Origin of the sequence: Streptomyces griseiscabiei, assembly GCF_020010925.1 — a bacterium.
Taxonomy (GTDB): domain Bacteria; phylum Actinomycetota; class Actinomycetes; order Streptomycetales; family Streptomycetaceae; genus Streptomyces; species Streptomyces griseiscabiei.
Genome location: NZ_JAGJBZ010000002.1, coordinates 2,010,520 through 2,068,190 on the forward strand (window position 1 = coordinate 2,010,520; position 57,671 = coordinate 2,068,190).

41 protein-coding genes and 1 pseudogene (2 of these 42 only partly in view) are annotated in these 57,671 nt (G+C 71.3%); 17 read left to right on the forward strand and 25 right to left on the reverse strand.

All coding sequences use genetic code 11. From position 1 onward, the window contains the following. Together J8M51_RS26095 and J8M51_RS26100 are read right to left on the reverse strand one after the other, a co-directional pair. Positions 1-580: the 5' portion of an MFS transporter gene (locus tag J8M51_RS26095; protein ID WP_086758622.1), read on the reverse strand. The gene continues 761 nt to the left of window position 1, outside the view; only the first 580 of its 1,341 coding nucleotides appear in the window; it begins with the start codon at positions 578-580; its stop codon lies off the left edge, out of view. A 244-nt stretch (positions 581-824) separates the two neighbouring features. After that, positions 825-1,490: a TetR/AcrR family transcriptional regulator gene (locus J8M51_RS26100; protein ID WP_086758621.1), complete on the reverse strand. Its 666-nt coding sequence runs from the start codon at positions 1,488-1,490 to the stop codon at positions 825-827. A 143-nt stretch (positions 1,491-1,633) separates the two neighbouring features. Here J8M51_RS26100 and J8M51_RS26105 point away from each other — a divergent pair, with 143 nt between their 5' ends. Then, a complete protein-coding gene (locus J8M51_RS26105) occupies positions 1,634-2,533 on the forward strand; it encodes a shikimate dehydrogenase (RefSeq protein ID WP_086758619.1) in 900 nt (299 codons plus the stop codon). A gap of 107 nt (positions 2,534-2,640) precedes the next feature. Beyond that, positions 2,641-4,431, forward strand: a complete 1,791-nt coding sequence (locus J8M51_RS26110) for a bifunctional sugar phosphate isomerase/epimerase/4-hydroxyphenylpyruvate dioxygenase family protein (protein WP_086758617.1) — start codon at positions 2,641-2,643, stop codon at positions 4,429-4,431. A gap of 6 nt (positions 4,432-4,437) precedes the next feature. On the opposite strand, the gene J8M51_RS26115 is transcribed toward J8M51_RS26110, so the two are convergent. The 7 genes and pseudogenes from J8M51_RS26115 to tkt all read right to left on the reverse strand — a co-directional run. Then, positions 4,438-5,916, reverse strand: a complete 1,479-nt coding sequence (locus J8M51_RS26115; protein WP_086758615.1) for a pentapeptide repeat-containing protein — start codon at positions 5,914-5,916, stop codon at positions 4,438-4,440. Positions 5,917-5,991: 75 nt separating this feature from the next. Continuing rightward, positions 5,992-7,449 (reverse strand): hypothetical protein, encoded by a 1,458-nt coding sequence (locus J8M51_RS26120; RefSeq protein WP_086758613.1) that lies wholly within the window; start codon positions 7,447-7,449, stop codon positions 5,992-5,994. Positions 7,450-7,517: 68 nt separating this feature from the next. After that, the gene (locus J8M51_RS26125; RefSeq protein WP_086758612.1) at positions 7,518-10,391 is read right to left on the reverse strand and encodes a peroxidase family protein; all 2,874 of its coding nucleotides are present in this window, start codon (positions 10,389-10,391) and stop codon (positions 7,518-7,520) included. A 205-nt stretch (positions 10,392-10,596) separates the two neighbouring features. Beyond that, positions 10,597-11,481 (reverse strand): phosphogluconate dehydrogenase (NAD(+)-dependent, decarboxylating), encoded by an 885-nt coding sequence (gnd, locus tag J8M51_RS26130; RefSeq protein ID WP_086758610.1) that lies wholly within the window; start codon positions 11,479-11,481, stop codon positions 10,597-10,599. A gap of 1 nt (position 11,482) precedes the next feature. Then, a complete protein-coding gene (opcA, locus tag J8M51_RS26135; protein WP_086758609.1) occupies positions 11,483-12,451 on the reverse strand; it encodes a glucose-6-phosphate dehydrogenase assembly protein OpcA in 969 nt (322 codons plus the stop codon). Further along, positions 12,448-13,977, reverse strand: coding sequence for a glucose-6-phosphate dehydrogenase (zwf, locus tag J8M51_RS26140; RefSeq protein WP_086758607.1), 1,530 nt, complete (start codon positions 13,975-13,977; stop codon positions 12,448-12,450). The genes opcA and zwf overlap by 4 nt, the downstream gene beginning before the upstream one ends. Positions 13,978-14,099: 122 nt before the next feature. Next, a pseudogene (gene tkt / locus J8M51_RS26145) lies at positions 14,100-16,148 on the reverse strand (transketolase); the annotation flags it as partial. Positions 16,149-16,283: 135 nt separating this feature from the next. Between tkt and J8M51_RS26150 the strand changes: the two are divergent. Continuing rightward, positions 16,284-17,201 carry an AraC family transcriptional regulator gene (locus J8M51_RS26150; RefSeq protein WP_086758604.1) on the forward strand — a complete coding sequence of 306 codons (918 nt, stop codon included), beginning with the start codon at positions 16,284-16,286 and terminating at the stop codon, positions 17,199-17,201. Positions 17,202-17,259: 58 nt separating this feature from the next. Here the strand turns inward: J8M51_RS26150 and J8M51_RS26155 are convergent, their stop codons facing one another. The 3 genes from J8M51_RS26155 to J8M51_RS26165 all read right to left on the reverse strand — a co-directional run bounded on the left by J8M51_RS26155 (position 17,260) and on the right by J8M51_RS26165 (position 22,639). After that, the gene (locus tag J8M51_RS26155; protein ID WP_086758602.1) at positions 17,260-18,648 is read right to left on the reverse strand and encodes a glycoside hydrolase family 16 protein; all 1,389 of its coding nucleotides are present in this window, start codon (positions 18,646-18,648) and stop codon (positions 17,260-17,262) included. A 244-nt stretch (positions 18,649-18,892) separates the two neighbouring features. Then, positions 18,893-21,277 (reverse strand): protein kinase domain-containing protein, encoded by a 2,385-nt coding sequence (locus J8M51_RS26160; protein WP_267299519.1) that lies wholly within the window; start codon positions 21,275-21,277, stop codon positions 18,893-18,895. A gap of 105 nt (positions 21,278-21,382) precedes the next feature. Further along, positions 21,383-22,639: a L,D-transpeptidase gene (locus J8M51_RS26165; RefSeq protein ID WP_267299520.1), complete on the reverse strand. Its 1,257-nt coding sequence runs from the start codon at positions 22,637-22,639 to the stop codon at positions 21,383-21,385. A 166-nt stretch (positions 22,640-22,805) separates the two neighbouring features. On the opposite strand from J8M51_RS26165, the gene J8M51_RS26170 reads away from it, so the two are divergent. Further along, on the forward strand, positions 22,806-23,903 hold the full coding sequence (locus tag J8M51_RS26170; RefSeq protein ID WP_086755181.1) for a serine hydrolase domain-containing protein: 1,098 nt from the start codon (positions 22,806-22,808) through the stop codon (positions 23,901-23,903). Positions 23,904-24,222: 319 nt separating this feature from the next. Next, a complete protein-coding gene (locus J8M51_RS26175) occupies positions 24,223-26,022 on the forward strand; it encodes a sulfatase-like hydrolase/transferase (RefSeq protein WP_086755179.1) in 1,800 nt (599 codons plus the stop codon). Between the two features lie 25 nt (positions 26,023-26,047). Here J8M51_RS26175 and J8M51_RS26180 read toward each other — a convergent pair whose 3' ends face one another. Both J8M51_RS26180 and J8M51_RS26185 read right to left on the reverse strand, forming a co-directional pair. Then, entirely contained in the window at positions 26,048-26,944 is an 897-nt protein-coding gene (locus tag J8M51_RS26180; RefSeq protein ID WP_086755178.1) for an IclR family transcriptional regulator, read from the reverse strand. Between the two features lie 7 nt (positions 26,945-26,951). Continuing rightward, positions 26,952-27,377 (reverse strand): MarR family winged helix-turn-helix transcriptional regulator, encoded by a 426-nt coding sequence (locus J8M51_RS26185; RefSeq protein ID WP_086755177.1) that lies wholly within the window; start codon positions 27,375-27,377, stop codon positions 26,952-26,954. A 271-nt stretch (positions 27,378-27,648) separates the two neighbouring features. Here J8M51_RS26185 and J8M51_RS26190 point away from each other — a divergent pair, with 271 nt between their 5' ends. From J8M51_RS26190 to J8M51_RS26210, 5 genes are all read left to right on the forward strand, one after another. Then, a complete protein-coding gene (locus tag J8M51_RS26190; protein ID WP_086755176.1) occupies positions 27,649-28,566 on the forward strand; it encodes an SDR family NAD(P)-dependent oxidoreductase in 918 nt (305 codons plus the stop codon). 11 nt (positions 28,567-28,577) lie between these two features. Further along, a complete protein-coding gene (locus J8M51_RS26195; protein WP_086755180.1) occupies positions 28,578-29,456 on the forward strand; it encodes an amidohydrolase family protein in 879 nt (292 codons plus the stop codon). 49 nt (positions 29,457-29,505) lie between these two features. After that, complete coding sequence (gene menE / locus J8M51_RS26200; protein WP_086755175.1) at positions 29,506-31,014, forward strand: o-succinylbenzoate--CoA ligase; 1,509 nt, start codon at positions 29,506-29,508, stop codon at positions 31,012-31,014. A gap of 15 nt (positions 31,015-31,029) precedes the next feature. Next, entirely contained in the window at positions 31,030-31,485 is a 456-nt protein-coding gene (locus J8M51_RS26205; protein ID WP_086755174.1) for a MaoC family dehydratase, read from the forward strand. Positions 31,486-31,929: 444 nt separating this feature from the next. Then, the gene (locus J8M51_RS26210; RefSeq protein ID WP_086755172.1) at positions 31,930-33,123 is read left to right on the forward strand and encodes a helix-turn-helix domain-containing protein; all 1,194 of its coding nucleotides are present in this window, start codon (positions 31,930-31,932) and stop codon (positions 33,121-33,123) included. A 20-nt stretch (positions 33,124-33,143) separates the two neighbouring features. On the opposite strand, the gene J8M51_RS26215 is transcribed toward J8M51_RS26210, so the two are convergent. The 8 genes from J8M51_RS26215 to J8M51_RS26250 form a co-directional block, all read right to left on the reverse strand. Beyond that, entirely contained in the window at positions 33,144-34,823 is a 1,680-nt protein-coding gene (locus J8M51_RS26215) for a PHP domain-containing protein (protein WP_216590770.1), read from the reverse strand. 22 nt (positions 34,824-34,845) lie between these two features. Continuing rightward, complete coding sequence (locus tag J8M51_RS26220) at positions 34,846-36,711, reverse strand: LamG-like jellyroll fold domain-containing protein (RefSeq protein WP_086762736.1); 1,866 nt, start codon at positions 36,709-36,711, stop codon at positions 34,846-34,848. Between the two features lie 59 nt (positions 36,712-36,770). Beyond that, a complete protein-coding gene (locus J8M51_RS26225; protein WP_267299521.1) occupies positions 36,771-39,743 on the reverse strand; it encodes a glycoside hydrolase family 2 TIM barrel-domain containing protein in 2,973 nt (990 codons plus the stop codon). Then, on the reverse strand, positions 39,740-41,026 hold the full coding sequence (locus tag J8M51_RS26230; protein WP_267299522.1) for an alkaline phosphatase family protein: 1,287 nt from the start codon (positions 41,024-41,026) through the stop codon (positions 39,740-39,742). The genes J8M51_RS26225 and J8M51_RS26230 overlap by 4 nt, the downstream gene beginning before the upstream one ends. 26 nt (positions 41,027-41,052) lie before the next feature. Beyond that, entirely contained in the window at positions 41,053-41,940 is an 888-nt protein-coding gene (locus J8M51_RS26235; RefSeq protein ID WP_086762016.1) for a carbohydrate ABC transporter permease, read from the reverse strand. After that, positions 41,937-42,821, reverse strand: coding sequence for a carbohydrate ABC transporter permease (locus tag J8M51_RS26240; RefSeq protein ID WP_086762013.1), 885 nt, complete (start codon positions 42,819-42,821; stop codon positions 41,937-41,939). The genes J8M51_RS26235 and J8M51_RS26240 overlap by 4 nt, the downstream gene beginning before the upstream one ends. Positions 42,822-42,945: 124 nt before the next feature. Further along, positions 42,946-44,226, reverse strand: coding sequence for an ABC transporter substrate-binding protein (locus J8M51_RS26245; RefSeq protein WP_086762011.1), 1,281 nt, complete (start codon positions 44,224-44,226; stop codon positions 42,946-42,948). 54 nt (positions 44,227-44,280) lie between these two features. Next, positions 44,281-45,300: a carbohydrate kinase family protein gene (locus J8M51_RS26250; RefSeq protein WP_216589741.1), complete on the reverse strand. Its 1,020-nt coding sequence runs from the start codon at positions 45,298-45,300 to the stop codon at positions 44,281-44,283. 160 nt (positions 45,301-45,460) lie between these two features. Here J8M51_RS26250 and J8M51_RS26255 point away from each other — a divergent pair, with 160 nt between their 5' ends. From J8M51_RS26255 to J8M51_RS26270, 4 genes are all read left to right on the forward strand, one after another. Then, positions 45,461-46,210: a DeoR/GlpR family DNA-binding transcription regulator gene (locus J8M51_RS26255; protein ID WP_086764327.1), complete on the forward strand. Its 750-nt coding sequence runs from the start codon at positions 45,461-45,463 to the stop codon at positions 46,208-46,210. Positions 46,211-46,303: 93 nt separating this feature from the next. Next, positions 46,304-47,644: a 6-phospho-beta-glucosidase gene (locus J8M51_RS26260; RefSeq protein WP_086764325.1), complete on the forward strand. Its 1,341-nt coding sequence runs from the start codon at positions 46,304-46,306 to the stop codon at positions 47,642-47,644. Between the two features lie 151 nt (positions 47,645-47,795). After that, the gene (locus J8M51_RS26265) at positions 47,796-50,849 is read left to right on the forward strand and encodes an alpha-mannosidase (RefSeq protein WP_267299523.1); all 3,054 of its coding nucleotides are present in this window, start codon (positions 47,796-47,798) and stop codon (positions 50,847-50,849) included. Between the two features lie 158 nt (positions 50,850-51,007). Next, the gene (locus tag J8M51_RS26270) at positions 51,008-51,874 is read left to right on the forward strand and encodes a sulfotransferase family protein (RefSeq protein ID WP_179203521.1); all 867 of its coding nucleotides are present in this window, start codon (positions 51,008-51,010) and stop codon (positions 51,872-51,874) included. A gap of 210 nt (positions 51,875-52,084) precedes the next feature. Here J8M51_RS26270 and J8M51_RS26275 read toward each other — a convergent pair whose 3' ends face one another. After that, positions 52,085-53,224 (reverse strand): ATP-grasp domain-containing protein, encoded by a 1,140-nt coding sequence (locus tag J8M51_RS26275; protein ID WP_086764553.1) that lies wholly within the window; start codon positions 53,222-53,224, stop codon positions 52,085-52,087. Positions 53,225-53,487: 263 nt separating this feature from the next. Here J8M51_RS26275 and J8M51_RS26280 point away from each other — a divergent pair, with 263 nt between their 5' ends. Genes J8M51_RS26280 through J8M51_RS26290 form a run of 3 tightly spaced genes read left to right on the forward strand, consistent with a single transcriptional unit; the run spans position 53,488 to position 56,055 of the window. After that, positions 53,488-54,426: a metallophosphoesterase family protein gene (locus J8M51_RS26280; protein WP_398856895.1), complete on the forward strand. Its 939-nt coding sequence runs from the start codon at positions 53,488-53,490 to the stop codon at positions 54,424-54,426. Beyond that, on the forward strand, positions 54,371-55,057 hold the full coding sequence (locus tag J8M51_RS26285) for a 4'-phosphopantetheinyl transferase family protein (RefSeq protein WP_086764547.1): 687 nt from the start codon (positions 54,371-54,373) through the stop codon (positions 55,055-55,057). The genes J8M51_RS26280 and J8M51_RS26285 overlap by 56 nt, the downstream gene beginning before the upstream one ends. Before the next feature lie 26 nt (positions 55,058-55,083). After that, the gene (locus J8M51_RS26290) at positions 55,084-56,055 is read left to right on the forward strand and encodes a polyprenyl synthetase family protein (protein WP_086764544.1); all 972 of its coding nucleotides are present in this window, start codon (positions 55,084-55,086) and stop codon (positions 56,053-56,055) included. Positions 56,056-56,283: 228 nt separating this feature from the next. On the opposite strand, the gene J8M51_RS26295 is transcribed toward J8M51_RS26290, so the two are convergent. Both J8M51_RS26295 and J8M51_RS26300 read right to left on the reverse strand, forming a co-directional pair. After that, complete coding sequence (locus J8M51_RS26295; RefSeq protein ID WP_086764541.1) at positions 56,284-56,511, reverse strand: hypothetical protein; 228 nt, start codon at positions 56,509-56,511, stop codon at positions 56,284-56,286. Positions 56,512-56,639: 128 nt separating this feature from the next. Further along, positions 56,640-57,671, reverse strand: the 3' portion of a protein-coding gene (locus J8M51_RS26300; RefSeq protein ID WP_086764539.1) for an FAD-dependent monooxygenase. It continues 396 nt past the right edge of the window; 1,032 of the gene's 1,428 nt are visible here — the last part of the coding sequence; its start codon lies beyond the right edge, outside the window; the stop codon is at positions 56,640-56,642.

The following is a 57,671-nucleotide window of genomic DNA, read 5'->3' on the forward strand; positions in this document are numbered from 1 at the left end:
TCCAGAACGGGACCCGCCAGCCCCAGGACAGCAGCTGGTCCTCGGGGAGCGCGGCGATCGGGATGAAGACCAGGGTGGCGAGCAGCTGCCCGCCCTGGGTGCCGCTGAGGGTGAAGCTGGTGAAGAAGCCGCGCCGGTCCGACGGCGCGTGTTCCAGCGTCATGGAGTTGGCGCTCGCCTGCTCACCGGCCGCCGAGATGCCCTGGAGGACCCGGCAGAGCACCAGCAGGACCGGGGCGAGGGTGCCGACCTGGTCGCGGGTGGGCAGACAGCCGATCAGGAACGTCGACACGCCCATCAGGATCAGCGTGAAGACCATGATCTTCTTACGGCCCACACGGTCGCCGTAGTGGCCGAGGATCAGCGCGCCGATCGGCCGTGCCGCGTACGCGACACCGAACGTGGCCAGCGAGAGGAGCGTCGCGGTGGCCGGGTCGGACTCGTCGAAGAAGACCGTCGGGAAGATCAGGGCGGCGGCGCTGCCGTAGATGAAGAAGTCGTAGTACTCCAGGGCGCTGCCGATCCAGGCGGCCGTGGCGGCCTTTTTGGGCTGGCCGGGAGGTGCGGCGGGGACGGACACGGCGTGCTCCTTCGAGGGATCTCCACCATGAGAGGGGAGTGAAGCGGAGGAAGGCAAGGCAGGGCGAGGCAGGTCACAGCGGGGGGAGAGCCGGTCCCCGGGGGTGAGGGGACGGCCATGCCGGGCGCTACCCGGCTTAATTAACGCACTGGATAGTTAGTAGCGTTTGGCTACGGATGTTGCGCCGACGTTTCCCGGGTGTCAAGAGGTCCCGCCGAAGGATTTCCTCGTGGAGCGTGCGGGCTCAGTCCGCCGCGCGGTCCGCCGTCAGATAGGCGATCACCATGTCGCCGAGCATCTGGCGGTAGTGGTCGCGCCGTCCGGTGTCGATCAGGTCGCGGCCGAAGAGCACGCCGAAGGTGTGCCGGTTGGCGACCCGGAAGAAGCAGAAGGCGCTGATCATCGCGTGCAGGTCGACGGCGTCGACATCGGCCGTGAACAGGCCCGACTTCTGGCCCGACTCCAGGATCCGGCGGATCACGTCCAGCGCGGGCGAGCCGATCGTGGCGAGCATCTCGGAGGAGGCGATGTGCTCGGCCTCGTGGATGTTCTCGATGCTCACCAGACGGATGAAGTCGGGGTGTGCCTCATGGTGGTCGAACGTCACCTCGGCGAGCCGGCGGATGGCCGCGACCGGGTCCAGGTGCTCGACGTCCAGGTCCTGCTCCTGCTGCCGGATCACGGAGTACGCCCGCTCCAGCACGGCGGTGAACAGCTGCTCCTTGCCGCCGAAGTAGTAGTAGATCATCCGCTTCGTGGTGCGGGTCCGGGCGGCGATCTCGTCGACCCGGGCCCCGGCGAACCCGCTGCGGGCGAACTCCTTGGTCGCGACGTCGAGGATCTCGGCCTTGGTGCGGGCGGCGTCACGGATGCGCCCGTTCGGTCGTGCCGGTTCTTCGACGCTGGTCATCGCGTTCCTTCGGGCAAGGGGCCAGTGTCCGCGATTGTAGAAGCCCGCACCGGACGAGCCGGCAGGGCTTCCCATGTCCGCCCCCGGCTGCTATGACTAACGTACTAGTTCGTACATTAGTGAGCCGCTCAGGAGGCCCCGCCGTGCCCCAGGTCTCGACCCCCCTCTCTTCGCGGGACTCGTATCTCGTCGGTCTCATCGGCTCCGGAATCGGACCCTCGCTCAGCCCCGCCCTGCACGAGCGGGAGGCCGACCGGCAGGGACTGCGCTATCTGTACCGGCTGATCGACATCGACGAGCTGGGGGTCGGGCCCGAGGCGGTCGGCGATCTCGTACGCGCCGCCCGTGACCTGGGCTTCGACGGGCTGAACATCACCCACCCGTGCAAGCAGCTCGTCATCGAGCACCTCGACGGGCTCGCCCCGCAGGCCGCCGCGCTCGGCGCCGTCAACACGGTCGTCTTCGAGGACGGCCGCGCCGTCGGCCACAACACGGACGTCACCGGCTTCGCCGCCTCCTTCGCCCGCGGTCTGCCCGACGCCCGGCTGGAGAAGGTGGTGCAGCTGGGCGCCGGGGGCGCGGGGGCGGCCGTCGCCCACGCCACGCTCACCCTCGGCGCGGAGCATGTCACCGTCGTCGACGCGATGCCCGACCGGGCGACCGACCTCGCCACCTCCCTCAACCGCCACTTCGGGCCGGGCCGCGCCGCGGCGGCGACGCCGGACGCGCTGCCGGTGCTGCTGGGGGCGGCCGACGGGGTCGTCCACGCGACGCCGACCGGGATGGCGGCGCACCCCGGGCTGCCGTTCGCCGCGGAGCTGCTGCATCCCGGGCTGTGGGTGGCGGAGGTGGTGTACCGGCCGTTGGAGACCGGGTTGCTGCGGGTCGCGCGGGAGGTTGGCTGCGCCACGCTGGACGGGGGAGGGATGGCTGTCTTCCAGGCGGTGGACGCGTTTCGGTTGTTCACGGGGCGTGAGCCGGACGCGACGCGGATGTTGGCGGACATCGGTGAGTTGGCCGGGGTCGCGGGGGCCCGTAACTGAGCGCCGCGGTGGTCGGTCCGGTGCGTCGGCTGCGGGTCCGTCGTGGTTGATCGCGCAGTTCCCCGCGCCCCTCGAAGGGGCGCGACCCTGCTTCAAGGAGTCACCCCATGCGTACGTCCATCGCCACCGTCTCCCTCAGCGGGTCTCTCACCGAGAAGCTGTCCGCCGCCGCGCGGGCCGGGTTCGACGGGGTGGAGATCTTCGAGAACGACCTGCTGGCCAGTCCGCTCACGCCCGAGGAGATCAGGGCCCGCTGCGCGGATCTCGGGCTGAGCATCGATCTGTATCAGCCGATGCGGGACATCGAGGCCGTGCCGGCGGAGGTGTTCGAGGGGAATCTGCGACGGGCCCGGCACAAGTTCGAGCTGATGGGACGGCTCGGCTGCGACACCGTGCTGGTCTGCTCCAGCGTGCATCCGCTCGCCGAGGACGACGACGCGCTCGCCGCCTACCATCTGCGGCAACTGGCAGCCCTGGCGCAGGAGTTCGGTGTCCGGGTCGCCTACGAGGCGCTCGCGTGGGGGCGGCACGTCAGCACGTACGACCACGCCTGGCGGATCGTGGAGGCGGCCGACCATCCGGCGCTCGGGACCTGTCTGGACAGCTTCCACATCCTGGCCCGGGGCTCCGACCCCAAGGGCATCGAGGACATCCCCGGCGAGAAGATCTTCTTCCTGCAGCTCGCCGACGCGCCGCTGATGGCGATGGACGTGCTCCAGTGGAGCCGGCACTACCGCTGCTTCCCCGGGCAGGGCGGCTTCGATGTCACCGGGCTGGTGAAGCACGTCATGACGGCCGGATACGACGGACCGCTGTCGCTGGAGGTCTTCAACGACGTCTTCCGCCAGTCCGAGGCCGGCCCCACCGCCGTGGACGCGCACCGCTCGCTGCTGATGCTCCAGGAGGCGGCCGGGATCGCCGCGCTGCCGGAGCGGGTGGTGCCCACCGGGGTCGCCTTCGCCGAACTGGTCACGCCCGACGCCGAACCGGTCGGCGCGCTGCTCGGCGCCCTCGGCTTCGCCCGCACCGCCCGGCACCGCAGCAAGCCGGTGGACCTGTGGTCGCAGGGCGAGGCCCGGGTGCTGGTCAACACCGGCCCGGCCGCCCGGCGCGACGGCACCCGGCTCGCCGCGATCGGACTGGAGTCACCGGACCCGGCCGGCGCCGCCCGCCGCGCCGAGGCCCTGCTCGCGCCCGTGCTGCCGCGCCGCCGGGCCGCCGAGGACGCGCCCCTGGACGCGGTCGCCGCGCCCGACGGCACCGAACTCTTCTTCTGCGCGACCGATCGCCCCGAACTCCCCAGCTGGACAGCGGACTTCCGGCCGGTGGCGCACACCGGGGCCGGAAGCCACGTCCGGCGCGTCGACCACCTCGCGCTCACCCAGCCCTGGCACCAGTTCGACGAGGCGGCCCTCTTCCACCGGACGGTGCTCGGCCTGCACGCCCGCGACAGCGTCGATGTCGCCGACCCCTACGGCCTCTTCCGCAGCCGGCCGGTGACCAGCGAGGACGGCGGTGTCCGGATCGCGCTCAGCGTCGGCCCCGCCCCGACCGACACCCCCGCCCGCGCCCAGCACATCGCCTTCACCACGGACGACGTCGTCGCCGCGGCCCGCGCCGTCCGCGCGGCCGGGGGCCGGCTGCTGGCCGTCCCCGCGAACTACTACGACGACCTTGCCGCCCGGTTCGAGTTCGCCGACGGCGAGCTGGAGACCTACCGCGCACTCGGCATCCTCTACGACCGCGACCCGGACGGCGAGTTCCGGCACTGCTACACCGAGACCGTCGGCCGGGTCTTCTTCGAACTCGTCCAGCGCGACGGCGGGTACAAGGGCTACGGCGCGCAGAACGCGCCTGTGCGGCTCGCCGCCCAGCATGTCCAACAGCCGGGCAGGTGACACAGGTTACTGGCGACTGACTGTGCGCGTCACACCGGTGACGACCGTCGTCGCCAGGATCCAGCCGGTGATGACGAGCACGTACGACAGCCACTGCGACCAGTCGTCGGGCGCGTACGCCCGCTCCTGTCCGAAGTCGATGATCGGGAGGAGCAGGTCGAGGGTGTAGAAGACCGCGTTGAATCGCGGTGCCTCGTCCGCCTTGAGAGGGCTGGGCGGGTGCACCGCGTACGCCACCGAGCCCACCGCCATCAGCGACAGCAGCCAGACGGCCGCGCGCAAGGGGCGGAAGCCGTAGCCGACGGTGGCGTCCTGGACATGGCCCCACACCTGCCCGTACCAGGGGAGCGTGGCGCGGTGGCGTCGCTGTTTGGCGAGTTGGACGCGCCGGGCGGCGTCGTCGTCGCCGATGCGGCGATACGCGGCGGTCAACTGCTCGTACCCATACGGCACATAGCCGTCGCCGTCCTGGTCCAGCATCGGAAGTCGCCGCTCGGCGGGCTCGTGCGGGGTGAGCGCGGTGTAGGTGAGATCGCTGAGGTAGACCTGGCGCGGCAGCTTCTCCGGTGCGACCGTCAGGATGTCGATCTGGGCACGTCGCAGGTTCAGCGCGCCCTCGATGCGATCACCCCCGACCAGCCAGAGTTCACCGATGGTGCAACTACTCGCCCGCAGCGCCGTGTCGCCGGGATGGGACAACTGGGCGTGCATCAGGTCGAGACGACCCGCTATGCGCGAACCACGTAGCTCGACCCGGCCCTTCACGCGTACGCACCGTGCCCGTACATGGGCTTCCACCGTGAGGTTCTGCGCGTCCAACGCGGTGCCACCGGGCCTGTTGAACTCGGCGTCCTGCAGATTGATCCGTCCGGCGACGGAGGCGCCGGTGAGCCGCACCTGCCCGTGTGCCCGCATCTCCGGCGCCCAGATGTCGTCCCCGACGGTGGCCTGGTTGAGCTGGAGCACCGGTTCGTCGGCGACCTGCCCGAGGAACTCGGCCCTTTCCATGAAGAGCGCCCCGGAGATCTGGATGCCATGGAGCCGCACCGGCCCCCGGAACCGGCACTCCGTCAACCGCAGCCCGCCGTCGACCTTCATGCGGGCCGAACGCATGCCGGGCAGCGCGGACTTGGTCAGATTGAGGTAAGTGAACTGCGCGCCCGAGAAGTCGGGGACCTCGTCGAAGTGGCACGCGCTCAGTCGGACGACGCTGTCCACCGTCGCGTACTTCAGATCCAGTCTGCCGGTGATCCGCGCGCCCTCGATCTTGAGGGCCGCGACCTCACCCTCCTCCCGGGGAGCGGTGAGCAGCAACGCCCGCAGCACCCGGGCCCGTACGGTCCGCTCCGGGCCCCAGCCTGCGCCGTCCGCCGCGGACCCGTCCCCGCCGGACCCGGATTCCCCGGCCGCGAAGTCCACCGCCGCGCCGAGCGGAAAGGCGTCCCACACCCGCCGCTCGGCCGCCGTCAGATCGTTGATCATCATCACCGGGAATCTCACCCGCGATGCCTGTACCTGTCAACCACGCCTCGGACAGGCCCTGGTAGGCGCAAACACCCCCTAGTGGGCCCACGCCTCGTCGTGGGCGCGGTGCGCGTCCGTGAGGCCGTTGGTGAAGAACCGCTCGTAGTACTCGTTCTCCACATGGTGGACCTGGAGCCACACCCCCGGCACATGGATGGCGTCCGTGTGGGCCGGGAAGCGGCCGTGCGTGCGGAGGATGTACTCGCAGATGTCACGGGCGCAGTCGATCACCCGCTCCTCGTACTCGCTGGCCTCGGTGAGATAGCGCTGCCCGTAGTCCTCCCGGTAGATCCGGGCGAAGACGTCCCGGTCGGTGTAGACGCCCTTGCGGCCGAACTTCTCCTGGACGATGGTCTCCACGGCCTCCGACATGCTTCCGAACACCGGCGGGCACGCGGCGGCGATCAGCGGGGCGCCGCCGTCGGGGGAGGGGAGCCGGACCGGGTGCGAGCGCACCTTGGCGTATTTCGGCAGCGGTATGTGCCAGCGCCAGATGTCGGCCGGACGCCAGCGCGGGGTGACGAAGTCGAAGCCGAGCATCCTGCCGTACTCCCGGGAGAACTTCGGGTCGCCGAGCGCGATCTGCGGGTTGATGGTGGCGTGGATCCAGGCGCCCAGCCCCATCGCCTCGGCGGTGAGCATCAGGTTCTGCAGCAGCAGGTCCGCCTCGATCTGGGTGCGCATCGGGCCCAGCGCGCCGAGGGGCAGCTTCAGATCCCCGTTGAGGAAGCCGTTCTTCACCCACTTCCGGACCCCGGCGGCCCGGTAGAAGTTGCGGTCGTCCACCAGGGTCGGCCGGGCGCCGTCCGGCTGGGTCAGCAGATACATCAGCGCGTTCACATACTGGTGGGAGAGGTCGACCACCGGGAACAGCAGGGTCGTGCCCGGCAGATTGGACAGGAAGCGGTTGGAGTCCAGGTACGCCGGGAAGTCGCGCTTGCCGGGCGCGACATCGAGGCGGTGGTCGAGGACCTTCACCTTCGCCCGGCGCGCCCGCGCCACCAGGGTCGCGGCGTCGAACGGCTCGTCCGGCGCCGGTTCCAGCCTGCGCAGGAAGTAGGTGCCCGAGTCGTTGACGAGGAAGAAGTGGGTGCCCTGCGCGTTGTCCGGGCTCCCGGCGGTGCGGCCCGCCATCGTCAGGTTGGGCTTGGACATGATGGGTGTGCCGTTGTCCGGGTCCTCGAAGGGCCGGTCCGGCATGGTGAGCCCGGTGGTGCCGGTGATCGCGATCAGCACCGCCTCCTCCAGCTCGGTCAGCGGCTGCACCGCGTTGCGCGAGGTGTAGGTCATGGTCCCGGCGGACACCTTGGCGCCCCGGCTCACCCGGTGCGTACGGCGCCGCCACACGGTCCGCAGCAGCGGGCGCGTGAAGAGATCGGCGAGCCCGGGGTGTGCGGTGGCGGTACCGGCCGGGGCCGGAGCCCCGTCGAGCGCGGTCCCGCCGAGCGGCTCCTCGGCCGCGGGCACACCTGAGTGGCTGTCGGTGAAGGTCATGCTGTTCCCCCGTTGTGTTCTGGACCCGGGCCGGGGCCTGACCCGCCCCGGGTCGTCGTGTCACGGCGTCATGGCGAGCCGCCGTTGTCGCTGTTCGGCCGCACCGTCCGCCACGGCGCGAACGCGCTCGCGTCACGCGGCAGCAGCGGCGCCAACTCCGGGCAGTGGCGCAGGAGTACGGAGATCATGCCGCCCTTCTCGACCCAGTCGATACCGAGCGGGGTGTAGACCTCCGGCCGGTAGTCCACGGTCAGGAACCGGTCGCTCTGCAGGCGCCTGCTGGCCATCAGGATGAAGACCCGGAACGCGGTGTCGCTGAACCCGAAGCCCTCCGGCGGGTTCTCCGCGAACAGCCCGACCACGGTGTCGATCTCGTCGACGTTCCGGTAGACGTCCTTCAACCGTGCCAGCGTCTGCGGGTTCTCCGTCAGCTCCTCGAAGGAACGGATCCGCCCCCGGTGCAGCCCCGCCCGGAAGTCGTTGTAACGCGGTACCCCACGCCTGCGCGTCCGCACCAGGTCGACGACCGACAGATCGATGATCTCCCCGTCCCGCTCGAAGTGCTGCAACGAGCGCGGGAAGTTGTGCAGGGTGATCGCGCCCGGATGGGCGATGCCGAACGAGTACAGCGCGTTCGCCAGCCCCGTCTTGCGGATCCGCGCCTCGCCCGCCCCGCCCTGGATGTCCATGAAGCCCACGGTCTCCAGCCGCCGCCCGAACTGGTGCTCCCGCAGTTCGTAGTCGTCCGGGATCAGCGGATGCAGCCGGTAGACGGTGGTGAAGTCCTCGGTCAGCGAGTACGGCGCCGTGTGGTGGTCCGGCAGTGTCTTCGGGATACCGGTCAGCGAGTGCGCCTCGAACAGCCACAGACCGAGCTGGTTGAGCCAACTCTTGGGCGGACCGGACCAGTTGGTGTTGAGCGCGAGATCGATCGCCTCGGTGGCGAGGATCGCCGGCGTCCACTCCACGGTGTGGATCTTCGCGATCAGCGCGGACACCACGAGCCGGGCCGTCTGGTAGACCTTCTCCTCGCTCATCGACGGATACGCGGCGCGCAGTGCGTCGCAGACCGCGTTGTGCTCCCGCGCGAAGAGCGTGTGCAGTGCGCTGAGCCCCATCCACCAGCTCTCGTTGAACCCGGTGAGCGGCACGCCGTTCGCCCCGCCGCCCGGCAGATGGCCGTCCTCCAGACGGAGTTTCGCGCCGCCGTCGGGCTCCCGCAGGAACCGCGCGGTCCGCTCGTTCTCCCCGTACACCTCGGAGCCGTCCCACCAGTGCGAGGCGGAGTTGGCGAACAGGATCGGCGGGCGGCCGGGCGCCTCGACGCCCTCGTTCTCCGCGAACCGCATCACCCGCTCGGTCGGCCCGCCCGGCACGTTCCGCCAGTGCCCGTCGAAGCCGGGCGGCAGCGGCACCTCCACACTGCGGTCACCGGTCTTGTACCGCCGGTGGTTCACCCAGTCGTGCACCTGGAACTGGATCCATGCCGCCGCCAGCACATTGAGCGAGGTCGCGGGCACGAAGCTCTCCCGGTACAGCAACTGCCTGCTGACCGTGACCGGGTTCGGGGTGTCGAAGGTCTCCGGCCGGTAGTCCGGCTTCAGGTTCCGCCCGAAGGCCGCCCCCACCGCGCCCATGCCCGGGTCCGACAGATCGTTGTACGTCCCGTCGTACGACCGCTCCGTGCGCAGCCGCTCGGGAACGGGCTCCGGGACCGGCTCCGCCCGCGGCGGGGCCTCGCGCACCTCGGTGTCGATCAGATTGAGCCTGCGCAGCACCTTCCGCAGGAACACCAGGTTCAGCAGGCTCAAAGAGAGCGGCAGCCGGTGCCAGGGCACGACACGGTTCAGCAGCCCGAAGACGGGGCCCACGAGACGGCCGAGGAGCCTGTTGCGCAAGGGCTCCTCGGTGACGAAGCGCTGCCCGAGCCGGTGGGCGCCGCTGGCCCGGTACGCGGACTTCCGGGCCCGGTTGATGTTCCCCAGTGGCCGGAACTCGTCGGTGGTGTACCAGGGGTTGAAGGTCAGCTCCTCGATCCGCCGCGCCGCCGCCCGTGCCTCGGCGCCGTCCAGCTCCTGGGCCGGGATGGTGAGCCGGGCGATCGGCACCGCCGGGGCCACCGCGTCCGTCCACTCCACCGCCGCGTCCTCGACCGGGGTGCGCCGCTCGTCCACGTACCGCTGCACACAGAGGTCGAACGCCACGTCCGCCCGGCCGAGTCGGCGGGCCAGCTCCTTGTGGAGGAAGTCCGGGTCCCGGCGGTCGGGTTCGGCCGCCTTCGGCGTACCCGGCGCGGGCCGCAGCAGATACCGCACGGGCCCGGCCTCACCCCACAGGATCGCGCCGCGACTCCAATAGGTCTCGGTGGCAAGGGAGTCGACGGATCGTCCGGTGGCCGCCCGCACATTGCGGCGCATCCGGGCTGCCGTTCGCGGCCCCACCGCCAGCGGCAGTTTCACGAAGAGCGCGAACGCCTTCCGCAGTCGGCTGCCCGCCCCCGCCATGGCCTTGGCGAACGCCACGAACTCCCGCGCGTCGCTCGCGTGCGACACCGGGAAACTGGTGGCCAGCAGGTCATGGCTCACCCCGTCCGCCACCCGCACCCGGACCGCCGCGCCCCGCAGGTCCGGCGACCCGTCGCCCTGCCGGATGCCGCTCGCGTTGGAGAGCCGGACCAGCGCCGGATGGTCGGCGCCGGGCTGCGCGAACCCGGTCCGCAGCGCCTTTGGGAGGTCGTCGTGGAACCGCAGCCGGGCGTTCTCCACACCCAGCGGCGCCTTCGCGTGGAAGGCCCGTTCGATCGCGCCGCCCCCGGCCCGTCGGTTCCTGACCTGGACCTTCATCAGCTCCCGAGCCAGCCGCTCGAACACGAGCCGCTCGGCCTCGGGGCTGCCCCCGTCGTACTTCTCGTATCGCTGATCGTGCCGCCCTGTCTCGGCCATCGCCGTTCCCCCTACGGACGCGCTGCGTACGCACACGCGCTCATGCGCACGCCGTGCATACGGGACAGGGGCCGCACGCTACCGGTGGAGGGGTTCCGGCCACAGCGACAGTTCACGCCATGTACACATCTGCCGACAATGCTCCGGAACGTCCGGTTCCCCCGCTCCCGAGGGGCGCGGGGGAACCGGACGGCCCGTGCCGCCGCTACTTCTCGTTGGTCGACTCGACCGCGTGGCCGCCGAACTGGTTGCGCAGCGCGGCGATCATCTTCATCTGCGGGGAGTCGTCCTGACGCGAGGCGAACCGGGTGAACAGCGACGCGGTGATCGCGGGGAGCGGCACCGCGTGGTCGATCGCGGCCTCGACCGTCCAGCGGCCCTCGCCCGAGTCCTCGGCGTAGCCGCGCAGCTTCTGCAGGTGCTCGTCCTCGTCGAGGGCGTTGACGGCGAGGTCCAGCAGCCAGGAGCGGATGACGGTGCCGTCCTGCCAGGAGCGGAAGACCTCGCGGACGCTGTCGACCGACTCGACCTTCTCCAGCAGCTCCCAGCCCTCGGCGTACGCCTGCATCATGGCGTACTCGATGCCGTTGTGGACCATCTTGGAGAAGTGCCCGGCGCCGACCTTGCCGGCGTGGACATAGCCGTACGGGCCCTCCGGCTTGAGCGCCTCGAAGATCGGCTGGAGCCGCTCGACGTGCTCCTTGTCGCCGCCGACCATCAGGGCGTAGCCGTTCTGCAGACCCCACACACCGCCGGAGACACCGGCGTCGACGAAGCCGACGCCCTTCTCGCCCAGCTCCGCCGCGTGCTTCTCGTCGTCCGTCCAGCGGGAGTTGCCGCCGTCGACGACCGTGTCACCGGGCGAGAGCAGCCCGCCGAGTTCGTCGACCACGGACTGGGTGGCGGCGCCGGCCGGGACCATCACCCAGACCGTGCGCGGCGCGTCGAGACCCTCGACCAGTTCGGCCAGGCTGCCCACGTCGGAGACGTCGGGGTTGCGGTCGTAGCCGATGACGGTGTGGCCGGCGCGGCGGATCCGCTCGCGCATGTTGCCGCCCATCTTGCCGAGACCGATCAGACCGAGCTGCATATCAGTTCGCTTCCTTCTGTGCTTCGGAGGTGGGTGCCTGTGCGGCGGAGGTGGAAGTCGGCCGGCCGCCGCGCAGGGCGACCGCGTACATCTCGTCCGCGTCCAGCCGTCGCAGCTCCTCCGCGATCAGTTCGGACGTGGCACGCACCTTCAGGGCGAGCGTGCGGGACGGCTGGCCGGGCAGGGTGAGCGTGGCGAGCGGGCCCTCGGGGCGGTCGATGACGACCTCGCCCTTCGCGGTGCCGAGCCGCACCCCGGTCACCACCGGCCCGGCGGTCAGGACGCGCTCGACGGTGACGCCGAGCCGGGCCTCCAGCCAGCGGGCCAGCAGTTCGGCGCTCGGGTTGTCGGCCTCGCTCTCCACGGCGGCCGAGGTGATGGTCTCCTTGGCCTGGTCGAGGGCGGCGGCCAGCATCGAACGCCACGGCGTCAGCCGGGTCCACGCGAGGTCGGTGTCGCCGGGCGTGTAGGAGGCACCGCGCTGTTCGAGCGCGGCGAGCGGGGTCTCCACCGCGTACATGTCGGTGATCCGGCGCTGGGCGAGCGCGCCCAGCGGGTCCTTGGCCGGGTTCTCCGGCGCGTCCACCGGCCACCAGACGACGACCGGAGCGTCCGGGAGCAGCAGCGGCAGGACCACCGAGTCGGCGTGGTCGGACACCTCGCCGTACGTCCGCAGCACGACCGTCTCGCCGGTGCCCGCGTCGGCGCCGACCCGCACCTCGGCGTCCAGGTGCGACTTGGTGCGGTCCTTCGGGGTGCGGGCGTGCCGCTTGATGACGACCAGGGTGCGCGAGGGGTGCTCGTGCGAGGCCTCCTCGGCCGCCTTGATCGAGTCGTAGGCGTTCTCCTCGTCCGTCACGATCACCATCGTGAGGACCATGCCCACGGCGGGTGTGCCGATGGCCCGCCGGCCCTGCACCAGGGCCTTGTTGATCTTGCTTGCCGTGGTGTCCGTCAGGTCGAATTTCATGGCCTGCGCCAGCTCCGTCCGTCTCGTGCGAGCATCTCGTCCGCTTCCTCGGGGCCCCAACTGCCCGAGGCGTACTGCGCGGGCCTGCCGTGCCCCGCCCAGTACTCCTCGATCGGGTCGAGGATCTTCCAGGACTCCTCCACCTCCTGATGGCGGGGGAAGAGGTTGGCGTCGCCGAGCAGCACATCCAGGATCAGCCGTTCGTACGCCTCCGGGCTGGACTCCGTGAACGACTCGCCGTACGCGAAGTCCATGGTGACGTCCCGGATCTCCATCGAGGTACCCGGCACCTTCGAACCGAAGCGCACGGTCATCCCCTCGTCCGGTTGCACCCGGATGACGATCGCGTTCTGCCCCAGCTCCTCGGTGGCCGTGGAGTCGAACGGGGAGTGCGGGGCGCGCTGGAAGACGACCGCGATCTCGGTCACCCGGCGGCCGAGACGCTTGCCGGTGCGCAGATAGAACGGGACGCCCGCCCAACGGCGGTTGTCCACGCCCAGCTTGACCGCCGCGTAGGTGTCCGTGGACGAGGACGCGTCGATGCCGTCCTCCTCCAGATAGCCCACCACCTGCTCGCCGCCCTGCCAGCCGGCCGCGTACTGGCCGCGCACACTGTGCCGGCCCAGGTCCTCCGGCAGCCGTACGGCCTTGAGCGCCTTCAGCTTCTCCGCCAGCAGCGACTCGGCGTCGAAGGCCGCGGGTTCCTCCATGGCGGTCAGGGCCAGGAGCTGCAGGAGGTGGTTCTGGATGACGTCACGGGCCGAGCCGATGCCGTCGTAGTACCCGGCACGGCCGCCGATGCCGATGTCCTCGGCCATCGTGATCTGGACGTGGTCGACATAACTGCGGTTCCAGATGGGCTCGTACATCTGGTTGGCGAAGCGGAGCGCCAGGATGTTCTGGACGGTCTCCTTGCCGAGGTAGTGGTCGATGCGGAAGACCTGCTCGGGGTCGAACACGTCGTGCAGCACCGTGTTCAGCTCGCGGGCGCTGGCCAGGTCGTGGCCGAACGGCTTCTCGATGACCGCGCGCCGCCAGGACCCCTCGGGCGGACTGGCCAGCCCGTGCTTCTTGAGCTGCTTGACGACCTTCGGGAACATGCTCGGCGGCACGGAGAGATAGAACGCGAAGTTGCCGCCCGTGCCCCGGGAGCCGTCCAGCTCCTCGACGGCCTTGCGGAGCCGCTCGAACGCCTCGTCGTCGCCGAAGTCGCCCGGGATGAACCGCATCCCCTCGGCGAGCTGCTGCCAGACCTCCTCACGGAACTCGGTGCGGGCGTGGTCGCGGACCGCGTCGTGCACGATCTGCGCGAAGTCCTCGTCCTCCCAGTCCCGGCGGGCGAAACCGACGAGGGAGAAGCCCGGCGGCAGCAGGCCCCGGTTGGCCAGGTCGTACACGGCCGGCATCAGCTTCTTGCGGGACAGGTCGCCGGTCACCCCGAAGATGACGAGCCCGGACGGGCCCGCGATCCTCGGCAGCCTGCGATCACCCGCGTCGCGGAGCGGGTTGAGCCACTCGGCGGTCATTCCCCATCAACTCCCTTGCTGTTCGCCTCGTCCAGGAGGCGCCTCAGGGGTTCCCCCGTGACGCTGGTCGCCACGGTTGCTTCGGTGGTCACGTGATCATCTTCCTTCAGGCGCTCGGGCCGGCCGAGGAGGGAACGCAGTGATTCCTTCGCGGCGGCGACGACGTTCTCGGTGGTGAACCCGTACGCGGCGAACAGGATCCGCGCGTCGGCGGAGGCGCCGAAGTGTTCGAGGGAGACGATGCGGCCGTGGTCACCGACGTAGCGGTACCAGGTCAGACCGATCCCCGCCTCGACCGCCACGCGGGCCTTCACGGACGGCGGCAGCACGCTCTCCCGGTATTCGCGCGGCTGTTCCTCGAACCACTCCACGGACGGCATCGACACCACCCGGGTCCCGACCCCCTCCGCCTCCAGCCGCTCCCGCGCCGCGACGGCCAGCTGCACCTCGGACCCGGTGGCGATCAGGATCACCGCCGGGGTCGCCGCCGAGGACTCGCGCAGCACGTAACCACCCTTGGCGGCACCGGAGTTCAGCGGATACGTCGGCACGCCCTGCCGGGTGAGCGCCAGCCCGTGCGGGGCCGGGTGCGTGGCGTGCCGCCGCAGGATCTCGGCCCAGGCCACGGCCGTCTCGTTGGCGTCGGCGGGACGGACCACGTTCAGCCCGGGTATGGCGCGCAGGGAGGCCAGGTGTTCGACCGGCTGATGGGTGGGGCCGTCCTCGCCGAGCCCGATGGAGTCGTGCGTCCACACATACGTCACCGGCAGCTGCATCAGCGCGGAGAGCCGGACCGCGTTGCGCATGTAGTCGGAGAACACCAGGAACGTGCCGCCGTAGATCCGGGTGTTGCCGTGCAGCGCGATGCCGTTCATCCCGGCGGCCATCGCGTGCTCCCGGACGCCGAAGTGGATCGTACGGCCGTACGGGTCGGCCTCCGGGAGCGGGTTGCCGGCCGGGAGAAAGGACGAGGTCCTGTCGATGGTGGTGTTGTTCGAACCGGCGAGGTCGGCGGAGCCGCCCCACAGCTCGGGGATCACCGCGCCCAGCGCCTGGAGCACCTTGCCGGAGGCCGCTCGGGTCGCCACCGACGCGCCCTCCTCGAACACGGGCAGCGCCTCCTCCCAGCCCTCCGGCAGCCGGCCCGCGACCACCCGGTCGAAGAGCCGGGCCCGTTCGGGGGCGGCGGCCCGCCACTCGGAGATCCGCCTGTCCCAGGCGGCGTGCGCCTCGGCGCCCCGGTCGAGGGCCCGCCGGGTGTGGGCGAGGACGTCGTCGGCCACGTCGAAGGTCCGGTCCGCGTCGAAGCCGAGGACCCGCTTGGTGGCGGCGACCTCGTCCGCGCCCAGCGCCGAGCCGTGGGAGGCCTCCGTGTTCTGGGCGTTGGGGGCCGGCCAGGCGATGATCGTGCGCATCGCGACGATCGAGGGCCGCGCGGTCTCCTCCCGCGCGGCCAGCAGCGCGTCGTACAGGGCGTGCACATCCACGTTGCCGTTGAACGCCGGCTCGATCCGCTGGACGTGCCAGCCGTACGCCTCGTACCGCTTCAGCACGTCCTCGGAGAACGCGGTGGCCGTGTCGCCCTCGATGGAGATGTGGTTGTCGTCGTACAGGAGGACGAGGCCGCCCAGCTTCTGATGGCCCGCCAGCGACGAGGCCTCGGCGGAGACGCCCTCCTCCAGATCGCCGTCGGAGACGATCGCCCAGACGGTGTGGTCGAACGGCGACGCCCCCTCCGGCGCGTCCGGGTCGAAAAGTCCGCGCTCGTAGCGGGCGGCCATCGCCATGCCGACCGCGTTGGCCACGCCCTGGCCCAGCGGTCCGGTCGTGGTCTCCACCCCGGCGGTGTGCCCGTACTCGGGGTGCCCCGGCGTCTTCGAACCATGGGTGCGGAACGCCTTCAGATCGTCCAGCTCCAGCTCGTACCCCGCCAGGTACAGCTGGGTGTAGAGGGTCAGCGAGGTGTGGCCGGGGGAGAGGACGAAGCGGTCGCGGCCGGTCCACTCGGGGTCCGCAGGATCGTGACGCATCACCTTCTGAAAGAGCGTGTACGCGGCGGGCGCGAGACTCATCGCCGTACCCGGGTGCCCGTTACCGGCCCGCTGCACGGCGTCGGCGGCCAGCAGACGGGCGGTGTCCACGGCGCGCCGGTCGAGTTCTGTCCAGTTCATCTTCAAGAAGTCCTCGATAGAGACGGCGGAACTGCTCTGACGCCTTCAAAAGTAAAAGTCTGACTTTTGTGGGGACAGGTCGCCGTGTGCCAGCCTTCGGTGAAACTGGGACACCCACGACGCGACGGCGAGGACATGACGGACAGAGACTTCCCGGACGGCGACCGGATCAAGACCTTCCCGTTCCCCGCCGACCGCGGCTCCTCCGGCGTCGGCATGCGGATCGGCCCGATGGGCCACCACGAGCCCTGGCACGCGGACATACCCCTCGACGGGGTCCACCGCATCGACTTCCACGTGGTGATGCTGTTCGACGGCGGCCCGGTCCACCACATGATCGACTTCACCGGGTACGAGGTGGGCGCGGGCGAACTGCTGTGGATCCGCCCCGGACAGGTGCATCGCTTCTCACGCGCCACCGGGTACCGCGGGACCGTCCTCACCATGCAGCCGGGCTTCCTGCCCCGCGCCACCGTCGAGGCGACCGGCCTCTACCGCTACGACCTGCCGCCGCTGCTCCGCCCCGACGAGGCTCAACTCGCCGGCCTGCGCCACTCCTTGGCCCAGCTGGAACGCGAGTACACCGACACCGCCACCCTGCCGCCCGGCCTGCACACCGCCGTCCTGCGGCACTCCCTGACCGCGTTCCTGCTGCGCCTCGCCCATCTCGCCGAGTCCGGTTCGGCAGGCTCGGGCGGCTCGGCAGGCTCGGGCGAGGGGGAGCACCGGACCGACGACAGCGCCTTCAGCCGCTTCCGGGACGCCGTCGAGCGGGACTTCGCCGTCAACCACAGCGTCAGTGCCTACGCCGACGCCCTCGGCTACTCACGCCGCACCCTCGTCCGCGCGGTGCGCGCCGCGACCGGCGAGACCCCCAAGGGCTTCATCGACAAGCGGGTCGTCCTGGAGGCGAAACGGCTGCTGGCCCACACGGACCTGCCGATCGGCCGGGTCGGCGTGGCCGTCGGCTTCCCCGACGCGGCCAACTTCTCCAAGTTCTTCCACCTGCACACCGGGGCGACCCCGGTGGCGTTCCGGGCGGAGATGCGCTGACGCGCGACGAGGGGCGGGCTCCACCGCCGTGGAGCCCGCCCCTCGCTCACGTCGCCTGTCAGCGACCGAAGGTGAACCAGTTCACGTTCACGAAGTCCTGCGCCTGACCGCTGGTGAAGGTCAGATAGACGTCATGGGTGCCGGTGATCCGGCTGATGTTCGCGGGGACCGTCCGCCACGACTGCCAGCCTCCGGTGTTGGCGATCGAGAAACTCCCGACCGGGGTGCTCGTCCGGCTGTCGATCCGCACCTCGACCAGCCCGCTCACCCCGGAGTTGGCGCCGGAGGCCACCCGGGCGACGAACTGGGTGGCCGCCGTGGAACCGAAGTTGACGTTCTGGAACAGCGCCCAGTCGCCGTTGGCCAGCGAGCCGATGTTCTGACCGCCCCCGCTGTCGGTCGTGGTCTCGGTGAGCGTGCCGCTCTGGCTGTTGTACGACTCGGCCTGGATCGCGCTGTACGCGTCCCGCGTGCCGGTCGGCGGCGGAGTGGTCGTGCCTCCGGCGGCCGACAGCACCTGCACGTAGTCGACGACCATCGGGACGCCGGAGCGGGTGTCGCCGTCCAGCCCGCCGCCGAACGCGTCGGGGAAGGCGCCGCCCATCGCCACGTTCAGGATGATGAAGAACCCGTGGTTGGTGGCGTTGGTCCAGGTGGTCGCGTCGACCTGGTTCGCGTTCACCGAGTGGAACTGCGTGCCGTCGACGAGGAACCGGATCGTCTCCGGGGTCACCGAGCGGTCCCACTCCATGGTGTAGGTGTGGAAGCCGGACTGGCAGGTCGTGTTGGGGCACGCGACGGAGTTGCCGATGCCGGTCGTCTCGTTGCACGGGCCGCCCGGATTGGTGCCGCAGTGCATCGTCGCCCAGACCTGGTTGCGGCCCTGGACGTTCTCCATGATGTCCAGCTCGCCGACGCTCGGCCAGTTCTGGTAGTTGCCCCGGTAGGGGGCGCCCAGCATCCAGAACGCGGGCCAGTAGCCCTCGGCGGCCGTCCCGGTGACGTTCGGCATCTGGATACGGGACTCGACCCGCAGCTTGCCGCCCGCCGGGGGCTGGAAGTCGGTGCGGTTGGTCTCGATCCGGCCCGAGGTCCAGCGGCCCGCCGAGTCCCTGAGCGGGGTGATTCGGAGATTGCCGTTGCCGTCGAGGGAGACGTTGGAGGTGCTGTTCGTCATCGTCTCGACCTCGCCGGTGCCCCAGTTGGCGGGGCCGCCGGGGTACGAAGTGCCGGTCGCGTACTGCCAGTTGGAGGTGGAGACGCCGGTGCCCGCGGTGCCGTTGAAGTCGTCGACGAAGACCTGCGTCCAGCCGGCGGGCGGTGTGGGGGCGGCGCCCTGCGCGGTCGTCGCCCACGCCGTGGCCAGCGCCAGCGCGGCGCTCACGGCGAGGAACGCGCGCCGGAGCGGGCGGCGGCGTCTGCGGGGTGTGCCGGGGGTTTCACTCATGGCGGCCTCTTCGGGTGTACGGAGTGAAATGAGCGGGTGTGGGGGTGCGGGGTGCACATGGGGGAGCGCTCCGCGGAGTCCCGTCCTGAGAGCGCTCTCAGAGAAGAGCGTGCGGTCAATGTGCGCTCCGGCGCTGCGGTCGTCAAGAGTTAAAGCGGAGAAAGTCCGTGCGGGAGCGGCGAGTTCACCATGTGAAGATCGGACGTTCTCGGGCGGTTTCCCGCCAAGCCTGTGACGGGGCGGCTCAGTCCCCGGAGCCCGTGGACGCGGTCGGGCCGGACATCGGCTCGTCCGGGTTCACGGAGAACACCATGGTGCCGGCGGTCGCCACGATCGCGTCGTCCACGAGCAGCACGCGGGGCGGCGTCTCGGTCGCCGTGTCCCCGGGGTCGTCGAGCGCGTCCGTCCGCCACAGCTCGGAGCCCGTGTCGCTGTCCAGGGCCAGCAGCCTGCCGAAGCGGTTGGCGAAGTAGATCTCGCCGCGGGCCGCCGACACCACCGGGACGGACAGGTTCTCCATGTCGGTGGCGCGCTCCCACAGCAGCTTGCCGCTCGCCGCCGACACGGCGGTGACCGAGCCGTTGGTCCGCACGAAGTACACCACCCCGCCGACCAGCGTCGCCGCGCCGCGCAGCGCCCGCTTCAGCGGGATCCGGGTCACCTTGCCGGTGACCGGGTCCACCCGCAGGAACGCGTCGTACGGCCGCTCGTACCCGGCCTGGTAGACCTCCTCGGTGGTCTCCGCCGCGAGGTACAGCGGCCGTCCGTCCACGGCGCCCAGCGCCAGTGCCTTCTTGGGCATCGGGGCGAGTTCCCGCGGGGTGCCGTCCTCCGGATCGAGCCGCACGAGCGTGAACGGCCGGGTGTCGAGGAAGTCGTCTCCCGTCCAGCACACGGCGTAGGGGTCCTCGCCGAGCACCGTGGGAACGCAGTTGTCTCCGGCGGGCTCCGGCGTCCGCCACAGCTCGTCACCGGCCGTGTCGTAGGCGACCACCTCCGAGTGGTCGGGCGTGAGCGTGAGGATGCCGCCGTCGTAGAGGAACGCGGTCTCGCTTCCGCTGATGGGCCGGGTCCAGCGCTGCTTCCCGGTCGCCGTGTCCAGGGCCACCAGGTTCCGCCGGCTGCTGTCGGGCTCCGTGTAGACGTAGACCAGGCCGTCGCGCACCCCGATGGGCCGGGCGGTCTGGGGCAGGGTCCCGTACCGCCATCCCATCGTCCCGCGGGCGGCGTCCACCTCGGCGACGACGAAGCCCGTACCGGCGCAGAACAGGGCCGTGCCGTCCGTCCGGCAGCCCGATTCGTTGTAGTTGACCGGGATGTAGCCGGCGGGAAGACCGCTGTCGGCGCGCAGCGGTGTGCGCCAGGGCCGCCAGCCCGCGGGGAGCGACACGGAACGGGGGCGGACGGCGGTGCCGGTGTCGGCGCCGGAGGGGGCCGGGGCGTCCTCGAACCCGGCGTATCCGAGCAGCGCGGCGCCCAGCGCGGTGACGGTGAGGGTGACACCGAGTCCGGCGAGGAGCAACCGCCGTCCGGTGGACCGGCGTCGCACGGGCGGGCGGGCCGGGGTCGCGCGGTGCCTGTCCGCCGCGCTGTCGTTCGCCGTCGTGTCGTCCGGGGCCGAGCCGCCGGACGTTCCGCCGCTGGGCGCCCCGTCGTTCGCCGTGGTGTCGTGGGCGCGCCCGGTGTCCGTGGGTCCGGTGGCTGTCGGCCGGATGCCCGTCGGGCCGGTGACTGTCGGCCGGGTGTCCGACGGCCGGTCGGGAGGCTCGGGTGCCGGATCGGTCGTGAGGCGGGCGGATCCGTGGGAGGGGGAGAGGGCGGGGGAGGTGGGCAACTCCAGGAGCAGCCGGTGGAGTTCGGCCAGGTCGGGACGGGCCGCAGGGTCCTTCTCCAGGCAGCGTTCGGCGAGGCGGCGCAGCGGCTCGGGCACCGCGTGCAGCTTCGGTGCCTCGAACATGACCTGGTAGCCCGCGAGATAGGGGCTCTCCGCCTTGAACGGGCTGTGCCCGCTGGCCGCGAACACCAGCAGCGAGCCCAGGGAGAACACGTCCGACGCGGCGGTGACGTCCCGTGGCGAGCGCAGCTGCTCCGGCGACATGAACGGGGGCGTGCCGATGACCCGGCCGGTCACGGTGAGCGGCAGATTGTCACCGGCGCGCGAGATGCCGAAGTCGATGACCCGCGGCCCGTCCTCGGCCATCAGTACGTTCGCCGGCTTCAGATCGCGGTGCACGACCCCCGCCCGGTGGATGTCCCGCAGCGCCTCGACGAGTCCGAGCGCGAGGCCCCGGATACGGGCCGTGCTCAACGGCCCCTCCTCGCCCACCAGATCGAAGAGGGTGGGCCCCGGCACGTACAGCGTCGCCATCCACGGCCGCTTCGCCTCCGGGTCGGCGTCGACCACGGGGGTGGTGAAGGCCCCGCTCACCCGGCGCGCCGCCGCGATCTCCTGGCGGAACCGGGAGCGGAACTCGTCGTCGTCGCAGTACTGGGCGTGCACCAGCTTCAGCGCGACCAGTCGCCCCGACGCCGACCGGGCGCGGTAGACGATGCCCATCCCGCCCGAGCCGAGCCGGTCCTCCAGGACGTACTCACCGACGGAGGTGGGATCGTCGTCCCTCAGCGGCATTTCCCACCACGCTCTTGTCCGTCTTGTCCGTAGTTCTGATCCGTACGACAGCTGCGGCGGTTCAGCCTAGGCGATGCGGACGGGAGCACCCGACCAGGGGCGGCGTCAGAGAGCGCTCCCGGCCCGCCACTCCGACCAGGACAGGTTCCAGCCGTTGAGGCCGTTGGACGCCTCGACGGTCCGTTCGCCCGAGTTCCGCACGACGACGACATCGCCGAGCATCGAACTGTCGTAGAACCGGTACCCGGGCACCGAGTCGTCGTCCGCGCCCTTCGCGTCGTGCAGCCCGACGCACCCGTGGCTGACGTTGGCGTTGCCGAAGACGGACTCGGCGGCCCAGTAGTTGCCGTGGACGAACGTGCCGGAGGTGGTGAGCCGTTGGGCGTGCGGGACGTCCTTGATGTCGTACTCGTCGCCGAGACCGACCGTGGAGGACTCCATCCGGGTCTCCTCGAACCGCTCGCTGATCACCATGATCCCGGACCAGGTGGTGTGTTCGGCGTCACCGCCGGTCACGGGGTAGGTGGCGAGGGTCGCCCCGTCGCGTACGACTGTCATCTCCTTGGTGGCCAGATCGACCGTGCTGATCTGTTCGCGGCCGATGCGGAAGGTGACGTCCTTGGACTGCGTCCCGTACACACCGTCCGCGCCGGCCACGTCCTTCAGCCGCAGCCCCAGCGTGATCGTGGTGCCCGCCGCCCAGTACGTCTCCGGCCGGAAGTCCAGCCGGGTGTCGCTGAACCAGTGCCCCACGACCTCGACGGCCGGCTCGGCGGTCACGGTGATCGCCTTCTGCACGGCGGCCCTGTCGGTGACGGCCTCGGTGAAGTCGATCGACACGGGCATACCGACGCCGGAGGTGGAGTCCGCCTCCGGGGTGAAGCGGCCGACGAAGGTGGCGGCGGGGGAGGCGGTGGTGAAGGTCGTCGTCCCGATGTCGCCGCCGTCCGGCTCGGCGGTGACGGTGTAGGCGGTGCCCGAGTACGGGTTCCGGGACGACGTCCATTTCGTACGGGCCTCGTCGAGCGCCCCCGCCGGCTCGGTGCCGTCGGCGGCGGTGACCGTCACGCCGGCCAGCGTGCCGTCGGAGACCGTGACCTCGACGGGTTCGGTGAAGGCGGCGCTCTTCGTGCCGTCGGCCGGCGTGACGGTGACCGTGGCCCGGAGCGTTTCGGCCGACGCGCCCGCGCCCGCGCTCGCCGAGCCGCCGCTCTGCGCGGCGGCCTCCGTGGCGCCGCCTCCGCACCCGGTCAGCACGGCGACGGCGGGCACCGCCCCGAGCGCCGCGAGCAGCCCGCGTCGCGACCACCCCTCCGGCCGCTCCCGCTCTCCGGACCGCTTCGCTCTGTACGGGACACCCACGACATGCCTTTCCTCGCCGATCACCACTCCCTTCGCATCCTGCGCCGCTTTCCTGGGCGGGATCTGTGAACCGGGGGGTGCGGTGGCTGAGATTCCGGTGAGGACGGCGGGGCGGGCCGCCGCTTAATCGGTGGCTCCGCCCGACGCGGCCCGTTACCTTCCCCTCATGGCGCTGACTCATGGCACGTGCACGGACCGGTTCGCCGCGGTGCGCGAGGCGCTCGCGGCCTCGCTGGACGACAAGGACGTGGGGGCGTCGGTCGCCGTGTACGTGGACGGTGAGCCGGTGGTCGACCTGTGGGGCGGGTACGCCGACGCGGAGCGCACCACCCCGTGGGAGCGGGACACGATCACCCATGTGTGGTCCACCACCAAGACGATGACGGCGCTGTGCGTGCTGATGCTCGCCGACCGGGGCGAACTGGACCTGGACGCGCCGGTGGCGACGTACTGGCCCGAGTTCGCGGCGGCGGGCAAGGAGGACGTACGGGTGCGGCATGTGCTGTCGCACACGGCCGGTCTGCCCCGTTTCGACGCGCCCACGACGCTGGAGGACCTGTACGACTGGCCGACCGTCACCGCGCGGCTCGCGGCGCAGGCGCCGGTCTGGAAGCCGGGCACCGAGGCCGGCTACCACGCGATGACCCAGGGGTATCTCCTCGGGGAGATCGTCCGCCGGGTCACCGGCCGCAGCCTGGGCACCTTCCTCGCCGAGGAGGTCACCGGGCCGCTGGGCGCGGACTTCCACATCGGGCTCGCCGCCGAGCACGACCACCGGGTCGCGCCGATCATCGCGCCGCCCACCTCCCCGGACCGGAGCGGTCCGCGGCCCAACCCGGTCATCCCGGACGGCACCGCCAACACGACCGCCTGGCGGCGCGCCGAGATCCCGGCCGCGAACGGTCACGGCAACGCCCGCTCGGTCGCCGCCGTCCAGTCGCTGCTGGCCTGCGGCGGCGCGGCGCGCGGTGTACGGCTGCTGTCGGAGCGGGGGTGCGAGCGGATCTTCGAGGAGCAGTTCGACGGCACGGACAGCGTCCTGAACGTCCCGATGCGCTACGGCATGGGCTACGGCATCAACGGCGGCCTACTGCCCAACCCCCGCACCTGTTTCTGGGGCGGCTGGGGCGGCTCGCTCGTCGTGGTCGACCTCGACGCCCGGATGACCGTGACGTACATGATGAACCAGATGATCGACGGGGGCCTCGGCGACGAGCGGGGCTTCGCGATCCTCGCGGCCGCCTACGAGGGTCTGTCGGCCTGAACGACCCCGTCTGAACCGCGCGCACCGGCCCCCGGAGACTCTCCCGGGGCCGGTGCGCGGCATGCCGAGGCCGTCTGGCAAGATCACCGGCACCTGGTGGAACCAGAACCCTGCATTCCTCCTCTCCAGGGGCGGGGGACGCACCGCAATCACCGCACATCACCGCGGCCTCCGCCGACCTGCCGCGACAAGACGCTGCGACAAGGCGTCGCGACAGGGCGCCGCAACAAGGTGTTCATGCCCTGTGCATGGTGTCGCTCCGAGCGCTCCGGCCACCATCGGATCACGACCGCCCGCCGATCATCACCCAGGAGTCCGCATGCCCAGCCGCCGCCGTCTCCTCGCCGGGACCGCCGCCGTCGGCGCGACCGGGGCGGCGGCCGGCTGTGTCGCGCACGAGGGACGCAGGGCCGGGCCCCGCGAGGTCGCCGCCCCGCAGGTGAGCCGGCCGTCCGCGCCGGTGGTCCCCGCCGCCCGCACCCCGTCGAACCGGCTCAACTTCGTGGTCGTCCTCGCCGACGACCTCGGCCACGGGGAACTCGGCTCCTACGGCCAGAAGCTGATCGACACCCCCCGCCTGGACGCCCTGGCCGCCGAGGGACTGCGTTTCACGGACGCCTACGCCGCCGCCCCGGTCTGCGCCCCCTCCCGCTGCTCCCTGCTCACCGGCCTGCACAGCGGCCACGCCACCGTCCGCGAGAACCCCTGGGGTCCGGGCGGCCAAGGGGCGCTCACCGAACAGGACTTCACCTTCGCCGAGGCCCTGCGCGCCCTGGGCTACCGCACCGCGCTCATCGGCAAGTGGGGCTTCGGCCCCGAGCGGCCGAACCAGCCGAGCCACCCCAACTCCCGTGGTTTCGAGCAGTTCTACGGCTATCTCACGCACAAGCACGCCCACGAGTACTACCCGACCTATCTCTGGGACAACGCCGAGAAGCACGACATCCCCGAGAACCGCGACGGCGCCCGTGCGGTCTACGCGCCCGACCTCATCGAGGACCGGGCGCTCGGCTTCGTGGACGCCCACAAGGACGAGCCGTTCCTGCTGTTCCTCGCCCCGACCGTGCCGCACGCCCCGAGCCTCGCCCCGGAGCTGGGCGCGTACGCCGACGAGCCCTGGACCCGGCCGAACAGGGCCCACGCCGCCCAGGTCACCGGCCTGGACACGCTCGTCGGCACCCTCGTCGACCGGCTCACGGCGCACGGCATCGACCGGCGCACCGTCGTCCTCGTCACCAGCGACAACGGCCCGCACGAGGAGGGCGGCACCGACCCCGACCTCTTCGACGCGAGCGGCCCGCTGCGCGGCTACAAGCGCAATCTGTACGAGGGCGGCATCCGTGTCCCCCTCATCGCCTGGTCCCCGCAGCGCGTCCCCGTCGGCACCACCGACCGGCCGACCCCGCTGACCGATCTGCTGCCGACCCTCGCCGACCTCGCGGGCGCGCCCGCCCCGACGGACATCGACGGGCTCTCCGCCGCCCCGCTGCTGCGCCCCGGCGGAGCCGAGGCCGCCCGTCACGACCAGCTGTACTTCTACCGCAACCACAGCGGTGTCACCCCGCGCGCCGACCGGGTCGACGGCGGCCGGGCCCGGCGGCTGGCCGAGGCGGTGCGGCGCGGTGACCTCAAGGCGGTGCGGTTCGCCCCCGGCCAGGACCGGAGGGTGCCCGACGACCGGTGGCAGGTCGAGCTGTACGACCTGGCCCGGGACCCCGGTGAGCGCAACGACCTGGCGGCGGCCCGGCCCGCCCAGGCCGACGCGCTGGTCGGGCTGATGCGGTCCTCCTGGGTGGACGACTACCGGCGTGAGCCCTACGGCGTCACGCTCCACGTCACGCGGCAGGGCGGGACGTTCCTCGTCACCGCGAGCCTCGCCAACGGCTCCGCCCGCCCCTGGACCGCCGCCCGCCTCGCCCTCACCGCGCCCCGCGGCTGGCAGGTCCGGACCCTCGGCACGGCCACCGCGGACCGGGTCCGCTCCGGCGGCCGGTTCACCGCGCGCTGGGAGGTCACCCCGGCCGCCGACGCCGATCAGGGCCGGCTCACCGCCCGGGCCACCGCCACGCACGCGGGCGCCGCGGTGACGTACACGGCACAGGCGTCGGCCGGGAAATAGACCACGAGCGGGTGCGAGCCGGCCGTCAGGAGGCGGACGTGCCCCGCCCCGGGATCAGCGACCCCCGCCGGGGCCCGTCCGGCTGCCACCCCAGGGCCCGGGAGATCCCACGGGCCGCCACCCGCACCGCGGGCGTCAACACCGGTACCTGGGCGCCCACTTGGGGGACCACGACCGACACGGCGGCCACCACGGCGCCGCCCGGCCCGCGGACCGGCGCGGCCACCGAGAGCGCGTCCTCGGTGACCTGACGGCTGCTCACCGCCACACCCGTGCGCCGGACTTCGGCGAGCACCCGCCGCAACCGGGGCGCGTCGGCGATGGTGTACGGCGTGAAGGAGGCCAACGGCCCCTGGCAGTAGACCTCCTGGGACGACGGGTCGCCGTGCGCGAGGAGCGCCAGGCCGACGCCCGTGGCGTGCAGGGGCCAGCGGGCGCCTACCCGGATGTGGACACCGACGGCCGAGCGGCCGGAGAGCCACTCGATGTAGACCACCTCGTCGCCGTCGCGGACCGCGAGCTGCACGTTCTCGTGCGTCGCCTCGTACAGGTCCTCCAGGTACGGCAGCGCGATCTGCCGCAGGGCCAGGCCGCGCGGGGCCAGCGCCGCCAGCTCCCACAGCCGCAGCCCGACGTGGTAGATCCCGGACGGGTCCCGCTCCAGGGCACCCCACTCGGTGAGCGCGCCCACCAGCCGGTGGGCCGTGGTGAGGGTGAGTCCCGCCCGGCGGCTGATGTCGGTGAGGGAGAGCGCCGGATGGTCGTGGTCGAAGGCGGCCAGCACGGCGAGCAACCGGTCGGGCGCGGAGCGCCCGGCGCCCGGTGGCGTGCTCCCCGGCGCGGTCTGCCCGGGCAGGTGCCCCGGCGCGGTCTGCTCGGGCACGGGCCCCGGCGTCGGCAGCGCGTCGGTGGTCATCGGCATGGCGGCGTCACCCCAGTCCGGCCTCGGCGATCTTCTGCAGCAGCGCATGGAGGGTCTCGCGCTCGGCGGCGTCGAGAGGCTCCACCAGTTCGTCGGAGACCCGCTGTCCGGCCTCGTCGGTGTCGCGGAGGAAGGACCGGCCGTCCTCGGTGAGCACGATGATCCGGCTGCGGCGGTCGTCGGGGGAGGGCCGCCGCTCGGCGAAGCCCAGCTTCTCCAGGTCGTCCACCAGGCCGACGATCGCGCTCGGGTCGTAGCCGAGCGTGGCGCTCAGCTCGCGCTGGAGCGCGCCCGGGGAGGTGGCGAGGAAGCGCAGCAGCGCGTAGTGGCGCAGCCGGAGGCCCGACTCCTGGAGGGAGGAGTTGAACAGCTGCCCGGACCGCAGCCCCAGGCGGTACAGCAGATAGCCGGTGTCCGCGTGCAGCCCGCGCATCCACGGCTCGTGCGCGTCGATCGAGGCGGCGTCCTGCGTCTGCTGGCGGGCGATGGCGGGCTCCCTGGTCCGGGGCCTGCCCCGGGGGTCAGGCCTGCGCCCCGGTCGGGGCGGCGCGTACGTACCGCCCCAGCATGACGCAACGCCCGGGGAACAACAACTATTGACGTCAACAACTATTGCTCTTAACTTCGATTTCGAAGCCGCACCGCGACATCGGGGTGCCGCACTCCGGCCTCGCGGCCGCACCGCCACTCGAAGGGATCCACTCGTGCCCAGCATCGATCTCACCGGCAAGGTCGCCGTCGTCACGGGCAGTGGCCGTGGCCTGGGCCTCGCCTACGCACAGGCCCTCGCCGCCGCCGGCGCCTCCGTCGTCGTCAACGACATCGACGAGGCCGTGGCCGAGGCGGCGGTGAAGTCCATCACCGAGGCGGGCGGCACGGCCGTCGCCGAGGTGGTCCCGGTCGGCACGACCGAGGCCGCGGACCGGCTGGTGGGCCGCGCGGTGGAGGAGTTCGGGCGGCTGGACATCCTGGTCACCAACGCGGGCATCCTCCGCGACAAGGTGCTGTGGAAGATGTCCGACGACGACTTCGACGCGGTGATCACCACCCACCTCAAGGGCACCTTCACCTGCGCCCGTGCCGCCGCGATCCGTATGCGCGAGCAGGGCGAGGGCGGCTCCCTGATCCTCGTCGGCTCCCCGGCAGGACAGCGCGGCAACTTCGGCCAGACGAACTACGCCGCCGCCAAGGCCGGCATCGCCGCCTTCGCCCGCACCTGGGCGATGGAACTGGGCCGCGCGAACATCACCGTCAACGCGATCGTGCCGGTCGCCGCCACCGCGATGACCGAGACCATCCCGGTCTTCGCCCCGTACGTCGCGGCCCTGCGCGAGGGCACGCCGTTCCCGGACTTCCTGCGCAAGGGCGAGGGCTTCGGCACGCCCGAGGACTGCGCGGCCCTCGTCCCCTTCCTCGCCTCCGAGGCGGCGCGCGGGGTCACCGGCCAGGCCATCGGCATCGGCGGCGACAAGGTGGCACTCTGGTCGCATCCGCAGGAGATCAAGACGGCGTACGCGAACGGCGGCTGGACCCCCGAGGCCCTCGCCGACGTCTGGCCGACCTCGCTGGGCGCCGAGCCGCAGACCGTGGGCATCCCCGCCCCGAAGATCCCGGAGGCGTGATGAGCCAGGCCATGAACGTCGAGGAACTCGTCGCGATCGACGTCCACACGCACGCGGAGGTGTCCTCGAAGCAGGGCAACTCCTCCCTGGACGACGAACTGCACGACGCCTCCTCCGCGTATTTCAAGGTCGAGGGCAAGCGCAAGCCCACCCTGGAGGAGACGGCCGCCTACTACCGCGAGCGGAAGATGGCCGCCGTGATCTTCACGGTGGACGCCCAGTCCGCGACCGGCACCGAGCCCGTCCCCAACGAGGAGGTCGCCGAGGCGGCCGCCGCCAACGCGGACGTGCTGATCCCCTTCGCCTCCATCGACCCCTTCCGCGGCAAGGCCGGCGTCAAGCAGGCCCGGCGGCTGGTCGAGGAGTACGGGGTCAAGGGCTTCAAGTTCCACCCCAGCGTCCAGGGGTTCTTCCCCAACGACCGCGCGGTGGCGTACGCCCTGTACGAGGTCATCGAGGAGACGGGCACCATCGCCCTCTTCCACACCGGCCAGACCGGCATCGGCGCCGGCGTCCCCGGCGGCGGTGGCATCCGGCTGAAGTACTCCAACCCGCTGCACGTGGACGACGTGGCCGCCGACTTCCCGCACCTCAAGATCATCCTGGCGCACCCGTCCTTCCCCTGGCAGGACGAGGCCCTCGCGGTCGCCACGCACAAGCCGGGCGTCCACATCGACCTCTCCGGCTGGTCGCCGAAGTACTTCCCGCCGCAGCTGGTGCAGTACGCGAACACCCTGCTCAAGGACAAGGTGCTCTTCGGCTCCGACTACCCCGTCCTCACCCCCGACCGCTGGCTCGCCGACTTCGAGAAGCTGTCGATCAAGGACGAGGTGAAGCCGAAGATCCTCAAGGAGAACGCCGCCCGTTTGCTCGGCCTGACGAAACCGTAGAGGACGCAGATGGACCTCCCCATGTGCAAGGACGGACAGGGGCACAGACATGCGCAATGAGGGACTGGGGTCGTGGCCCGCCCGCCGGGCCCGCAAGACCCCGCAGCGCACCGCGCTGATCCACGGCGACACACGTCTCACCTACGGGGAACTGCACGAGCGCACCACACGCCTCGCCCACGCCCTGCGCGCCTCCGGCGTACGCCGCGGCGACCGCGTCGCCTATCTGGGGCCCAACCACCCCTCGTACCTGGAGACGCTGTTCGCCGCCGGCACCCTCGGCGCGGTCTTCGTCCCGCTCAACACCCGCCTCGCGGGCCCCGAGATCGCCTACCAGCTGGCGGACTCCGGGGCCAAGGCGCTGGTGTACGGCTCCGGGTTCACCGGACTCGTCGCCGGACTGCCGGGCGGCGGGACCGATGTGCGGACGTTCGTGGAGACCGGCGCGGAGTACGAGGCGCTGCTGGCGGGGGCCGAGACCGAGCCGATCGACCAGCCCGTCGGCGCCGACGACACCTGCATCATCATGTACACCTCGGGGACGACCGGCCGTCCCAAGGGCGCGATGCTCACCCACGGCAACGTCATCTGGAACGCCGTCAACGTGCTCGTCGACCAGGACGTCATCACCGACGAACGCGCCCTGGTCTCCGCCCCGTTGTTCCACACGGCCGGGCTGAACATGCTCACCCTGCCCGTGCTCCTCAAGGGCGGCACCTGCGTCCTGGTCGAGGCCTTCGTCCCGGAGGACACCTACGACCTGATCGAACGGCACCGGATCACCTTCATGTTCGGTGTGCCGACCATGTTCGACCAGATCGCCCGGCACCCCCGCTGGGCCGACGCCGACCTGTCGTCGCTCAGGATGCTCTCCTGCGGTGGCTCCCCGGTGCCGACCCCGCTCATCGCGAAATTCCAGGAACGCGGGCTCACCTTCCTCCAGGGCTACGGCATGACCGAGGCGGCCCCCGGCACGCTCTTCCTCGACGCCGAGCACGCCGTCAGCAAGGCCGGCTCGGCGGGCGTACCGCACTTCTTCAGCGATGTACGGGTCGTCCGGCCGGACATGACCCCGGTCGACATCGACGAGCCCGGCGAGGTCGTGGTCCGCGGCCCCCATGTCATGCCCGGCTACTGGGGGCTGCCCGAGGAGACGGCCGCGGTCTTCGCCGACGGCTGGTTCCGCAGCGGGGACGCCGCCCGGATCGACGAGGACGGCTACGTCTTCATCGTCGACCGCATCAAGGACATGATCATCTCCGGGGGCGAGAACATCTACCCCGCCGAGATCGAGGACCAGCTCCTCGCCCACCCCGACATCGTCGAGTGCGCGGTCATCGGCATCCCCGACGACAAGTGGGGCGAGGTGCCGCGAGCCGTGGTCGTACCCCGGGAGGGCAGCGACCTCGACGCCGACGAGGTGCTCGCCTCGCTGGCCGGACGGCTCGCCAAGTACAAGATCCCGAAGTCGGTGGTGATCGCGGACGAACTGCCCCGCACCGCCTCCGGGAAGCTCCTCAAGGCCCGGGTGCGCAAGCGCTACGGCACCAACTCCTAAGCTAAGGAACGTCCTATGAGCATCACCGTCAACGGCATCGACGAGCTGAAGAAGCTCGCCGGCAGCGACCTCGGGGCCAGCGAGTGGATCGAGGTCACCCAGGAGCGCATCGACACGTTCGCCGACGCGACCGGGGACCACCAGTGGATCCACACCGACCCGGAGAAGGCGGCGGCCGGGCCCTTCGGCGCGCCGATCGCCCACGGCTATCTGACCCTGTCGCTGTTCATCCCGCTCTTCACCGAGCTGCTGGATGTCGAGGGCGTGTCCACGAAGGTCAACTACGGCCTGAACAAGGTCCGTTTCCCCTCCCCGGTCAAGGTCGGCTCCAAGATCCGCCTGGTCGGCACGCTGGCGTCGGTGGAGGACGTGCCGGGCGGGGTGCAGATCACCGTCGACGGCACCATCGAGATCGAGGGCGCGCCCAAGCCGGCCGCCGTGCTGCAGAGCCTGTCCCGGTTCTACGCCTGAGAGCGCATGACTGTGGGGCGGAACACCTGACGAGGTGTTCCGCCCCACAGCCATGCGCTCCGGCCGCATCGGCGACGGTCGTCAGCAATCCGTTATGGAAGTGGCTGGAGTTGACGGGGTTTCCGGCCGACTATTTCTGGCACAGTGTGCTCGGGCCTGTCGTCACATTCCCGTCTGCCCCGCGGCGCCTGGCACGTGCTCTCGCCGCACCGTGCGAAAGCCCAAGTACATCCAGTACGAGGGCTCTCGCCCGGCACGCCGAGAGCACGCACCAGACGCCGCGGGGCCGCCCTTCGGGCGACGACGGGAATGTGACGACAGGCCCGAGGACGCGGGATCGGGGGATCCAGGGGGCGCCCTCTCATCTCCGTACACACACCGCCGTCTGACCCACGCGCGGTGCCGCCTTCTGCGCGGCAGCAAGTGAAAAAAGGGGGGACGCCCATGTCCGCGTCCGCGTCCACGGAATCCGAGCGGTTCGCCGCCTGTCTGCGCTCGCTCAAGGAACGATCGGGGCTCAGTTACGCGGCGCTCGCCGCGAAGGCCGGGACGAGCGGGTCCAGCGTGCACCGCTACTGCCTCGGCGGTTCGATACCGCAGGACTACGGCACCGTCCACCGCCTCGCGGTGGCCTGCGGAGCCACCCCGGAGGAGCTGCGGACGCTGCACCGCCTGTGGGCCGTGGCGGACGCCGCCCGGGAACAGGAGGCCGCGGACGCCGAGTCCGGGTCCACGGACGCGGGGCCGCAGCCCACGGGCGCCGCGCCCGCGGAGCCGCCCGCGGAGGAGGAACCGGAGGCCGTCCGCCCGCAGGCGGACGCCGCCCAGCCGGAGCCGGAGCCGGAGAACGGGCCGCAGGAGCCCGCACCCGGACCGCCGGAGCCCGCGCACACCCCAGGCACCGCCGGACGGAACCACCGGCGGACACGCGTCGCCGTGGCCGCCGCGCTGGCCGTGCTCTTCCTCGGCGGGATGGCCTGGACCCTGCCGTCGCTCGGATCCGCCGAGGGCAGCGAGGGCGGCGAGGGCGGCAGCGGCGAGAAGGCCGACGCGTCGCGGCCGAAGGACGGCCGGCCCCTCTTCACCGCCACCTGCCGGGAGGTGATCGCCATGGGCCAGCACGACACCTGCGTCCGCGAGGTCCAGGAACTGCTGCACGCCAAGGGCGCGGAGATCGGCGTGGACGGCGACTTCGGCCCGCAGACCCTGCGCCGCGTCACCGCCTTCCAGGTGATCGCCGGCATCGAACCGCCCAACGGCGTCGTCGGCGACACCACCAAGAAGGCCCTGTACGACTCCGAGGCGCGCATGGACACCTGGACTCCCGACAAGGTGCGCCGGAGCATCCGCGAGGTGTTCACCGAGGCCCCGGACCGCGCGGTGGCGATCGCCGACTGCCAGTCCTTCCTCGACCCCCTGCACATCCTCCCGAACACCAACGGCACCCGGAACTGGGGCCTGTTCCAGATATCCGACGCCCGGCTGCGCGAGCTGGGCGGCACACCGCGCGAGGCGCTCGACCCGAAGTGGAACATCCGCGCGGCGAAGCAACTGTGGAGCAAGGACCGGGACTTCCACGACTGGCCGCACTGCGACCGGGCGTTCAGCCCCAGCCCTTCTCCGAGTCCGAGCGCCTAGCGCCTAGCGGCGTACGGCGCTCAACTCACGTCCACGAACACCGGGTTGGAGTAGAACCAGGTGTCCTCCCACGGGTCCCCGTCGCCCGGCGCGTGCGGGATCGGGCCGTGCGGGTCGACGGACGCGCCCCGGTAGCCGGTCCCGTTCCGCTTGCCGTCGCTGCCGCGCAGCCGGAGGTAGAAGGACTCGTTCCCGGCCGTGACCGGGATGCGCAGCGTGTACGTGCCCTTGCGGCCGCCGACGTCCTTGGTGTGGACGACCTTGGTCGCGGGGGCCTGCCAGGCGTCCCGGTCCGTCACCGGGCCGCGCACCGCGCCCCGGATCACGTCGACATGGGCCAACTCCGGGAGGATTCCGTGGGGGTTGGCCCGGGAGGCGGTCGTCACCGTCACGTTCAGGGTGAGCCTCTCGCCCTTGCGGACCCGGAGGCGACCGCCCAGGGTGACACCGCGCCCGTGGTCGCGGTCGCGCTTCACCCGGACGTCGAGGCCGTCCAGCAGATGGCCGTGGTCCACCCAGACCCGGCCCGCGCGCATCCCGGCCATCACCGAGCGGTAGCCGTACCGGGTGACGCCGACATGGGTGCGGCTGAACTGGCCGGGCCAGAAGTCGCTGCCGGGCTGCGGGGTGTCGGTGTTCACCGGGTCGGGCAGCTTGCCGGTGTTGTCGAAGTTCTGCCCGGCCGGCCAGTCGCCGTTCTTCCAGGTGTCGAAGACGATCCGGTGCGCGTCCGAGTTGGTGGTGATCGAGAACAGCTTCCCCTCGGCCAGCATCGCGTCCCACAGGCCGCCCACGGTCGCCGTCGCCCAGTCGAAACCGCCGTACGTGAGGAACGCCTCCGCCGGATAGCCGGGCCAGGACTGGGCCGACGGCTTGTTCTCGTACTCGCCGCGCATCGAGGTCGCGCCCCGCCAGCCGGGGATCGCCGCGCCCTGGGCGCCGGGCGCGCCCTCCATACCGATCATGATCTCGGGGGCCGCGTCGCGCCAGTTGCGCATCTCGTGCGGGGAGTCGATACCGAGGCGCAGCGGGTGGTTGGCGAGGACCAGGACGTCGTCGACGTACCCCGAACGCCGCTGCTGGGCCAGCCACTTGATGGCCTTGACGGCGTGCGCCTCGTTGCGCGCGGTGTCCGCGCCGCCCACGGAACCGTCCGTGTAGTTGAGCAGCTTGCCGTCGTACGCGCTCTCGAAGCGGGTGAGCAGGTCGACCTCGTGGCGGCCGGGGGTGGTGAAGACCGTGCAGTGCTCGGCGGCCGGGATGTACCACTCCAGGCCCTGGAAGATCAGCTGCCGGGGGTTCTCCGCGCGGGCCTTGAGGATCTCCTTGTGCTCCAGCGCGGCGCCGAAGTCGGCGTGCCCGAAGTTGGAGTGCTCGGTGAACACCATCCAGTCGAGGCCGTACTCGGCGCCCGCCGCCGCCAGTTGGGAGAACGTGTACTTGGCGTCGTGGCTGTAGACGGTGTGGATGTGATGGTCGCCGACGAGGTAGGCGAGCCGGGGGTCCTCACCGCCGTAGTGGCGGGAGGCGGCGGAGGCCGGCGCCGCGAAGGAGCCCGCGGCACCCAGGGCGAAGGCGGTGCCGAACAGGCCCGCGCCGCGCAGGAGCCCACGGCGGGAGACACCCTGCGGGTCGAGGTCGGCGGGGGAGACGGACGGGTCGGCCCAGGCGGGCAGCTGCTGCTCGTGCGCATCGGACATGATCTGTGGGTTCCTTCGCGTCTCAGTGGTTCATGAACGACTTGACGGGCAGCGCCCGTTCGACGACGCGGACGTCGCCGAGGCGCCCGTGCAGGATCTGGTCGATCTTCCCGGCGTACTCGTAGCCGCCGAGGATCCACGGCAGCCCGACGGAGGTCAGCCCGATTGCGGTGGCCTTCGGGTTGCGTACGACCGGGCAGCCCTGGACGTACAGCGTGGTGTGCCTGCCGTCGTTGACGACCGCGAGGTGCCACCACGTCTCCAGAGGGGTCTCCTGGCCCCAGTTGGTCGCGATGCCCTGCTGGTTGAGCGGGCGCGCCGCCCACTGCGGCTCCCGGTCGTTGGACAGCGACAGCGTGGCCAGCGGCTCGTCCGGGTCGTCGGCGGTCCTGCCCGCCGCGCCGCCCGTGCCGGTCCGGCCGAGGATGCCGGCCCAGGCGTGGTTCGTGGGGTTCCAGTCGGCGGGCAGCCGGTAGAACGCCTCGATCGTGTAACCGTCCTTGAACGTCGCCGAGTTGAGCGGCGCCCCGTCGACCGTCCGCAGATACGCGCCCTTCAGCGGGGGCTTGCCGCCGTGGAACTCCAGGCTGCCGTGGCCGGGCTGGTCCGGGTGGTGGTCGGCGGACCAGGTGAGCGTGCCCCCGCCGACCGTGACCAGGCCGAGGTCGTTGCCGCGCCCCGAGCGGTCCCGGATCGTGCCGCTGACGGCCGCCCCGTCCTCCTGCCCGTCGAACCGCCAGTAGGCGACCGTGCCGGGTATCAGCATCTTCGACGCCGGGCGGGCCGCCCGCGCGGGCACCGGCGCGAAACCGGCGAACCGCTTCTCGAAGTCGATCTCGACGGTGAACCGGTCGGCGTCGCCGGAGAGTTCGCTCTCCTGCCGCTCCAGCTCGTTGAGGCCCTTCGCGGCCCGGCCCAGGATCCAGGGGGAGACCGTCTCCACGTCGATGGTGTTCCGGTCCAGGTCGAAGCGGTAGAGCCGGATCATCGCCGCACCGCCGAAGTACCGGTTCTGGTAGTTCGTGAGATGCAGTTCGACATCGTTGTCAGCGCTGTTCTTCCGTGTCGCGCGCCCCGCCGGCCAGTAGTGCCCGTTGAGGGTCAGGAAGATCTGGTCGTGGTCCTTGACCAGCTGGTCCCACAGCGTCTGCCCGTACGAGGAGAGGGAGTCGTCCCCGTCGACCAGTTCGTGCGTGGTGAGGACGACGGGTGTTCTCGGGTGCCGGGCCAGGACGTCCTTCGCCCAGGCGAAGCCCTTCGCGGAGAGCCGCCAGTCCAGGGCCAGCACCATCCACTGCCGACCGCCCGCCTCGAACAGGTGGAAGGAGTTGTAGCCGTCCGGGGAGGCACCCCCGAACGTCGGCTTCCCCTTGAACCGGGAGGGCCCGAAGGCATCCAGGTAGGGCGTCGGGCCCCGCTGGTCGTCGGTGGAGGAACGCACGTCGTGGTTGCCCGCGAGGACGCTGTAGCCGACGCCCTTGCGGTCGAGGAGCCGGAAGGCCTCGCCGATCGCCGCGCACTCCTCCTTCGCGCCGTTCTGGGTGAGGTCGCCCAGGTGGGAGAGGAAGACGATGTTCTCCTCCCGCCCGTGCTCCAGCAGATAGCGCAGCGACGCCTCGACGGGCTCCTTGTCGATGCTCGGCCCGTCGAAGAGGTACTGGGTGTCGGGCATGACGGCGAGCGTGAACCGGCGGCTGTCCTGGTCCGGCCGCCATCGGTCGGCGGACGCGGCGGCGACGGGCGCCCCGGCGGCGGCCTGCGCGGCACCGGCCGCCGGGAGCACGGCCGCCGCCGCACCCATCAGCGCGGTCGCCCGCAGGAAGTTGCGTCGGCCGGCGCCGGCCTGCGGGGCCGCCCCGCCTTGGTCGTGCTCATGCGAAGTACACACATGTGCTCCGTAGGAAGGTCCGTGAGTGAAGGGGAGAAGGGGGAGGGAGGGGGGTGGGATCAGAGGGCCCTCAGCGTCCACGACCAGCGGTGGACCCCCGAGGGGACGAGATACGGCTCCGAGGTGTCGGGTCCGCACGAGGCGGTGCCCAGCCCCCGGTGCGCCGCGTCGATGTGGACCACGCAGCCCGGCCGGGGCACCAGTTCGTCATGGTGCGCGGCGGCGGCCAGGTCCTCCGCGCGGTGCCGGGTGACCGAGACCTGGCGGGGTCCGTCCAGCCGTACCGACAGCTCATGGCCGTCCCCGGAGAGCGTGAAGTGCCGTACACCGTGCCGGCCTCCGCTCTCCTGGGGCCGCAGATAAGGGGTGAACAGCTCGTCCACGGGGGCCGCGTGGTGTCCGACGGGTGCCCCGGCCGCACGGTCCGGGTAGCTCTCCCAGGGGCCCTGCCCGTACCAGGCGAGACGGTCGAGGCCGGCGGCGGTCTCGAACACCGTGCCGACGCGGGCCACGTCCGTCAGCTCCTCGGGCAGGATCGCGGTCTCCTCGACGAGCACCCGGCCGTCCACCAGCGCCGTGAACGCCTGCTCGTGCTCGACGACCCCGGCGCCGGTCGCCCACCGGGACCTGACCCGTACGGTCGACCCCTTGCGCTCCACGGCCACCGGCTCACGCACCGCGCGGTCCAGGCCCAGGCCGCGCCAGCGCTCGGCCATCCCGCCGAGAACGTCGTTGTCGGTCGGGGCCCGCCACAGGCTCAAGCCCGGCGGGGAGGCGAGCAGCGGATGCAGCAGCAGCCCGTCCGCGTCCGTCTCCGGCGGCGGGATGTGGCCGAGATCCTCCTCGGCGCCCACCACCGGCTCGCCCTCCTCCGCCGCGTACCACGGCACCTGCGGGAGGCAGACCTCGGTGCCGCGCGGCGCCCAGGGCTCGTCGGCGGCCGTCGTGACCCGCAGCGTCAGCCAGACCTCGCCCGCCCCGCCCGGCACCTCGGGCCGGTCGATCACCGCCGAGCCGCCGGGCGGTACGTCCGGCAGCTGGGCCGGAAGCGTCCAGGAACCGCCGTCGGCCGCCGCGAACTCCCACTCGGCGGCCAGCCACGAAAGGTCGCGGAAGTGCTGCCGGTTGTGCACCCGCAGCACCCGCCAGGCGCCCTCGCCCTCCACGGACAGCCGTACCGGGGCGGCGATCTCCCGGTGCTCGAACATCACCGGCTTGGGCGTGCGGTCGGGGAAGACGACCCCGTCGGCGATGAAGGCGCCGTCGTGGATCGTCTCGCCGAAGTCGCCGCCGTAGGCCCAGCGCAGACCGGGACCGGCGACTCCGTTCTCGTACAGCCCGGCGCCCCCACGCCCGGCCGGTCGTCCGTCGTTCACACGCTGGAGGATGCCGTGGTCCCAGAACTCCCAGATGAACCCGCCCTGAAGACCAGGGGTTGCCTCGATGGCGGCCCACATGTCGGCGAGGGTGCCGTTGCTGTTGCCCATGGCGTGCGAGTACTCGCACTGGATCAGCGGCCGGGTCTGCTCGCCCGACAGCGCGTGCGCCACACAGTCCTCGATCGGCGCGTACATCGGGCAGGCGATGTCGGAGGCGTCGTCCGTGGCCGCCCAGTCCCGCTTCGCCGCGCCCTCGTACTGCACCGGCCGGGTCGGGTCGTGGCGGCGCAGCCAGCCCGCCGCCGCGTCGTGGTTCGCGCCGTAGTCGGACTCGTTGCCCAGCGACCAGACGATCACCGACGGATGGTTCTTGTCCCGCAGGACCATCCGCGAGACCCGGTCCACGAACGCGTTCAGATAGCGCGGGTCGTCGGCGATCTCGTGCGCGTGGTCGTGCGACTCGATGTCCGCCTCGTCCACGACATAGAGGCCGAGTTCGTCCGTGAGGTCGTACAGGGCCGGGTCGCCCGGGTAGTGGGAGGTGCGGACCGCGTTGAAGCCGAACCGCTTCAGCGTCAGCAGGTCCGCGCGCATGTCCTCGTACGACACGGTCCGCCCGGTCATCGGATGGAAGTCGTGCCGGTTGACGCCCCGGATGTAGACGCGCTCCCCGTTGACCAGCAGATCCCGGCCCCGGATCGCCACATCCCGGAAGCCGATGCGGTGGTGCGAGGTGTCGGCGACCGTGCCGTCGGCGCGGTGCAGACGGACGGTGAGGTCGTACAGCTCGGGGGTCTCGGCGTTCCAGGTCCGTACGTCCGGGACGACCGTGCCCATCCGGGCCTCGCCGAGGAAGTCGGAGACCCGCTCGTCCTCCGCGTTGAACCGGTCGAACTCCCGGTCCTGGGCCAGCTCCAGTCCGCTGAGCCCCGGGCCGGCCAGCTCCCCGCCGACGTACCACCCGGCGGGCAGCGCGCCCGTCGCCGTGCCCGCCGCCGCGCGCACCTGGCAGTCCACCCGCAGTTCCCCGTCGCACCGGGCCCGTACGGTCACGTCCGCCAGATACAGCGGATCGGTGGCGTACAGCAGCACCGGGCGGGTGACGCCGCCCAGCCACCACTGGTCCTGGTCCTCGATGTGCGAGGCGTCGGACCACTTCACCACCGTGAGCCGCACGGTGGCCGGGTGACCGGGGCGGACCAGATCGGAGAGGTCGAACTCGGCGGCCAGATGGGAGTCCTTGGAGACACCGGCCGGCCGCCCGTCCACATGGACGAGCAGCACGCTCTCGGCGGCGCCGACCTGCAGGACGATCCGGCGCCCGGCCCAGTCGGCGGGAATGTCGACGTCCCGCTCGTACACCCCGGTCGGATTCCCGGGCGGCGAGTCCGGCGGGAACTGGGCCCACGGCATCCGCACATTGGTGTACTGCGGCGGGTCCTCCGCCGCGTCGAGGGCCCAGGAGCCGGGGAGTTCGGCCCATGACCAGCCGGGCCCCGGCTCCCGCTCGGGCGACGACAGCAACTGGAACCGCCACCGGCCGTCGAGCGGGACAGCCCGCTCGCGCCGGTCCACGGCGTTCATGGGCAGCCGTCGCCAGGACGTCACCTCGGGGGACTGCCAGGGGCGCAGGACGAAGAGTGCGTCGGTCATGACCGTTCCGAAGAGAGTGGTGGGACGGGGGACAGGACCGGCCGGGGCAGCGCCCGGCCCACCAGACCCCATGCGGGGTCCACAGGGATGCCGAGCCGGTCCAGGACGGTGGGCGCGATGTCGACGAGCGCGGGGGAGTCGAGCGGGGTGGTGCCGGGGGTGCCGACAGCCCTCGCGGCGCCGGACGAACTGCCGACGCCGGGCAGGCCGGGCAGGCCGGGGGTGTCGAGTGGGCCGGGCAGGCCGGGCTTGCGAGAAGTGTCGAGCGGGCCGGTGGCGCTGGTTGTGCTGGTGACGCCGGCTGTGTCGAACGTGCTGGGCGTGCCGACCACGCCGGTCGTGCCAGTCGTGCCAGCCACGCAAGGCCCGCCACTCGCGCCGTTCGTGCCGTCCGAGCCCGACGAGCCGTCCGCGTCGGCCCTCGGTCCGGGCCCCTCGTCCGTTCCGGACTCGTCGACCACCCCCCGCCCTCCCCTTGATCCCGCCCCCGGCTCGGCCAGGACCACGAAGACCTCCCGCTCGGCGTGGGTGTCGCCGCCGTGGCCGCCGGTGTCGAGGTGGCCGTGGTCCGTGGTGACCAGGACCGTCCAGTGCTCGTCCGCGCGGCCGGGGTCCGAGCGCCGGGTGGCGATCGCGTCCAGCAGTCGTCCGAGGTGGGCGTCCTGGGCGAGGAGGGCCCGGTCGTACGCCGGACTGAGCGGGCCCGTGGTGTGGCCGGCCTCGTCGGTGGCGCCGAAGTAGACGAACAGCACGTCCGGGTCGCCCTCGGTGAGCCAGCGCACGGCGGTACGGGCGACCAGGTGGTCCGCGCCCTCGTAACCGTCGGACTCGCCGTCGAACCACACACGGGTGCCGACGCCGGGGCCGAGGGTGCCGCGCAGCACCAGTTCCGGCCAGGACACCGCGGCCGCCGTACGCAGACCGGGCCGCGCGGCGGCGGCCCGGCTGAGGAAGTCGGGGTGCCGGGCGTAGTCGGCGCCGGTGAAGTCGTTTCCGGTCACCCCGTGCCGGTCGGGCCACACCCCGGTCAGCACGCTCGACCAGCCGGGCCCGGAGTCGGTGTAGGCCATGGAGGTGGACGGCCCGCCCTCGGCCTGGCCGTCCGCCTCGCCGTACGGCAGCAGACTGCTGCCGTACGCGCCCGAGGCGAGCAGCCTGTGCAGTACCGGGGCCGCCGCCGGTGTCCGGGTCAGGACGTCGAAACGCAGCCCGTCCATCCCCACCACGAGCACCTTGCCGTGCTCCGGGAGCTTTCCCTCACCCACGTCCTCACCCACGCCCACGCTCGCGCACCTCTCCCGGGAGCGGTTCAACTGCCCTGGACCGCGCCCTCGGTGGCCCCCGCGATGAAGCCGCGCGCGAAGACCGCGAAGACGATCACCAGGGGGAGGGAGGCCATGAGCACACCGGCCATGACCATGCTGTAGTCGGTGTTGTGACCGACGTTGAGCTGGGCCAGCTCCACCTGGAGCGTGACGTGGTCGGGGTTGGTGAGCACGATGAGAGGCCAGACGTAGTCGTTCCAGGCGCCGACGAAGGCGTAGATGGCGAGGAAGGACATCGCGGGTCTGATCATCGGCAGCGCGACGTTCCAGTACTGGCGGAAGAACCCGGCGCCGTCGATCCGGGCCGCGTCCAGCAGTTCGTCGGGCACCCCGTTCTCGATGTACTGGCGCAGCCAGAAGATGCCGAAGGCGTTGGACAGCGCGGGCCACACCAGGGCCTTGAGCATGCCGACCCAGCCGAGCTCGGACATCAGGATGAACTGCGGCAGGACGGCCAGCTGCAGCGGCAGCATCATGAACACCAGCAGCAGGCCGAAGAGCAGCTTGCGCCCGGGGAACTCGAACTTGGCGAAGGCGAAGGCCGCCAGGGAGTCGACGAAGAGCACCAGGACCGTGGTCACGGTCGCGATGACGACCGTGTTGAGCATCGACCCGAAGAAGTCGACCGTGTTCAGCACACCCCGGATGTTCTCCAGCAGATGCGAGCCGAAGGTCAGCTTCGGCGGGCTCTTGTAGATGTCCCGGGTCGTGTTGGTCGCCATCACGATCGTCCACACGAACGGGAAGACGGAGATCACGACGGCCAGGATCAGGAAGACGTGCGGGGTCAGGCCCTTGGGGCGGCGCCGCCGCTCGGCGCCCGGGTCCGGCTTCGCGGCCGTGGCCGGTCGCGGCGTGGTGGCGGTCGTCATGACTTCCTCCCTCGTTGCACGATCCGCCAGTTGATGACGACGAGCACGATGATCAGTACGAAGAAGGCCCAGACGATGGCCGCGCCGTAGCCGTAGTCGTTGTCGAGGAAGGCCGACTGGTAGAAGTACAGCAGTGTGGTCAGGCCCGCCTGTCCGGGACCGCCGAGGTTCTGGTTGGCGGCGTTGCTGGCGAAGAGGACCTGGGGTTCGCTGAAGCTCTGCAGACCGTTGATGGTCGAGATGACGACGGTGAACAGGATGATCGGCCGCATGATCGGAATGGTGATCTGGAAGAACGTGCGGATCGGTCCGGCGCCGTCCATCTTGGCCGCCTCGTAGACCGACTGCGGGATGGCCTGGAGGCCGGCCAGATAGATGATCATGTTGTAGCCGGTCCACATCCAGGTCATCAGCAGCGCGATGACCACCTTGATCAGCCATGGATCGCTCAGCCACGGCACGGGTGAGATGCCGACCGTGCCCAGGATCGCGTTGACCAGACCGAAGTCGTTGCTGAACACCGCGCCGAAGAAGATCGCGACGGCGACGATCGACGTCACGTTCGGGACGTAGAGGGCGATGCGGTAGAAGCCCTTGAAGCGGCGCACCGAGTGCAGCAGCGTCGCGAGGACCAGGGCGCCGAAGAGGGTGGGCACGGTCGACAGCACCCAGATGACCAGGGTGTTGCGGATCGACAGCCAGAAGACCGGGTCGCTCCAGAGGAACTCGAACTGCTGGAGGCCCACGAACTGCTTGGTGCCCAGGCCGTCGTAGCGCTGGAACGCCAGATACAGCGAGTAGAAGACGGGGACGAACGAGAAGACGAGGAAGACCAGATAGAAGGGCGAGATCGCCAGGTACTGCCGCCAGTACGACAGCACCCCGCGACGTGTGGGCCGCACGGCGCCCGCGGGCGGGGTGCGCCGCGGGCGGAAGCGGGCCGGGCCCGGCCCGCCACGGTGCTTGTGCACCGTGGCGGAGCCGGTGACCGGAGGTGATGACACCTCAGTTCACCCCCTGTCGCCTGGCGATCTGCTTGGCCTGCGAGACCGCGTCCTTCCAGGCGTCGTCGGGCTTCTTGCCCTTGGCCTCGATGCTGGTCAGCTCGGCCATGAAGGGGGCCATCACGGCGGAGTCGGCGGGCGCCTCGTAGCTGACCGGGATCGCCTCGGCGGCCGGGCCGAAGACCTCGATGATCTTCTGCCCGCCGAAGAAGGCGTCGGGGCCCGTCATGGCCGGCATCGCGTACGTCTCCGGGGAGGCGGGGAAGATCGCGGCGTCGGTGAAGCTCTTGGCGTTGTTCTCCGGGCTGAGGATCCAGCTGATGATCTTGAACGCCTCTTCGGGGTTGCGGCACTGCTTGGGCAGCGTCAGGTAGGAGCCGCCCTGGTTGGCCGGTCCGCCCGGGGTCGCGGTGACCCGCCACTTGCCCTTGGTGTTCGGTGCGGCCGACTCGATGTCCAGTGCGTGCCAGGCGGCGCCGACCTCGGTGGTCAGGCTCTTGCCGACGGCCGCGTTCCAGCTCTGGTCGTTGATCTTGGCGTCGATGCCGAGCGTGTAGGCGCGGACCGCGTGGTCCCACGCGGCGCGGATGTGGTCCTGGTCGCCGATGAAGTGGTTGTCCTGGTCGATGAACCGCTTGGTGCCCTGGCCGACCGCGATGCTGAACACCGATCCCATGTTGTTGATGAGGAAGGTGCCGGGCAGCGCCTTCTTCAGCTCGGTGCCGAGCGCGAAGTAGTCGTCCCAGGTCTTCGCCTCTGCGGCGACCTTCGCCGGGTCGGAGGGCAGCCCCGCCTTCTCGAACTGGTCCGCGCGGTAGAAGAGCGCGGTGGGGCCGATGTCGATCGGGAAGCCGACCTGCTTGCCGTCCTCGGTCTGGGCGAGCTTGGTCTTCCACTCCAGGTACTGCGAGGAGATCTTCTTGAAGCCCAGGTCGTTCAGGTCGAGGAAGCGGTCGGCGTTGGGCAGGAAGGAGGCGATGTCCTCGCCCTTGATCCCGGTGATGTCCGGCACGGAGGAGCCGCCGGCCGCGAGGGTGGTGGTCAGCTTCTGCTTGAAGTCGCCGCCGATGGAGGAACTGGTCAGCTTGATCTGGCTCTTGAAGTGCGTCTTGGCCTCGGCGACCACCTTGTCGCTGAGGGCGCCGCCCCAGTACCACAGGGTGAGGTTCTTGCCGTTCTTGGTGCCGCCGGAATCCGAGCCGCCGCCACAGGCGACGGTCAGTCCGGAGGCCGCCGCGGTGAACACGGCAGCCTGGAGGAAGCCTCTACGAGAAAGGTCCACGGGTCACTCCTGTTGTTCCTGTTCGTGGTACTTCGGGGCTGTGGTGCGGGGGGTCTAGTGGGGCCGGGCGGGCGGGGTGACCGGGGCGTGGCGCACCGGTGGTCCGACGTCGGCGGGGATGCGGTCCGCGAGGAAGCCGTACGCCTTCCGCAGACCGGGGTCGGTCAGCGAGCGCCACCAGCGGTCGACGCCGTACCAGCCGGGCGCGGCCAGGCCTCCGCCGTGGTGGCCCACGGAGAGTCCGGCGGCGAGGACGGCGAACCGCAGCCGCTCCGCCAGCGGCCAGCCGCCGAGGGAGGCGGCGACGAAGCTCGCGCCGAAGACGTCGCCGGCGCCCGTCGCGTCGAGCACGTCGACGTCCAGGGCCGGGACCTCCGCGTACTCGCCGGTCGTCTGGTCCACCGCGACCGCGCCCTCGCCGCCGCGGGTGACCACGGCCACCGGCACCAGCTCGCTGAGCGTGCCGAGCGCGGCGACCGCGCTGTCGGTGCGGGTGTACGCCATCGCCTCGGTCTCGTTGGGGAGGAAGGCGTGGCACAGGGCGAGTTGGTCGAGCAGGTCGCGGGACCAGCGCTGGGTGGGGTCCCAGCCGACGTCGGCGTAGATGTGCGTGCCGTTCGCGGCGGCCTTGGCGAGCCACTCGCGCGGCTCGGCCTCGATGTGCACGAGCGCCGTGCGCGACTCGGGCGGGTCGCCCATGAGCACGTCCTGCGAGTACGGCGGTTCCTGGCCGTGGGTGACCAGGGCCCGGTCGTGGCCGTGTGCCAGGGAGACGGTGACGGGGGTGTGCCAGCCGTCGGCGGTGCGCGAGAGGGAGAGGTCGACGCCCTCCTGGCCGGCGAGGACCTCACGGCAGTACGCGCCGTAGTAGTCGTCGCCGAAGACCGTGGCCAGGGAGGTCCGCAGGCCGAAACGGGCGGCGGCGACCGCCAGGTTGGCGATGCCGCCCGGGCCGCAGCCCATGCCGTCGGTCCAGATCTCCTCGCCGGGGGTGGGCGGCTTTCCCAGCCCCGTGAGCACGAGGTCGTAGAAGAGCAGCCCGGTCAGCAGCACGTCGGGCCGGTCGTCGTCCACGCGCGCACCCTCTCGTCGAGACATGCGAAGCCCTTCGAAGATCACTCTTCAAAAGTCTTCAATTTCGGTGCACAGATCGTGCGCGCCTCCGGGAAGTTTGGCAAGAGTCGAGCAGAAGTGAGCATGGATTTGATTGGGAATGACGAGTACTGTTCAGCGCGTGCTGGCAGAGCGACGACACCAACTCATCCTGCGGGCCCTGAGATCAGGGGGTCCGGCGGCAGTCACCGACCTGTCCGAACAGCTCGGTGTGAGCCCCGCCACCATCCGGCGTGACCTCGTCCGGCTGGAGGAGGAGGGGCTGCTCACCCGTGTGCACGGCGGCGCCGTCGTCGACGAGGGGGATCAGCCCTTCGCCGAGGTCGCCGAGGTACGGGTGGCCGAGAAGGACGCGATAGCGGCGAAGGCCGCCTCGATGGTCCACGACGGCCAGTCCGTGCTCCTCGACATCGGGACCACCGCCTTCCGGCTGGCCCGGCAGCTGCACGGCCGCCGGCTCACCGTGATCACCAGCAATCTGGTGGTCTACGAGGAGCTGGCCGACGACGAGGGCATCGAACTGGTGCTGCTCGGCGGCATGGTCCGCCGTGAGTACCGTTCCCTCGTCGGCTTCCTCACCGAGGACAACCTCCGTCAACTGCACGCCGACTGGCTCTTCCTCGGTACGAGTGGAGTGCGCCCCGGCGGACAGGTGATGGACACGACCGTCGTCGAGGTCCCCGTCAAACGCGCGATGATCAGGGCGAGCGACAAGGTCGTCCTGCTCGCCGACTCCGCGAAGTTCCCCGGCACGGGCATGGCGAAGGTCTGCGGACCCGGGGAACTCGACGTGGTCGTGACCAACGGGTCGGTGGACGCGGGCACCCGGTCGTCGTTCGAGGACGCGGGGGTCGAAGTGGTCACCGTATGACCGCCCCCGGAAGGGGAGGACTGACACGTGTCGGACGGTCCGCAGGGTCCGCACGGCCCGCACACATGCACGATCGGCAAAGGTGGTAGTTGAGTGAAGCTGACGATTCTGGGCGGCGGAGGATTCCGTGTGCCCCTCGTGTACGGGGCGCTCCTCGGGGACCGCGCCGAGGGCCGGGTCACCCATGTCGTCCTGCACGACCTGGACGCCGAACGGCTCTCCGCCGTCACCCGGGTCCTCGCCGAGCAGGCCGCGAGCGTCCCGGGCGCCCCCGAGGTGGCCGCCACCACCGACCTCGACGAGGCCATCACCGGCGCCGACTTCATCTTCTCCGCGATCCGCGTCGGCGGCCTGGAGGGCCGCGCGAACGACGAGCGGGTGGCCCTCGACGAGGGCGTCCTCGGGCAGGAGACCGTCGGCGCCGGCGGTGTCGCCTACGGTCTGCGCACGGTCCCCGTCGCCGTGGACATCGCCCGGCGCGTGGCCCGCCTCGCCCCCGACGCCTGGCTCATCAACTTCACCAACCCGGCCGGACTCGTCACCGAGGCCATGTCCCGCCACCTCGGCGACCGTGTGATCGGCATCTGCGACTCACCCGTCGGCCTCGGCCGCCGCATCGCCCGCGTCCTCGGAGCGGCCAAGCCCGCCGAGGCCTGGATCGACTACGTCGGCCTCAACCACCTCGGCTGGGTCCGCGGTCTGCACATCGCCGGCCGCGACGAACTGCCGCGCCTCCTCGCCGACCGCGACCTGCTCGGCTCCTTCGAGGAGGGCAAGCTCTTCGGCGTCGACTGGCTGCAGTCCCTCGGCGCGATCCCCAACGAGTATCTGCACTACTACTACTTCAACCGCGAGGCCGTCCGCGCCTACCAGGCGGTCGACAAGACCCGCGGCGCCTTCCTCAAGGACCAGCAGGCCCACTTCTACGAGGAGATGCGCCGCCCCGACGCCCACGCCCTCAAGGCATGGGACCGCACCCGCGCCGAGCGCGAGGCCACCTACATGTCGGAGAACCGGGAGACGGCCGGCGCCGGCGAACGCGACGCCGACGACCTCTCCGGCGGCTACGAGAAGGTCGCCCTCGCCCTGATGCGGGCCATCGCCCGCGACGAGCGCACCACCCTCATCCTCAACGTCCGCAACAAGGGCACCCTCGCCGCCCTCGACACCGAGGCCGTCATCGAGGTGCCCTGCCTGGTCGACGCCAACGGCGCCCACCCGGTCTCCGTCGCCCCCCTGCCCGACCACGCCACCGGCCTGGTCTGCGCGGTCAAGGCCGTCGAGCGCGAAGTCCTGGCCGCCGCCGAGGCGGGTTCCCGCAACGCCGCGGTGAAGGCCTTCGCCCTGCACCCGCTGGTCGACTCGGTCAACGTCGCACGCCGTCTGGTCGAGGGCTACACGGCCGTGCACCCTGGCCTGGGCTACCTGAAGTAGGCTCCCGCCCAGAAAGCGCTTTCCGACCCGTCCTCCCCTCGCCCCTCCTCCCCTTCCTCTCTTCCCTCCCTCTCTTCCCTCCCTCTCTCCCTTCTTCTCTCCGCCTCTCCCTCTCCACCCGCTACTGCACCGCCCTCTCTGGAGACCTCACATGCATGACGAACGCCGCCGGATCGAGGAACGCGTAGAGCGCGTCCACACCCAACGCATCAGGCCCGCGATCTACGCCGCCTCCGCGCCCTTCGAGGTCGAGGCCTGGCAGGCACCGGGCGAGCCGGTCCCCTTCGCGGAGGCCGCCGCCGCCTCGTACACCCCGTTCGCGATGGACACCCCCTGGGGTCCGCCGTGGGGCACCACCTGGTTCCGGATGCGCGGGCAGGTCCCCGCCGCGTGGGCGGGCCGCCGGGTCGAGGCCGTCATCGACCTCGGCTTCGTCGGCGACTGGCCCGGCAACCAGGCCGAGGCCCTGGTCCACCTCGCCGACGGCACGCCGCTGAAGGCGGTCAACCCGCTCAACCAGTACGTGCCGATCGGCAACCCCGTACGCGGTGGTGAGGTGATCGACTACCTGGTCGAGGCGGCCTCCAACCCCGACATCCTCGCCGACAACTTCTCCAAGATCACGCCGATGGGTGACATCCTCACCGCCGGCGACAAGCCCCTCTACACCTTCCGGCGCGCCGACCTCGCCGTCCTCGACGAGGAGGTCTTCCACCTCGACCTGGACCTCCAGGTGCTGCGCGAGCTGATGGTCCACCTCGCCGAGCACGAGCCCCGCCGCCACGAGATCCTGCACGCCCTGGACCGGGCCATGGACGCCGTCGACCTCGACGACGTCTCCGGCAGCGCCACGGCCGTCCGCGAGATCCTCGCCCCGGTCCTCGCCAAGCCCGCCCACGCCAGCGCCCACACCATCTCCGGCGTCGGCCACGCGCACATCGACTCCGCCTGGCTCTGGCCCATCCGCGAGACCAAGCGCAAGACCTCCCGCACCTTCTCCAACGTCACCGCGCTGGCCGACGAGTACGAGGACTTCATCTTCGCCTGCTCCCAGGCCGTGCAGTACGAGTGGGTGCGCGACAACTACCCGCAGGTGTGGGAGCGGATCAAGAAGGCCGTCGACAAGGGCCAGTGGGTCCCGGTCGGCGGTATGTGGGTCGAGTCCGACGGCAATCTGCCGGGCGGCGAGGCCATCGCCCGCCAGCTGGTCCACGGCAAGCGGTTCTTCATCGAGCACTTCGGCATCGAGACCAAGGGCGTCTGGCTGCCGGACTCCTTCGGCTACAACGCCTCCTACCCGCAGCTCGCCAAGCTCGCCGGCAACGACTGGTTCCTCACCCAGAAGATCTCCTGGAACCAGACCAACCGCTTCCCCCACCACACCTTCTGGTGGGAGGGCATCGACGGCACCCGGATCTTCACGCACTTCCCGCCGGTCGACACCTACAACGCCCGCTTCAGCGGCGAGGAGATGGACCGCGCGGTCCGCAACTACCAGGAGAAGGGCGCAGGGAAGCGCTCCCTGGCCCCCTTCGGCTGGGGCGACGGCGGTGGCGGCCCCACCCGCGAGATCATGGAGCGGGCCCGCCGGCTGGCCGACCTCGAAGGCTCCCCGAAGGTCGTCGTCGAACACCCCGACGAGTTCTTCGCCAAGGCCCGCGCCGAGTACGAGGACGCCCCCGTCTGGAACGGCGAGCTGTACCTCGAACTCCACCGCGCCACCTACACCTCCCAGGCCCGCACCAAGCAGGGCAACCGCCGCAGCGAGCACAAGCTGCGCGAGGCGGAGCTGTGGGCGACGACGGCCGCGCTGAACGCGCCGGAGTACACCTACCCCCACGAGAAGCTCGACCGCCTCTGGAAGACGGTCCTCCTCCACCAGTTCCACGACATCCTGCCGGGCTCGTCCATCGCCTGGGTGCACCGCGAGGCCGAGGCCGAGTACGCGCGGGTGGCCAAGGAGCTGGAGGAGCTGACCACCGAGGCCGTCGCGGCGCTCGGCACGGGCGACGCCCGCGTCTTCAACACCAGCCCCCGCGACCGGTCCGAAGTGGTCCGTACGACCGCGGGCGCCCCGGCGTACGTCACCGTCCCCGCGAACGGCAGCGCGCCCCTCACCCCCGCCGAACCCCCGCACCCCGTCACCGTCTCCGGCCGGGTCCTCGACAACGGCCTGGTCCGGGTCGAGATCGCCGAGGACGGCACCCTCGCCTCGGTCCGCGACCTGGTGGCCGACCGCGAGGTCCTCGGTGACAAGGGCAACCTGCTCCGGCTGCACACCGACCTCCCCAACTACTGGGACGCCTGGGACGTCGACAAGCACTACAAGAACCGCTACACGGACCTGCTGGACCCCGAGTCGATCACCGTGGTCGAGGAGGACCCCCTCCTCGGGGCCATCCGCGTCGAGCGCTCGTTCGGCAAGGGCTCCCGCGTCACCCAGACGATCACCCTGCGCGCCGGCAGCCCCCGGATCGACTTCGAGACGGACATCGACTGGCACGAGGCCGAGAAGTTCCTCAAGGCCGGCTTCCCGATCGACGTCCGCGCGGCCCACTCCTCCGCCGAGATCCAGTTCGGCCACATCCAGCGCCCCACCCACACCAACACCAGCTGGGAGGCGGCCCGCTTCGAGGTCTCCGGCCACCGCTGGGTGCACGTCGGCGAACCCGGCTACGGCGTCGCGGTCATCAACGACTCGACGTACGGCCACGACGTCTCCCGCACGGTCCGCGAGGACGGCGGTACGACCACCACGGTCCGCCTCAGCCTGGTCCGCGCCCCGCGCATCCCGGACCCCGAGGCCGACCAGGGCAAGCACCGCATCACCTACTCCCTCCTCCCCGGCGCGAGCATCGAGGACGCGGTCGCCGAGGGCTACGCCCTCAACCTGCCGCTGCGCGTCGCGGACGCGGCGGGAGCGCCCGAGCCGGTCGTCTCCGTGGACGGCGACGGCGTCACCGTCGAGGCGGTCAAGCTCGCCGACGACGGCTCCGGCGATGTCGTGGTCCGGATCTACGAGTCCGGCGGCGGCCGGGCCCGGGGCGTCCTGCGCACCGGCTTCCCGCTCGCCGGCGCCCAGATCACCGACCTGCTGGAGCGCCCGCTGTCGGAGACGGCCACGGAGGGCAACGGCGTCCCGGTGACGCTGCGACCCTTCGAGGTCCAGACGCTGCGGCTGGCGGTTCTTCCCACGAAGAATTAAGGAACCGGTAAATCAGCTGGTCGCGGCGGGCGCGCAGCCCGCCGCGACCACTGTGCTTCTCCTCCACGACACCTCCGGTTCGCCCACTGCCCGTGTGATACGGGGCAACGCGACAGTGCGAAGAAGAGGTGTGAGGTGTCATCGTGCGAGATCCGCGCATGAACGCGATCGGTAAGGGGCTGCGGCGCCGGGGCAGACTGATCGCCGAGGCGGTGAGCCCGCCGCGCAAGCCGCTGAACGCCGTGCCCGCGCCCAGGGCCGACACCGCGCCCGTGGAACCGCCGTACGTGGCACCGCGCGCGTCCCGGCTGGTGGACGCGCCCGTGTTCGTCCTCTCCTCGGTACGCTCCGGCTCGACACTGCTGCGGGTCGTCCTCAACAGCCACAGTCAGATCCGGGCCCCGCACGAGATGCATCTGCGGACCGTGCACGTCCATCTCTCCCGGGACTTCACCGGCGACGCGATGAAGGCGCTGGAACTCGACAAGTCCGAGCTGGAGCATGTGCTGTGGGACCGGATCCTGCACCATGAGCTGACCCGCAGCGGCAAGACGATCATCGTCGACAAGACGCCGCCCAACACGCTCATCTGGCCCCGGCTGCACCGATGTTGGCCGAACGCGCGGTACATCCTGCTGCTGCGGCACCCCGGCGCGGTGGTCCGGTCCCTCACCAGCCGCCGTACCGACCCGGACCATGCCGCGATCCAGGCCGAAGTCCTCTCCTACAGCGAGAAGTTGGAGGAGGCGCGGCGGAATCTTCCCGTCCATGTGATCCGTTACGAGGAGCTGACCGCCGATCCCGAGAAGGTCACCCGGGGTATCTGCGATCACCTGGGCGTTCCCTGGGAGGCCGGGATGCTCGACTACGGCACGAAGGACCACGGCACGTTCCGCCCCCAGCTCGGTGACTGGTCCACCACCATCAAGTCCGGCCGCATCCAGCCGGCCCGCGAGGCGGACCCCACGGCGGAACTCCCGCCCCGGCTGAGCGAACTGGCCGAAGCCTGGGGCTACCCCACCTGAGAGGTACGTCGTCGGCTGCGGGCCCGGTGGAGCTTCTCGCGCAGTTCCCCGCGCCCCTGAAAGAGGCATGCGGCCCTTTCGGGGAAAAGCACGGGGCGCAGCCCCTGCTTTTCAGGGGCGCGGGCAACTGCGCGACCAGCTCCCACCGAACCCGCACGTCCCCACCCACCCCCGCGCGGAGCGCGAAAAGGGGGGCGAGACCCTTCCGGGTCAGACCGCGAGAGGGCGGTCGGCGGTGGCCGGCTTGCAGGCCGTGGACGCCGGAGCGACAGGCAGCGGCAGCGGCTCCGCGGGAACCGCCACCTCGGCCACCTGATGCGGCAAGGTCACCGACCGCACCGGCCGAGGCCCCGACACCACGGTGTAGTCCTGCCCCAGCCGAGCCGGCACCACATCCCCCGTCTCCTCACCGAGGGCCAACCGCACAGCCGCCCACGGCGCGTTGATCCCGCACAGCGCCAGCTGATGCAGCCCACCCGCCGGCCGCGTGTTGACATCCATCAGCACCGGCTCGTCCCCGTACATCCGGAACTGGATGTTCGTCAGATAGTGCAACTGGAACCGCTGCGCGATCAGCCGCGCCGGCTCGATCCACGCCGGATTCAGCGTGAAGCCCCGCCGCCGCCCGTTCTTGGTACGGCCCACGGCCATCCGGACCCGCCCGTCGGGCCCGGTGAGACAGTCGACGGACACCTCCGGCTGCTCCAGCCGTGGCATCACCATCCAGTCGACGGATTCCTCGGCCGACCGCACCGCCTCCACCACCATGTCGAGCTGCACATAGGGGCTCGGGAAGCCGCTGAGGTGCGAGAGCGAGAAGGGGGCGCGTGTCACGACACGGAAGCCCACACCACCCGCCCCGGCCGCCGGCTTGAAGCACGCCTTGTGCCCGGCCTCCTCCAACTCCTCGACCGCGGCGATCAGTTCGTCGGCGTCGGTCACCCGGAACCACGGCGGCACCGGAACCCCGTGCTCCCGGACCGCCTCGTACGCGGTCACCTTGTCCTCGAAGACCTCGATCCCGGCGACGGGCGGCGCCAGCAGCGCCGTACCCACGGCCGCGAACTCCTCGCGGTGCGCGGCCAGCGCGGCCTGGTGCAGCCGGGGCACGAACACATCGATGGAGCGCTTGGCGCACTGGTCGAGCGCGTACTCGACGTACGCGGCGGGGGAGAGGCCCTCGGGCTCCAGATCGGCGGTGTCGGCGGCGGCCAGTACGGGGGAGTCGGCGTCACCGTGCGTTGCGTGGATGTCCACCGGACGAGCCTGCGGATTATGCCGCAGCTGATCCATGAAGAAGACGTTCTCCGCGTACGTGCGGTTGAGCCAGACGCGTACGCGAGAGACCATGCAGGCCGCCTTTCCAGGGTTCGCGGGCACGGCGGAGCAGGCCGTGCCCGGCCAGGGGGGATGGAGGTACGCCGAACCGCCGTACGCGAAAGAGAGGCGTGGCGGTGGTGTAGGACGGATCATACGGCCACCGGAGCCCATGTTTCTGTCACGCGCGTGTTAATCCTTGCGCGGCGGGATCACCGGGGGGCTCACGGGGGCACTGGTGCCAGAGCCCGGCAGGTCGGTCTTGTCCACCGGCGTACCCGTGTGGTCTCGTGTCGATGTTCGGTGTTCCGAAGGGAGTACGGGTGAAGTCGAGGGTCGGCCGGCACGGAAATCTGCTGGCCATCAGTGATCTGCACATCGGCTATCCCGAGAACCGCGCCCTCGTCGAACAGATGCGTCCGCAGACCGAAGGCGACTGGCTCCTCGTGGCCGGTGACGTCTCCGAGACCGTCGCCGACATCCGCTGGGCCCTCACCACACTCGCCGGCCGTTTCGCCAAGGTCGTCTGGGCGCCGGGCAACCACGAGCTGTGGACCCACCCCAGCGAGACCGTCCCGTACAAGGGCGTCGAGCGGTACGAGCATCTCGTCGCCCTCTGCCGGGAGTTGGGCGTCGTCACCCCCGAGGACCCGTACCCCCTCTGGGAGGGACCCGGCGGTCCGGTGGTGGTCGCGCCGCTGTTCCTGTTGTACGACTACTCCTTCCTGCCCAAGGGCTGCGCCACGAAGGAGGAGGGCCTGGAGTACGCGCACGGCACCGGTGTGATCTGCACCGACGAGCATGTGCTGTACCCCGACCCCTACCCGAGCCGCGACGACTGGTGCCGCGCCCGGGTCGCCGAGACCGAACGCAGGCTCGCCGAACTGCCGCCCGACCTGCCCAAGGTGCTGGTCAACCACTACCCGCTGGACCGGCACCCGACGGACGTCCTGACCTACCCCGAGTTCGCCATGTGGTGCGGCACGGACCTGACCGCCGACTGGCACCGGCGTTTCCACGTCGAGGTCATGGTCTACGGCCATCTGCACATTCCGCGGACCACCTGGCTGGACGGGGTCCGCTTCGAAGAGGTGTCCGTGGGTTACCCCCGCGAGTGGCGCCCCCGTCCGGGACCGCCGGGCAGGCTGCGCCGCATTCTGCCGATGGAGGATCAAGCCGGTGATCGAGGAACTGCTTCCGGGAGCGGTCGTGGTCGTGGAGGCGCACGGCCCTGACGCGGCCGACGCCGAGGGGATCGAGCTGTACCCCGAGGAGGAGGCGGTCGTGGCGCGGGCGGTGGCGAAGCGGCGCCGTGAGTTCACCGTCGTCCGGGCCTGCGCCCGGCGGGCCATGGAGAAGCTCGGCGTGCCGCCCCGGCCGATCGTGCCCGGCGAGCGTGGCGCACCGGGCTGGCCGGACGGGCTGACGGGCAGCATGACCCACTGCGAGGGGTTCGCCGCCGCGGCCCTGGTGCGCGCCCGCGACCTCGCCTCCCTCGGCGTCGACGCCGAACCCCACGACGCCCTGCCCGAGGGCGTCCTGACGGCGATCGCCCTCCCCGCGGAGGAGCTCCGGCTGCGCCGTCTGACCGCCGACCACCCCGCGGTCCACTGGGACCGGCTGCTCTTCAGCGCCAAGGAGTCCGTCTACAAGGCGTGGTTCCCGCTCACCGGGCGGTGGCTGGACTTCTCGGAGGCCGACATCGAGGTGACCGTCGACCCCGGCGGCCGCTCCGGCGCCCTGCGCGCCGAACTCCTCGTACCCGGACCGGTGGTGGACGGCCGTCGGGTCGACGCCTTCGACGGACGGTGGACCGTCCGGCAGGGGCTGGTGGCGACGGCGGTATCGGTTCCCTTCCCGACGTAGGACGAGGACGAGGGCGAGGACGCCAGATGAACGCACTGACCTATGTGGAGCTGCACAGACGGATATCGCCGGACATCGACGCGGAGATCTCGGCCGTCCTGGAGGGGCTCGGGCCCTCGGCCGACGCGGTACGGACAGCCATGGCCGGGCTGCTCCGCCATCAGCGGATGAAGTACCCGCTGTCCGTGCTCCCGCCGCTCGTGCACGCGGCCGAGACGGGCGCCCCGGGGCCGGCCGTTGCCCTGTCGGCCGTGCACGTCCTGTGGTGGACCTCCGCCTGCTACCTCGACGACCTGGCCGACGGCCACCGCGCGCACGCCCCCGCCGGACTCGGCCCGGACGAGGCGCTTCTCGCGGCGGTCCTCGGCGGACAGGCCCTGCCCATCAGGGTCGTCCAGTCCCAGCCGGTGCCGGACGCGGTCCGCAACGCGCTCACCGGTGAGATCGTCACCTGCTGGATCGACGCCGTGGAAGGCCAGTTGCGGGATCTGCGCGGCGACATCGCGGGCGCCTCCCGGGACACGGTCCTCGCCGCCTACCGAGGGAAGTCCGGTGCCCCCTTCGGGATGATCACGGCGATGGCCGCGATCCTCTCCGGCGCCGGGGCCGAACGGATCGCGCGGTGGCGGGAGTTCGGCGAGGTCTTCGGACTCCTCTGGCAGCTCTTCAACGACCAGGAGGACCTGCTCTCCGGCCGCGACGAGGACCTGCTCAACGGCACGGCCACCTATCTCCTCGCCTGCGCCCTGGAGGAGACGCCACCCGGATCACGGGCGGGCACCGCGGAACTCGCCGTCGCCGCACGGACCTCCGAAGGCGCCCGCGCCCGGCTCCGCGCGACGCTCCTCGCCCCCGTCGTGCTCCGGCGCTACGAGAAGGACCTCACCGCGCTCCGCGACGACGCCCACCGCGTACTCGGCGAACTGGGCGGCGCCGAGACCTACTTGCCGACCCTGCGCCACCTGATCGACCAGACCGCCCGGATGCGCCTGCCCTAGGGCCTGTCTTCACATTCCCGTCGTCGCCCGAAGGGCGGCCCCGCGGCGTCGTGGGGGTACCTCCCGGTCGAGCGAAGCCGAGAGCGGGGGAGCGTGCATGGCGTCGCGGGGCAGGCGGGAATTTGAAGACAGGCCCTAGCCGCGTCCCGCCGACGGTCCGCCGGGACTTGACGGTCCGCCGGGACTCGGCGGACCGTCAGGACTCCGGCGCCCCGTCGGCGGAACCGCTCACCTCTCCGGGCACCAGCTCCGCAGCAGGCGGAAGAACTCCTCCTCGTTCCCCGACAGTCCCGCCGCGGCCAGTGCCTGCTCCGCCTCGGCGAGTGCGGCGGGCGGCACGACGGGTGGTCGGCGGGACTCGGGCGGCCCGTCGAAGGCCGCTCGTACGGTTCCCAGCAGCCGCAGATAGGCCTGTACGGCGGCGCGCTCGCGGTCGGTCAGTACGGCGGTCGGCATCGAACGGCTCTCCCCTGGTCGGATCGGCGGAACTCCGTGCCGCCCCGGCACACGAGGGGCACCCTCCCAGCTTGCCGCCCACCACTGACAATCCGCCCGCCCCGACGCGCGGATGCCGCCGCCAGGCCCTACCGAGGCGCCGCGCCCAGCACCGTCTCCCGCTCATCGTCCGTCAGGGGTGGCCCGGTCAACGGGGACTTGACGGGGCCGCGGAGCACCGCCAGGACCACGTCCGGCCGGACGAGGGCGCCGATGGGCTCGGTGAGGGTGACCACGCCGAGATACGCCTTGAAGACCAGGGGCCGGCCCAGCGCCGTACGCGTCAGCCGCTCCACATAGCGGCCGAAGAGCCGCCGCGCGGCGTTCGGGCGCTTGCCGATGGCCTCCGGGTAACGGATGTCCGTGCCGGTGGCCAGCTCCCAGGCGAGCGTCACCGGCACCGCCACGGCCTGCTGCACCCGGCGCGCCAGCCCCGGCGCCGACAGCCCGAGGGCGGCGACCCGCTCACGCAGCAGCACGGCGCTCTGCGCGGCGACGGACATGCCGTGGCCGTATATCGGGTTGTACGTGGCGACGGAGTCGCCGATCGCGACGAAGCCTTCGGGCCAGCCGGACACCTTCTCGAAGAAGCGCCGCCGGTTGATCGTGCTGCGGGTGACCACGACATCGGTCAGGGGCTCCGCGCGGGCGATCAGCTCACCCACGACCGGGTGTCTGACGGCGCGCGCGAACGCCTCGAACTCCTCGGCGACGGCGGTCGGCTGGCCTCCCCGGGTGCCCGACAGCGTCACCAGCCAGCGCCCGCCCTCGACGGGTACCAGGGTCGCGCTGCGCCCCGGCACCGGCTGCGAGCCGTCCGGCTGCACATTGACCACCGGGTACTCCTCGGTGCCCGCGGGCGCCCGGAAGAGCCGGGTGGCGTACACGAGCCCCGAGTCGACCTCCTCCATCGGCGCGGGCGCCACCCCGAGCGTGTCGAGCCACGCGGTGCCCCGCGAACCGCGTCCGGCGGCGTCCACCACCAGATCGGCGCCGAGCACCCGCTCCTCCCCGTCGACGGAACGGACCCGCAGCCCCGTCACCCGGGACGCGTCGCCCTCCAGCCCCAGGATCTCGGTGCGGTCGAGCACGGTGACCCCGGGCCCGGCGAGCAACTGCGC

What these genes read in the sequence shown, in the direction of transcription:
- J8M51_RS26100 (WP_086758621.1), bottom strand. Translation starts at nt 1,490, where the DNA reads ATGACCAGCGTCGAAGAACCGGCACGACCGAACGGGCGCATCCGTGAC.
- J8M51_RS26110 (WP_086758617.1), top strand. Translation starts at nt 2,641, where the DNA reads ATGCGTACGTCCATCGCCACCGTCTCCCTCAGCGGGTCTCTCACCGAG.
- J8M51_RS26115 (WP_086758615.1), bottom strand. Translation starts at nt 5,916, where the DNA reads ATGATGATCAACGATCTGACGGCGGCCGAGCGGCGGGTGTGGGACGCC.
- J8M51_RS26120 (WP_086758613.1), bottom strand. Translation starts at nt 7,449, where the DNA reads ATGACCTTCACCGACAGCCACTCAGGTGTGCCCGCGGCCGAGGAGCCG.
- J8M51_RS26125 (WP_086758612.1), bottom strand. Translation starts at nt 10,391, where the DNA reads ATGGCCGAGACAGGGCGGCACGATCAGCGATACGAGAAGTACGACGGG.
- gnd (WP_086758610.1), bottom strand. Translation starts at nt 11,481, where the DNA reads ATGCAGCTCGGTCTGATCGGTCTCGGCAAGATGGGCGGCAACATGCGC.
- opcA (WP_086758609.1), bottom strand. Translation starts at nt 12,451, where the DNA reads ATGAAATTCGACCTGACGGACACCACGGCAAGCAAGATCAACAAGGCC.
- zwf (WP_086758607.1), bottom strand. Translation starts at nt 13,977, where the DNA reads ATGACCGCCGAGTGGCTCAACCCGCTCCGCGACGCGGGTGATCGCAGG.
- J8M51_RS26150 (WP_086758604.1), top strand. Translation starts at nt 16,284, where the DNA reads ATGACGGACAGAGACTTCCCGGACGGCGACCGGATCAAGACCTTCCCG.
- J8M51_RS26155 (WP_086758602.1), bottom strand. Translation starts at nt 18,648, where the DNA reads ATGAGTGAAACCCCCGGCACACCCCGCAGACGCCGCCGCCCGCTCCGG.
- J8M51_RS26160 (WP_267299519.1), bottom strand. Translation starts at nt 21,277, where the DNA reads ATGCCGCTGAGGGACGACGATCCCACCTCCGTCGGTGAGTACGTCCTG.
- J8M51_RS26170 (WP_086755181.1), top strand. Translation starts at nt 22,806, where the DNA reads ATGGCGCTGACTCATGGCACGTGCACGGACCGGTTCGCCGCGGTGCGC.
- J8M51_RS26175 (WP_086755179.1), top strand. Translation starts at nt 24,223, where the DNA reads ATGCCCAGCCGCCGCCGTCTCCTCGCCGGGACCGCCGCCGTCGGCGCG.
- J8M51_RS26180 (WP_086755178.1), bottom strand. Translation starts at nt 26,944, where the DNA reads ATGCCGATGACCACCGACGCGCTGCCGACGCCGGGGCCCGTGCCCGAG.
- J8M51_RS26185 (WP_086755177.1), bottom strand. Translation starts at nt 27,377, where the DNA reads ATGCGCGGGCTGCACGCGGACACCGGCTATCTGCTGTACCGCCTGGGG.
- J8M51_RS26195 (WP_086755180.1), top strand. Translation starts at nt 28,578, where the DNA reads ATGAACGTCGAGGAACTCGTCGCGATCGACGTCCACACGCACGCGGAG.
- menE (WP_086755175.1), top strand. Translation starts at nt 29,506, where the DNA reads ATGCGCAATGAGGGACTGGGGTCGTGGCCCGCCCGCCGGGCCCGCAAG.
- J8M51_RS26205 (WP_086755174.1), top strand. Translation starts at nt 31,030, where the DNA reads ATGAGCATCACCGTCAACGGCATCGACGAGCTGAAGAAGCTCGCCGGC.
- J8M51_RS26210 (WP_086755172.1), top strand. Translation starts at nt 31,930, where the DNA reads ATGTCCGCGTCCGCGTCCACGGAATCCGAGCGGTTCGCCGCCTGTCTG.
- J8M51_RS26215 (WP_216590770.1), bottom strand. Translation starts at nt 34,823, where the DNA reads ATGTCCGATGCGCACGAGCAGCAGCTGCCCGCCTGGGCCGACCCGTCC.
- J8M51_RS26225 (WP_267299521.1), bottom strand. Translation starts at nt 39,743, where the DNA reads ATGACCGACGCACTCTTCGTCCTGCGCCCCTGGCAGTCCCCCGAGGTG.
- J8M51_RS26235 (WP_086762016.1), bottom strand. Translation starts at nt 41,940, where the DNA reads ATGACGACCGCCACCACGCCGCGACCGGCCACGGCCGCGAAGCCGGAC.
- J8M51_RS26265 (WP_267299523.1), top strand. Translation starts at nt 47,796, where the DNA reads ATGCATGACGAACGCCGCCGGATCGAGGAACGCGTAGAGCGCGTCCAC.
- J8M51_RS26270 (WP_179203521.1), top strand. Translation starts at nt 51,008, where the DNA reads ATGAACGCGATCGGTAAGGGGCTGCGGCGCCGGGGCAGACTGATCGCC.
- J8M51_RS26275 (WP_086764553.1), bottom strand. Translation starts at nt 53,224, where the DNA reads ATGGTCTCTCGCGTACGCGTCTGGCTCAACCGCACGTACGCGGAGAAC.
- J8M51_RS26280 (WP_398856895.1), top strand. Translation starts at nt 53,488, where the DNA reads ATGTTCGGTGTTCCGAAGGGAGTACGGGTGAAGTCGAGGGTCGGCCGG.
- J8M51_RS26290 (WP_086764544.1), top strand. Translation starts at nt 55,084, where the DNA reads ATGAACGCACTGACCTATGTGGAGCTGCACAGACGGATATCGCCGGAC.
- J8M51_RS26295 (WP_086764541.1), bottom strand. Translation starts at nt 56,511, where the DNA reads ATGCCGACCGCCGTACTGACCGACCGCGAGCGCGCCGCCGTACAGGCC.